Annotated in this window: 54 protein-coding genes (1 of these 54 cut by a window edge); 8 read left to right on the top strand and 46 right to left on the bottom strand. The window is 64.9% G+C overall.

What is annotated here, in order from left to right; translation table 11 throughout:
- Positions 1-113, top strand: the 3' end of a protein-coding gene (locus tag ACTNAU_RS06600; RefSeq protein WP_185914908.1) for a hypothetical protein. Its footprint begins 547 nt before the window's first position; only the last 113 of its 660 coding nucleotides appear in the window; its start codon lies off the left edge, out of view; it ends in the stop codon at positions 111-113.
- 44 nt (positions 114-157) lie between these two features.
- On the opposite strand, the gene ACTNAU_RS06595 is transcribed toward ACTNAU_RS06600, so the two are convergent.
- Complete coding sequence (locus tag ACTNAU_RS06595; RefSeq protein ID WP_441097928.1) at positions 158-352, bottom strand: DUF6440 family protein; 195 nt, start codon at positions 350-352, stop codon at positions 158-160.
- Between the two features lie 111 nt (positions 353-463).
- On the opposite strand from ACTNAU_RS06595, the gene ACTNAU_RS06590 reads away from it, so the two are divergent.
- From ACTNAU_RS06590 to ACTNAU_RS06580, 3 genes are all read left to right on the top strand, one after another.
- Entirely contained in the window at positions 464-907 is a 444-nt protein-coding gene (locus ACTNAU_RS06590) for a cupin domain-containing protein (RefSeq protein ID WP_441097927.1), read from the top strand.
- A gap of 244 nt (positions 908-1151) precedes the next feature.
- Positions 1152-2570, top strand: a complete 1419-nt coding sequence (locus ACTNAU_RS06585; RefSeq protein ID WP_441097926.1) for a spore germination protein — start codon at positions 1152-1154, stop codon at positions 2568-2570.
- 168 nt (positions 2571-2738) lie between these two features.
- A complete protein-coding gene (locus ACTNAU_RS06580) occupies positions 2739-3617 on the top strand; it encodes an effector binding domain-containing protein (protein WP_441097925.1) in 879 nt (292 codons plus the stop codon).
- Positions 3618-3668: 51 nt separating this feature from the next.
- Here the strand turns inward: ACTNAU_RS06580 and ACTNAU_RS06575 are convergent, their stop codons facing one another.
- From ACTNAU_RS06575 to ACTNAU_RS06560, 4 genes are all read right to left on the bottom strand, one after another.
- Positions 3669-4922 carry a CCA tRNA nucleotidyltransferase gene (locus tag ACTNAU_RS06575; protein ID WP_441097924.1) on the bottom strand — a complete coding sequence of 418 codons (1254 nt, stop codon included), beginning with the start codon at positions 4920-4922 and terminating at the stop codon, positions 3669-3671.
- A 25-nt stretch (positions 4923-4947) separates the two neighbouring features.
- The gene (locus ACTNAU_RS06570; RefSeq protein ID WP_441097923.1) at positions 4948-5703 is read right to left on the bottom strand and encodes an exodeoxyribonuclease III; all 756 of its coding nucleotides are present in this window, start codon (positions 5701-5703) and stop codon (positions 4948-4950) included.
- 307 nt (positions 5704-6010) lie between these two features.
- Complete coding sequence (locus tag ACTNAU_RS06565; protein ID WP_185914903.1) at positions 6011-6712, bottom strand: DUF4190 domain-containing protein; 702 nt, start codon at positions 6710-6712, stop codon at positions 6011-6013.
- A gap of 145 nt (positions 6713-6857) precedes the next feature.
- Complete coding sequence (locus ACTNAU_RS06560; protein WP_021658625.1) at positions 6858-7424, bottom strand: PduL/EutD family phosphate acyltransferase; 567 nt, start codon at positions 7422-7424, stop codon at positions 6858-6860.
- Positions 7425-7788: 364 nt separating this feature from the next.
- Between ACTNAU_RS06560 and ACTNAU_RS06555 the strand changes: the two genes are divergently transcribed.
- Together ACTNAU_RS06555 and ACTNAU_RS06550 are read left to right on the top strand one after the other, a co-directional pair.
- Positions 7789-8880 (top strand): hypothetical protein, encoded by a 1092-nt coding sequence (locus ACTNAU_RS06555; protein WP_441097922.1) that lies wholly within the window; start codon positions 7789-7791, stop codon positions 8878-8880.
- A gap of 102 nt (positions 8881-8982) precedes the next feature.
- Positions 8983-9225, top strand: a complete 243-nt coding sequence (locus tag ACTNAU_RS06550) for a hypothetical protein (RefSeq protein WP_185914900.1) — start codon at positions 8983-8985, stop codon at positions 9223-9225.
- Positions 9226-9289: 64 nt separating this feature from the next.
- Here the strand turns inward: ACTNAU_RS06550 and ACTNAU_RS06545 are convergent, their stop codons facing one another.
- The 6 genes from ACTNAU_RS06545 to ACTNAU_RS06520 form a co-directional block, all read right to left on the bottom strand.
- Positions 9290-10432 (bottom strand): M20/M25/M40 family metallo-hydrolase, encoded by a 1143-nt coding sequence (locus tag ACTNAU_RS06545; RefSeq protein ID WP_441097921.1) that lies wholly within the window; start codon positions 10430-10432, stop codon positions 9290-9292.
- 168 nt (positions 10433-10600) lie between these two features.
- Positions 10601-10792, bottom strand: coding sequence for a hypothetical protein (locus tag ACTNAU_RS06540; protein WP_021658439.1), 192 nt, complete (start codon positions 10790-10792; stop codon positions 10601-10603).
- A gap of 336 nt (positions 10793-11128) precedes the next feature.
- A complete protein-coding gene (locus ACTNAU_RS06535) occupies positions 11129-12340 on the bottom strand; it encodes a metal-dependent hydrolase family protein (protein ID WP_256136340.1) in 1212 nt (403 codons plus the stop codon).
- A 48-nt stretch (positions 12341-12388) separates the two neighbouring features.
- Positions 12389-13618, bottom strand: a complete 1230-nt coding sequence (locus tag ACTNAU_RS06530) for an amidohydrolase family protein (RefSeq protein WP_441097920.1) — start codon at positions 13616-13618, stop codon at positions 12389-12391.
- A 136-nt stretch (positions 13619-13754) separates the two neighbouring features.
- Complete coding sequence (locus ACTNAU_RS06525) at positions 13755-14975, bottom strand: metal-dependent hydrolase family protein (protein ID WP_185914897.1); 1221 nt, start codon at positions 14973-14975, stop codon at positions 13755-13757.
- 235 nt (positions 14976-15210) lie between these two features.
- The gene (locus ACTNAU_RS06520) at positions 15211-16419 is read right to left on the bottom strand and encodes a hypothetical protein (RefSeq protein WP_185914896.1); all 1209 of its coding nucleotides are present in this window, start codon (positions 16417-16419) and stop codon (positions 15211-15213) included.
- Positions 16420-16733: 314 nt separating this feature from the next.
- Between ACTNAU_RS06520 and ACTNAU_RS06515 the strand changes: the two genes are divergently transcribed.
- Positions 16734-17195 carry a GtrA family protein gene (locus ACTNAU_RS06515; RefSeq protein ID WP_441097919.1) on the top strand — a complete coding sequence of 154 codons (462 nt, stop codon included), beginning with the start codon at positions 16734-16736 and terminating at the stop codon, positions 17193-17195.
- 1094 nt (positions 17196-18289) lie between these two features.
- Here the strand turns inward: ACTNAU_RS06515 and epsC are convergent.
- From epsC to ACTNAU_RS06340, 35 genes are all read right to left on the bottom strand, one after another.
- On the bottom strand, positions 18290-18937 hold the full coding sequence (gene epsC, locus ACTNAU_RS06510; RefSeq protein ID WP_185914894.1) for a serine O-acetyltransferase EpsC: 648 nt from the start codon (positions 18935-18937) through the stop codon (positions 18290-18292).
- A gap of 291 nt (positions 18938-19228) precedes the next feature.
- Positions 19229-19675 (bottom strand): CD1247 N-terminal domain-containing protein, encoded by a 447-nt coding sequence (locus ACTNAU_RS06505; RefSeq protein WP_441097918.1) that lies wholly within the window; start codon positions 19673-19675, stop codon positions 19229-19231.
- Positions 19676-19735: 60 nt separating this feature from the next.
- Entirely contained in the window at positions 19736-20293 is a 558-nt protein-coding gene (efp, locus tag ACTNAU_RS06500; protein ID WP_021658448.1) for an elongation factor P, read from the bottom strand.
- 86 nt (positions 20294-20379) lie between these two features.
- On the bottom strand, positions 20380-21432 hold the full coding sequence (locus ACTNAU_RS06495; RefSeq protein WP_441097917.1) for an aminopeptidase P family protein: 1053 nt from the start codon (positions 21430-21432) through the stop codon (positions 20380-20382).
- Between the two features lie 2 nt (positions 21433-21434).
- The gene (gene aroQ / locus ACTNAU_RS06490) at positions 21435-21869 is read right to left on the bottom strand and encodes a type II 3-dehydroquinate dehydratase (RefSeq protein ID WP_021658450.1); all 435 of its coding nucleotides are present in this window, start codon (positions 21867-21869) and stop codon (positions 21435-21437) included.
- Positions 21870-21918: 49 nt separating this feature from the next.
- Entirely contained in the window at positions 21919-22776 is an 858-nt protein-coding gene (locus ACTNAU_RS06485; RefSeq protein ID WP_216401812.1) for a TIM barrel protein, read from the bottom strand.
- 1 nt (position 22777) lies between these two features.
- The gene (locus tag ACTNAU_RS06480; protein ID WP_441097916.1) at positions 22778-23260 is read right to left on the bottom strand and encodes a YqeG family HAD IIIA-type phosphatase; all 483 of its coding nucleotides are present in this window, start codon (positions 23258-23260) and stop codon (positions 22778-22780) included.
- 153 nt (positions 23261-23413) lie between these two features.
- Positions 23414-23596, bottom strand: a complete 183-nt coding sequence (gene rpsU, locus ACTNAU_RS06475) for a 30S ribosomal protein S21 (RefSeq protein WP_021658453.1) — start codon at positions 23594-23596, stop codon at positions 23414-23416.
- A 241-nt stretch (positions 23597-23837) separates the two neighbouring features.
- Positions 23838-26243, bottom strand: a complete 2406-nt coding sequence (gene leuS / locus ACTNAU_RS06470) for a leucine--tRNA ligase (protein WP_185914890.1) — start codon at positions 26241-26243, stop codon at positions 23838-23840.
- A 59-nt stretch (positions 26244-26302) separates the two neighbouring features.
- Positions 26303-26656: a ribosome silencing factor gene (gene rsfS / locus ACTNAU_RS06465; RefSeq protein WP_059004876.1), complete on the bottom strand. Its 354-nt coding sequence runs from the start codon at positions 26654-26656 to the stop codon at positions 26303-26305.
- Positions 26657-26684: 28 nt separating this feature from the next.
- Positions 26685-27818 (bottom strand): LCP family protein, encoded by a 1134-nt coding sequence (locus ACTNAU_RS06460; RefSeq protein ID WP_185914889.1) that lies wholly within the window; start codon positions 27816-27818, stop codon positions 26685-26687.
- A gap of 1 nt (position 27819) precedes the next feature.
- A complete protein-coding gene (yqeK, locus tag ACTNAU_RS06455) occupies positions 27820-28386 on the bottom strand; it encodes a bis(5'-nucleosyl)-tetraphosphatase (symmetrical) YqeK (protein ID WP_441097915.1) in 567 nt (188 codons plus the stop codon).
- A complete protein-coding gene (gene nadD, locus ACTNAU_RS06450) occupies positions 28383-28991 on the bottom strand; it encodes a nicotinate (nicotinamide) nucleotide adenylyltransferase (protein WP_185914887.1) in 609 nt (202 codons plus the stop codon). Before nadD ends, yqeK begins: the two co-directional genes overlap by 4 nt.
- Positions 28992-29013: 22 nt before the next feature.
- The gene (locus ACTNAU_RS06445) at positions 29014-29301 is read right to left on the bottom strand and encodes a YhbY family RNA-binding protein (RefSeq protein WP_441097914.1); all 288 of its coding nucleotides are present in this window, start codon (positions 29299-29301) and stop codon (positions 29014-29016) included.
- Between the two features lie 47 nt (positions 29302-29348).
- Positions 29349-29936, bottom strand: a complete 588-nt coding sequence (locus ACTNAU_RS06440; RefSeq protein WP_256136334.1) for an XTP/dITP diphosphatase — start codon at positions 29934-29936, stop codon at positions 29349-29351.
- Between the two features lie 35 nt (positions 29937-29971).
- Complete coding sequence (ftsY, locus tag ACTNAU_RS06435) at positions 29972-30883, bottom strand: signal recognition particle-docking protein FtsY (RefSeq protein WP_441097913.1); 912 nt, start codon at positions 30881-30883, stop codon at positions 29972-29974.
- A 27-nt stretch (positions 30884-30910) separates the two neighbouring features.
- Positions 30911-31231 carry an MGMT family protein gene (locus tag ACTNAU_RS06430; RefSeq protein ID WP_441097912.1) on the bottom strand — a complete coding sequence of 107 codons (321 nt, stop codon included), beginning with the start codon at positions 31229-31231 and terminating at the stop codon, positions 30911-30913.
- A gap of 48 nt (positions 31232-31279) precedes the next feature.
- On the bottom strand, positions 31280-34849 hold the full coding sequence (gene smc, locus ACTNAU_RS06425; RefSeq protein ID WP_441097911.1) for a chromosome segregation protein SMC: 3570 nt from the start codon (positions 34847-34849) through the stop codon (positions 31280-31282).
- Between the two features lie 4 nt (positions 34850-34853).
- Complete coding sequence (locus tag ACTNAU_RS06420; RefSeq protein WP_441097910.1) at positions 34854-35846, bottom strand: elongator complex protein 3; 993 nt, start codon at positions 35844-35846, stop codon at positions 34854-34856.
- Entirely contained in the window at positions 35843-36520 is a 678-nt protein-coding gene (rnc, locus tag ACTNAU_RS06415; RefSeq protein ID WP_021659814.1) for a ribonuclease III, read from the bottom strand. Before rnc ends, ACTNAU_RS06420 begins: the two co-directional genes overlap by 4 nt.
- A complete protein-coding gene (gene plsX / locus ACTNAU_RS06410) occupies positions 36520-37539 on the bottom strand; it encodes a phosphate acyltransferase PlsX (protein ID WP_256136330.1) in 1020 nt (339 codons plus the stop codon). The genes rnc and plsX overlap by 1 nt, the downstream gene beginning before the upstream one ends.
- A gap of 18 nt (positions 37540-37557) precedes the next feature.
- Complete coding sequence (gene trmFO, locus ACTNAU_RS06405) at positions 37558-38886, bottom strand: methylenetetrahydrofolate--tRNA-(uracil(54)-C(5))-methyltransferase (FADH(2)-oxidizing) TrmFO (protein WP_441097909.1); 1329 nt, start codon at positions 38884-38886, stop codon at positions 37558-37560.
- Complete coding sequence (topA, locus tag ACTNAU_RS06400; protein ID WP_021659817.1) at positions 38883-40973, bottom strand: type I DNA topoisomerase; 2091 nt, start codon at positions 40971-40973, stop codon at positions 38883-38885. The genes trmFO and topA overlap by 4 nt, the downstream gene beginning before the upstream one ends.
- Before the next feature lie 58 nt (positions 40974-41031).
- Positions 41032-42069, bottom strand: coding sequence for a DNA-processing protein DprA (locus tag ACTNAU_RS06395; protein ID WP_441097908.1), 1038 nt, complete (start codon positions 42067-42069; stop codon positions 41032-41034).
- Positions 42066-42854 (bottom strand): TrmH family RNA methyltransferase, encoded by a 789-nt coding sequence (locus ACTNAU_RS06390; RefSeq protein WP_441097907.1) that lies wholly within the window; start codon positions 42852-42854, stop codon positions 42066-42068. Before ACTNAU_RS06390 ends, ACTNAU_RS06395 begins: the two co-directional genes overlap by 4 nt.
- A 90-nt stretch (positions 42855-42944) precedes the next feature.
- On the bottom strand, positions 42945-43298 hold the full coding sequence (gene rplT, locus ACTNAU_RS06385; RefSeq protein WP_185914877.1) for a 50S ribosomal protein L20: 354 nt from the start codon (positions 43296-43298) through the stop codon (positions 42945-42947).
- Positions 43299-43342: 44 nt separating this feature from the next.
- The gene (gene rpmI / locus ACTNAU_RS06380) at positions 43343-43540 is read right to left on the bottom strand and encodes a 50S ribosomal protein L35 (protein WP_021661506.1); all 198 of its coding nucleotides are present in this window, start codon (positions 43538-43540) and stop codon (positions 43343-43345) included.
- 23 nt (positions 43541-43563) lie between these two features.
- The gene (gene infC, locus ACTNAU_RS06375; protein ID WP_185914876.1) at positions 43564-44067 is read right to left on the bottom strand and encodes a translation initiation factor IF-3; all 504 of its coding nucleotides are present in this window, start codon (positions 44065-44067) and stop codon (positions 43564-43566) included.
- A gap of 255 nt (positions 44068-44322) precedes the next feature.
- The gene (locus ACTNAU_RS06370; RefSeq protein WP_441097906.1) at positions 44323-47847 is read right to left on the bottom strand and encodes a UvrD-helicase domain-containing protein; all 3525 of its coding nucleotides are present in this window, start codon (positions 47845-47847) and stop codon (positions 44323-44325) included.
- Between the two features lie 3 nt (positions 47848-47850).
- Positions 47851-51144 carry a PD-(D/E)XK nuclease family protein gene (locus ACTNAU_RS06365; RefSeq protein ID WP_441097905.1) on the bottom strand — a complete coding sequence of 1098 codons (3294 nt, stop codon included), beginning with the start codon at positions 51142-51144 and terminating at the stop codon, positions 47851-47853.
- Positions 51145-51322: 178 nt separating this feature from the next.
- A complete protein-coding gene (gene spoIIR / locus ACTNAU_RS06360) occupies positions 51323-51967 on the bottom strand; it encodes a stage II sporulation protein R (RefSeq protein WP_441097904.1) in 645 nt (214 codons plus the stop codon).
- Positions 51968-52215: 248 nt separating this feature from the next.
- Positions 52216-53100, bottom strand: coding sequence for a 4-(cytidine 5'-diphospho)-2-C-methyl-D-erythritol kinase (gene ispE, locus ACTNAU_RS06355; protein ID WP_441097903.1), 885 nt, complete (start codon positions 53098-53100; stop codon positions 52216-52218).
- Between the two features lie 21 nt (positions 53101-53121).
- Positions 53122-54261 carry a DUF362 domain-containing protein gene (locus ACTNAU_RS06350; protein ID WP_441097902.1) on the bottom strand — a complete coding sequence of 380 codons (1140 nt, stop codon included), beginning with the start codon at positions 54259-54261 and terminating at the stop codon, positions 53122-53124.
- Positions 54262-54342: 81 nt separating this feature from the next.
- Positions 54343-55521, bottom strand: a complete 1179-nt coding sequence (locus ACTNAU_RS06345; protein ID WP_353653949.1) for an aminotransferase class I/II-fold pyridoxal phosphate-dependent enzyme — start codon at positions 55519-55521, stop codon at positions 54343-54345.
- Positions 55518-55997, bottom strand: coding sequence for an Lrp/AsnC family transcriptional regulator (locus tag ACTNAU_RS06340; protein ID WP_021661514.1), 480 nt, complete (start codon positions 55995-55997; stop codon positions 55518-55520). Before ACTNAU_RS06340 ends, ACTNAU_RS06345 begins: the two co-directional genes overlap by 4 nt.
- Positions 55998-56338: 341 nt before the next feature.
- Between ACTNAU_RS06340 and ACTNAU_RS06335 the strand changes: the two genes are divergently transcribed.
- Positions 56339-56524, top strand: a 186-nt coding sequence (locus ACTNAU_RS06335) for a hypothetical protein (RefSeq protein WP_441097901.1), incomplete at its 3' end; no start/stop codon positions are given.

Raw genomic sequence — 56524 nt, 5'->3', positions numbered from 1 at the left:
TGGGCCGCTTTCTCCTCCCCCACGTCCTCTTTCATCCCCCGCTGTGGGGGCTAGCGGCCGCACTGCTGCTGGGGTATCTGGCCCACCGGGCCCTCTGCCGCCTCTCCCGCTGAAAAAAGAGCCCGCACCTCTCGACCTTGGAGGGGGGCGGGCTCTTTTACTGTCCTTCCGGGAAGGGGATGGGGCTGATCACCGGTTTGCCGCAGCGGTCCAGCAGCGGGGTGAGCCCGCCGGAGTACCCCTCTTGGTGAAAGAGGTAGTTGACCCCCGTCGCCCGGTCCACCCAGATTTGGGTGACGTTCATGGTGCCCTGCTTGTAGACAACGATAAAGCGGTCGCTGGGTTTTGCCATCTCTCATCCACTCCTTTTCCGCCCGCAAGGGGGCTTTTTCAGTGTACGGCAAGTGGGGGCGGCTGTCAACAGGGGAAGATGCAACGCCCCTCTCTGCGCCCCGTCGCCGAGATGAGCCCCCGCAGACCCCTTGCAGCAAACGGGGTGATATGGTACGGTGGTGGAAAGAGCGGTGCGCTTTTGGCGGGTAAGGCGTACAACAAACGAAACGTTGTGGAGGTTAATATGTTTATCAATTTTAATGAGATGCCGGAAAGAACCGTACCGGGAATGAACGGCGGGACAGGAGAAATGACAGCGAAGATGTTTATGGATGAACAAGGCAAAATCATCCCTTGTCGTATCCATGCCGGAGGTTCCATCGGCTTTCACCGGCATGAAACAAGCGATGACATCAACTATATCATTTCCGGTATAGGACGTGCTGTCTGTGATGGGAAAGAAGAAATGCTTTCAGCAGGAACTTGTCATATATGTAAAAAAGGTTCCGAACACAGCATTATCAATACTGGAACTGAAGATTTGGTTATGCTCACAGTTGTCGTAGAGCGATAAACCTCCATTTGCTGGGCTGATCAAATGCGCCTTATTGGACACAAGGCGGCCCAATGGCCTTGCAAAAGTCGGTTGACTTTCCATTTGGACCCCAGACAAAGCCCTGAAAAGAGAGGTCGCCCCGCAGAGGGAGGCGACCTCTCTTTTTTTGCAGCGCGGCCCCCGCCGGCGCAGGGAGAAAAGAGGTCACAGAAAAAAATGGGTTAAACAGCCGCGTTTGGGGAACACTGATGGGGAAATCGAGGTGATCGTTTTGAAGCGTGAGGAAATTGCCCGCCTGCTCCCCCTGAAAGAGAGTTTTGACCTGCTGGAAAAGCCGGTGGTCATCGGCGACCGGCAGTGCTCGGTCTTTTTTTTAGACGGGTTCATGAAGGACGACCTCTTCCAGCGCATCCTGCAGTTTTTCTTCTCCATCACCCCGGAGCAGATGGACGCTCTGGAGGATTTGGAGGACTTCTGCCGCCGCTTTCTCCCCTACACCGAATACGCGGTGACCGAGCGCCCGGAGGAGGCCGCCCAGGCGGTGTTGTCGGGCCCCTCCGTCCTGGTGATCGAGGGATTTGCCGGGGCGGTGGTGATGGACACCCGCACCTACCCCAACCGGGGCATCGACGAGCCGGAGAAGGACAAGGTGCTGCGGGGTTCGCGGGACGGGTTCTCCGAGACGGTGGTCTTCAACACCGCCCTCATCCGCCGGCGCATCCGCGACCCGCGGCTGACCTTTGAGATGCTGTCGGTGGGCGAATCCTCCAAGACCGACGTGGCCCTGGGCTATATTGACGGGGTGGCCGACCCCAAGCTGGTGGGGGAGCTGCGGGAGAAAATCAAGGCCCTCACCCCCAAAAACATGGTCATCAACCAGCAAAACCTGGTGGAGCTGCTGCTGAAAAAGCCCTCCATCAACCCCTTCCCCAAGGTGCGCAACACCGAGCGGCCGGACGTGGCCGCCGCCCAGTTGGTGGAGGGGCGGGTGGTGCTGATCGTGGACAACTGCCCCACCGCCATCATCCTGCCCACCTGGCTGGCCGACTTCTCACAGGAGGCGGACGACTTCTACTTCCCGCCCCTGGTGGGGTGGTACATGAAGCTGATCCGGATCGCCACCTCCCTGCTGACCATGCTGGTGACCCCCCTCTGGCTGGTGCTGCTGCACTATCAGGACGCCCTGCCGCCCCTCCTCGCCTTTCTCAAGGTGCAAAACGACACCGGCATCCCCCTGATTTTGCAGCTGCTCCTCATCGAGTTCGCCATCGACGGGCTGCGGCTGGCCTCGGTCAACACCCCCACGGCGCTGGCCAGTTCCCTGAGCATTGTGGGGGGGCTGATTTTGGGGGACTTTGCGGTGCAGTCGGGGGTGGTGGTGCCCCAGGTCATCTTCTACATGGCCTTTGTGGCCATCGCCACCTTCTCCCAGCCCAGCATCGAGCTGGGGTACTCCATCAAGTTCTGCCGGATGCTGTTGCTGATCGGGGCCTGGGCAGGGGGGCTCTGGGGCTTTTTGCCGGTTCTGGTCTTCTGTCTCTGGCTGGCCTACGCCAACCCCACCATCACCGGGAACCGGTACTTCTACCCGGTGCTCCCCTTCTCACTGCGGGGGTTCATCGCCCTGTTCAAGCGAAAGTTCTCCCGCAACAGCGAAGACGTGCCCCACATGGGAAAATAAAGGGCGTATTCACGGGCCGGCGCACCATCGCGCCGGCCTTTTTTTGCCACACGGCGGCCAGGTGTGGTAGAGTGGGAGAGGGGATCGTCTGACACCCCGGCGCAGGGAAAGTCAAGAACCCGGCGCCGCCAAGGGGTATCATGGTCTCATGCGGAAGGGAGTGGGGAGATGAACTGGATCACCGGGATACAGCGGGCCATCGACTATGTGGAGGAGCACCTCACCGAACCGGTGGACTACGAGGAGGTGGCCAAACAGGCGCTGTCCTCCAGCTTTCACTTTCAGCGGGTGTTCGCCATCCTCTGCGGCTTCACCCTGGGGGAGTACATCCGCTGGCGGCGGCTCTCCCTGGCGGGGAGCGAGTTGATCGGCACTGGCCGGCGGGTGCTGGACATCGCCCTGAAATACGGCTACGACACCCCCGAGAGCTTTGCCCGGGCCTTCACCCGCTTTCACGGGGTGACCCCCTCTCAGGCCAAGGCCGGTGGCGCCGTTCTCAAGACCTTCTCCCCCCTCTCCGCAAAATTGATTTTAGACGGAGGAACGACCATGGACTATCGCATTGTAAAGCAGGGCCCCTTTCAGATGATCGCCAAAAAGAAGCGGGTGCCGCGGGGGGAGGAAACCACCGCGGCCGAGATTTCGGCATTCTGGCGGCAGTGCGGCGCAGACGGCACCATCCCCGCCCTCTGCCGCTACACCGACCAGAAAAGCCCCTTCGGCCAGCGGCTGCTGGGGGCCAGTTTCGGCGAGGACGCGGCCGACCGGGATTTTCCCTACGGCATCGGCGGGGTCTACAACGGCGCCTCCATCGCCGAGGCGGACTTTACGCTGGAGGACATCCCCGCCCACATCTATGTGGTCTTCCCCTGCACCGGGGCCATGCCCGACGCGTTTCAAGCCCTCTACCGCCGGATCTACAGCGAGTTCTTCCCCGCCAGCGAGTACCAGCCCTGCGGGGGGCCCGACTTCGAGGCCTACCCGTCCGACCAGGTGGACTCCCCCGACTACTGCTGCGAGATCTGGGTCGCCGTGGAGAAAAAGTAGGGACAGCAAAAAGAGAGGCGCCGCGTCGAGCGGCGCCTCTCTTTTTTGCGCTTATGGGAGGGGGGCCTCCTCTTCTAGTAGCGCCCGGGCCAGGGGTTCCAGCGACGCCCGGGTGTTGGCGGCGCGCCCGGCCCAGACCCCCTCCAACAAAGCCCGCTGCAACCGGCCCATCTGGGGGCCCGGGACGGCCCCCAGGGCCAGCAGGTCGCCGCCGGAAAGGGCCAGCTCCCGAACGGTGAGACAGACCCCCTGCTCCAGCAGGGACAGCAGTCCGCCGGTGAGCTGTTCGGCCTCCCCGCCAGAGAGGCGGCCCGTGGCCCGCCAGAGGGCGACCTGACGGAGGGCCCCCTCCCGCCCCCTGTCCGCCAAAAGCCGGCAGAGGGCGGGCGTTTCCCGGGGAATGGGGGCGTAGGCGGCAGCGACCAGGGCCGTCACCTCCCCGGCGGTGCGGCGGTCGGGGCGCAGACGGACAAGCAGGGCCTCGGCGCGGCCGACGGCCCCCTCTTCCGGCCCGGCCAGACAGAGGAGGGCCAGGCGGAGGAAAAAGTCGGCCGGGGCGGCCTCGACCGCTTCGGCGGCGGCCAGCCAGCCGCTTTCCCTCCCCGAAGCGGGGCGGAGGGCGGGGACGGCGGCCCAGAAGAGGGGGCCGAACCGGGCCAACAGCGCCCCCGCCTCGGGACAGGGGAGGAACCGCCGCCATTCGGCCAGCACCCGCTCCCCCGAAACGCCGGACAGCAGCCCGGCCGCCGCGTCCATGGCGGCGGCGGTAGCGGGGTGGATGGCAAAGCCGAGCTGGGCGGCAAAGCGGACCGCCCGCAGCAGCCGCAGGGCGTCCTCCTCAAAGCGGCGGGCGGGTCCGCCCACACAGCGGATGAGGCAGTTTTGCAGGTCCGCCCGCCCCCCAAAGGGGTCGCAGAGCCCCCGCCGGGGGGAGTAGGCCAGGGCGTTGACGGTGAAGTCCCGGCGGGCCAGGTCTTCCTCGACGCGGTCGGCAAAGGCGACCTTGTCGGGGTGGCGGTGGTCGCGGTAGGGCCCGTCGACGCGAAAAGTGGTCACCTCCACGGCCTCCCCCTCCCAAAAGAGGGTGACTGTGCCGTGGGCAATGCCGGTGGGAACGGGGTGGCAGTCGCCAAAGAGGGCGAGCACCTGTTCGGGCCGGGCGGCGGTGGTCACGTCCCAGTCGTGGGGCGGGCGGCCAAGAAGGCTGTCGCGGACACAGCCCCCCACCGCATAGGCGGGAAAGCCCGCCGCCTCCAGCCGCTCGAGGATGGCCGCGGCGGCGGGGGCCAGGGCGATCTTCTCCACGGTCAGCCCTCCCTTTTTGGCCTGCTCAGAGGTCGATTTCCAGCGAGACGGGGCAGTGGTCGCTGCCGAAGATGTCGCTGTGGATGGTGCAGTCTCTCACCGCCCCGGCAATGCGCGCAGAGACCAAGAAGTAGTCGATGCGCCACCCGGCGTTGTTCTTGCGGGCGTTGAAGCGGTAGCTCCACCAGCTGTAAGCGCCGGTCAGGTCGGGGTTGCGGGCGCGGAAGACATCGGTAAACCCGCTGTCGAGAAGGGCGCCGAACTTCTCCCGCTCCTGGTCGGAGAACCCGGCGTTCCCCCGGTTGCTCTTGGGGTTTTTCAGGTCGATCTCCTGGTGGGCGACGTTCATGTCGCCGCAGACGATGACCGGCTTCTTCTCGTCCAGGGCGTGCAGATAGGCGCGAAAATCGTCCTCAAACTGCATGCGGTAGTCGATGCGGGCCAGCTTCTCCTTGGAGTTGGGGGTGTAGACGTTGACCAGGTAGAACTGGGGATATTCCAGGGTGAGGACCCGGCCCTCGGTGCCGTGGGCGTCGATGCCGATGTCCCGGGTGAAGGACAGGGGTTCGGTGCGGGCGAAAACGGCGGTACCGGAATAGCCCTTTTTGAGGGCGCTGTTCCAGTACTGGGCATAGCCCGGGGTCTCTATCGGGACCTGTCCCTCCTGCATTTTGGTCTCTTGGATGCAGAACAGGTCGGCGTTGGCCGCCGCAAAAAAGTCAAAAAAGCCCTTGGTGATACAGGCGCGCAGGCCGTTGACGTTCCAGGTGACAAGTTTCAAAGGGGGTCCCCTCCTCGTTTTTTTGTAGTGGGTGGGCGGCTTTCCGCCCGCGGCTGCGGTTTTACGGGGGCGGCGGCAGTTTTTACCGGCGCGGGGCGGACAGGGAAAGACGGCCCGACCGGCCGTCCCGCCACTGCAGCCGCGCTGCGGGACCTGGCCATAGAGCAGGCGGCAAACGGCGCCTGCACATCTGCCCGGCCATCCCCGGTATCACCGCCACTTTGTGGCTATTATACCACGAAAAAGGGCGCTCCAACAGCGGGAGCGCCCTTTTTTGGCGGGAAATAGGCCGCGGCCAAACGGGAGACTAAGCGGCCAGCAACACGATGTTCAAAATCCAGCCCACAGCGCCGAGAGCGGCGCCGATGATGCTCAGCACCAGGCCGAAGATGGCCATCACCTTGGAGGTGGACTTGATGCCGGTGATGCCGGCGGTGATGCCCACGATCCCCAGGACAATGCCCAGCAGGGCCGAGAAGTACCAGGACACGGGGATGGAGAGGATGCCCACCACCAGGGCCAGCACCGCCTTGCTGGTGGGGTTGTGAACGGCCACCGGCACCGGGGCGGGCTGGGCGACAGCCGCCTGGGGCGCGCCCTGGGGAGCGCCCGCCGGGGGGACCGCAGCGCCCTGAACGGCAGCGGCGGGGGCGCCCTGGGGCACCGCGTCGGCGGGGGTGACCTGGTTGAGCAGGCCGATGAGGGTGTCCACCCGCTTTTTCAAGTTGGCCTTGGGCAGGGCGCCCATAAAGCCGTCCAGCCCCATCTCCCCCGCGTAGACGCCGGGGAGGATGGCGTATTTCAGCCAGGCCTCGATGTGGACCTTGCCGCCGCCGTAGACCAGCTTGACAAACTGGGGCGCGGTCATCATGCCGACGCCCTTCTTCCAGACGATCTCACCCTTGACATTGGCCACCTCGAACCCCTCTTTCAAAAAGAAGTCCTCCGAGATGAACTTGATCATGTCGTCGGGTTTGTTGCACGCAAATTCCGCAATAAATCTGCTCACAGTTACATATCCTCCTCAAAATTTATCTTCCACAGCGAAAAGACGCTGTCGGCAGCTCGTTATTTCTTTGACACACGGGGGCAAAAAAGGGCCATTCCGGGCAGGGTCGCCTGTGGGCGGAATGGCTCTTGATTGGGGGGAACGCCTACTTGACGAACTCGCCCTCACGGGGGTTGCCGGCGGCGTTGGCCTCGTCGGTGTCGATGTGCATGGCGGTGGCAAATTTGTCGCTGACGCGGATCACCACGTCGCCAAAGATGAGGGAGCGCTCAGGGGTGTCGACCTTGACCTGAACGATCTCCTTGTCGGAAACACCGTAGGCGGCAGCGTCCTCAGGGGTCATATGTACATGGCGCTTGGCGACGATGACGCCCTCACTCAGCTCGACCTCGCCCGCGGGGCCCACCAGTTTGCAGGGGGCGCTGCCGGCCACATCGCCGGACTCCCGCACCGGGGCGGCGACGCCCAGCTTGCGGGCCTCGGTAGCCGAGACCTCGATCTGGGTGGCCGAACGGGTGGGGCCCAAAATCGAGACGTGGGGCAGGGTGCCCTTGGGGCCCACCACGTCGACCCGCTCCTCGCAGGCGAACTGCCCGGGCTGGGACAGGTCCTTTTTGGGGGTCAGCTTGGCGCCCTTGCCAAACAGCGTTTCCAGGTCGGCCTCGGTCACGTGAACGTGGCGGGCAGACATCTCCACCAGGAATTTTTTCATCGTGCAATCCTCCCAATTGACTGCCGGGTCGCGCCCGGCGAAATAGCTGTGAGATCCGCCCGGCGGGCGGCGGCAAAAAGCGGCGGTCCCCCGCTCTCAAAAAGGGGGCGGCAGTCGCCTCTACACTCTATTTTATTGTATCACAATCCGCCGGCTTTGCAACGGAAAAAGAGGGATTTTTTCGGGAAAGGGTGGCGGCGGGGCGGTGTCAAAAAAGGCGGGGGAGGAATAGAATGCCCTACCATTTCCCTGCGGCAAAACGAGCGGCCGCCCCGGCGGCGCTTTTCCCCCTGCCCCCCTTCCGGCGAGAGGGGCGGGGCGCGCCGCCGACCTTTCCTCGCCGGAGAAAAGGGGTTTTGACATGATGGATCACAAGGGAAAGCGGCTGGACTTCTTTTTGGCCGCCAACAGCCCGGTGGGCTTTGCCAGCTATTTTGGCGCCCTGGACGGGGGCGACCCGGCCTTTACCACCTACATACTGGGCGGCTGCCCGGGCTGCGGCAAGTCCACCCTGTTGCGCCGGGTGGGGGAGGCCCTAATCGAGCGGGGGGAGACGGTGGAGTTCATCCACTGCGCCTCCGATTCGGGGTCCTACGACGCCGTGCTCTGCCTCGGGCTGCACCTGGGGGTGGTGGACGGCACCCCGCCCCACGGGATGGTGCCCCGCTACCCCGCCCTCGCGGAGCAGTTTGTCGACCTCTACCGCTTCACCGACCCGGAGGTGATCGCCCCCCACCGGGAGGAGATCACCGCCCGGCTGGACGAGAGCGCCCGGCTGCAGCGGCGCTCCGGCCGCTTCCTCTCGGCGGCGGCCTCGCTGCTGCGGGACAACAGCGCCGTGGTGATCCCCTGTCTCGACCTGCCCAAGCTGGAGCGGTACGCCCTCTCCACCGCCAAGCGGTTGCTGCCCCCGCTGGACAAGGCGGGGCGGAAATTCGACCGCTTCCTCTCCCACCTGACGCCGTCCGGGCCCCAGCCCCTCTGCGAGACAGCGGCGGGCTTTGGCCGGGTCATCTTGCTGGAGGACAGCTACCAGACAGCGGCCCCCCTCTTTTTGGAGCGGATGGCCAAGATCGCCCTGGCCGCCGGGTACGACGTCTACGCCTGCTACTCCCCCCTCTCCCCCTACGACAAGCTGGAGCACCTGGTCCTGCCCGAGGCGGACCTTTGTTTTGTCAGCGAACCGCGGCAAAACGCCTACGCCCAGGCGCTGCCCCCCCCCTTTCGCCACGTGTACAGCCGCCGCTTCACCGATCTGGACGCCCTCTACCCCTACCGCAACCGCCTCTCCTTCAACAAAAAGGCGGCCAAAGAGCTGGTGCGGGAGGCCGCTCGCCTCTGCGCCGAGGCCCAGGAGGCACACCGGCAGGCCGAGGCCCTCTACGCCCTGGGCACCGACCGCGCCGGGGTCGACGCCCTGACGGGGCTTTTGGTGGAGAAATTGACCGCCCGCTAGGGGGCGGCCCCAAATCCCAGCAGCGACAAAAAAGGGCGCATATCGCGCCGGAATGCGGTCTATAATGCAACTATACCGCTATCCGAAGGAAGGGGGCGCAATATGGCACGTCCAAAGAAGGCGCGAAACTTCGACGAAGAGCTGATGAAGGTCGAGGCCCAGATCACCCGGCACAAGAACACCATTGTGGAGCTGGAGGAGACCCGCAAGCAGATCGTCCGCGAAAAGCAGCAATCAGAGCTCAGCGCTGTCTATCAGACCATCTCCGACTCGGGGATGTCCATCGACCAGGTCATCTCCCTCATCCGGCAGCAGTCGGGCGAGGATGAGAGCCGGGCCAGTTGAGCGCAGACAGCCAAAAAAAGAGGGCCGGCCCCGACTGGGGCCGGCCCTCTCTCTGTTTTCAATATCAGTTGTGGAAATAGGAGAGCACCAGCGACCCGGCGATCTTCATGCCGGTGGGCAGGCTCTCCAAATCGATCCACTCGCCCCGGGTGTGGGCGCCTCCCCCGGTACAGACCCCGAAACAGGCGGCAGGGATCCCCTGGGAGAGGGGGATGTTGCAGTCGGTGGAGGAGGCCAGCATCTCGACGCGCTTGCCGGTGAACTGCTCGATGGCGTCGAGGCAGCGGCCCTCCAGCTCCTGCTGGGCAGCGGGGTCCACATCGCCGGTGCAGGGGCGCTCGCCCAGCAGCTCGACCTCCACCTCGATGCCCATGGCGCGGTAGCACTCGACGGTCTTTTCAAAAAAGTTCTGCATGAAGGCCAGGTCCTCCCGGCAGTCGGAGCGAAACTCGTAGAGCATCTCGGCGTTTTGGGCGATGGTGTTCACCGAGGTGCCGCCGGAGATGGTCCCCACATTGTAGGTGGTGCGCCCACCGGTGGGGGCTTTGACGGTGTAGAGGGTGTCGATCATCGAGGCCAGGCAGGCGATGGCGTTGCGGTTGCCAAAGTTGCCGTAGGAGTGGCCGCCCTCGGTCTTGATCTCGACCCGGTAGCGCTGCGAGCCCACCGCACCGTTGCAGAGCATCAGGTAGTAGCCGTCAAAGGAGACCACCTGGCGGATGCGCCCGGCGTAGTCCTTTGCCAGCTGGCGGGAGCCCTTGAGGTTGCCCAGCCCCTCCTCGCAGGAGTTGGCCACAAAGAGAACGCCGCAGTCGGCCTGCAGCCCCTGGCGGGTGACATAGGCCGCCAGCAGCATCAGCACGGCCAGGTTGGCGGTATCGTCCCCCACGCCGGGGCAGTACATCTTGCCGCCCTCACAGCGGGGGGCAAAGGGCTCCAAATCGGGGAAGACGGTGTCGGTGTGGGCCATGAAGATCATCACGTCCCCCTCCGGCTTGCAGCCGTAGGGGTAGACCACATTGAGGGCCTCGTCTATGTACACCCTCTGGGCGCCGTGCGCTTCAAACCAGCGCTTGCAGAAGTCGGCCCGGGCCCCTTCGTTGTGGGAGGGGGCGGGGATGGCGCAGAGGTCGGCGATCAGGTCGATCAAGACCTGGCGGTTTTCCTCTACATAGTCGAGGAAGGTCTGGGGCAATTTTTCCAGCATGACAAGTTCCCTCTTTCTTCAAGTAGCTTTGCAGGCCGCCCGCCGCACGGCAGGGGTGGCTGCGGTTGCCCCCATTATACCACGATTTGGCGGGGGTGGGCCGAAGGGAGAGAAAAAAGATTTGCCCTCTCCCCCGCTCGCCGTTCGGCGGGCGGGGATATGTACTCTTTAGAGGCGGGGGCTGCTGGTCTGAAAGTCGGCGATGATGCGAAAGACCGGCTGGTTGGCGGGAACCGTCCCCCCTGCCTTGCGGTAACCGGCCATGTAGGCGTCCCGCACCAAGTTGAAGAGAATCCCCTCAAACTCGTCGTACTTTAGGCTGTCAATAAACTGTCCAAAATCCTTTTCAAAAGCATCCATTTTTTTCTCCTTTCGAGGGGGCGTTGCGCATTCCCCTCTGGTTTGACAGAGCTCGTGCTGTCTGCGACGTTTCCCGTCCCGATGTGACTGGTTTAGCTTCATTATAGGGCTGGAAAACGGCGCAGATTGTCGATTTTGGAGGGATGGACGCATCTTTACAACTTTGAAATAAATGGCTTAGTCACGCGGGTGGTTTCGTTTCGACAAGGGCTCTACCCCCTGTATTCTTTCGACAGGGTTCCCCATTACAAAGAGGAGAAAAAGCGGACCTTAAAAGGCGCCTCCCTCACCCTTTTACAGGATGGGGGCGGCGCCTTTATGACATTCAGTAGATGTCTAGTTTTTGTAGACCTTGCCGTCTTTCATGATAAAGGTGACCGCTTTGAGGGCGGTGATGTCGGCCAGGGGGTCGCTGTCCACAGCCACCACGTCGGCGAGCAGCCCCTCTTTGAGGGCGCCCACCCGGTCCTCCCAGCGGATGAGCTGGGCGGCCCACTTGGTGGCCGAGAGGATGGCGTCGCCCGGGTCCATGCCCTGTTTCACCATCAGCTCAAACTCCAGCGCCTGGCTGCCGTGGGTGGCAAAGGGGGTGCCGGTGTCGGTGCCAAAGGCGATCTTGATGCCCATCTTGTAGGCGCGGGCAAAGGTGGCAAAATGGGTCTCCATCACCTTTCCGCACTTCTCCACCAGGGGGGCGGGAATGCCCATCTGGGTGCCGTTTTTCATGATGTGCCAGGGGGCCTGCAGGGTGGGGACCAGCCAGGTGCCGTTTTCCAGCATCAGGTCGTGGGCCTCCTGGTCGGCCATGGTGCCGTGCTCGATCGAGGTGATGCCGGCGCGCACCGCCATCTTGATCCCCTCGGCCCCATGGGTGTGGGCGGAGGTGATGCGGCCCTTGACCTTGGCCTCGTCGATGACGGCCTTCATCTCCTCAAAGGTCAACTCGGGGGCGCCCGGGTCGTCGCCAAAGGAGAGGACGCCGCCGGTGGCCATCAATTTGATTTGGTCGGCGCCGTATTTGAAGTCCTTGCGGGCGGCCTTGCGGCCCTCGTCGGGGCTGTCGATGATGAAGCCCATGCTGGTGTCGCCGGTGATGTAGGGGTTGAAGTTGCTGTCGGCGTGGCCGCCAGTGGTGCCGATGGGGATGCCGGAGCAGAACATTCTCGGGCCGTCGATCTTGCCGGCGTTGATGGCGTCGCGCACGGCGATGTCGGTGAAGAAGACCGACCCCTCGTCGCGGATGGTGGTGAAGCCGGCCATCAGGTCGGACTGGGCGTTGCAGATGGCGGTGATGGTGGAGTCGCCGATGGTCTGCTTGCTCATGTAGTCGGTGGCGGGCTCCCCGTTCATGTTCACGTGGACGTGGCAGTCAATGAGGCCGGGCAGGACGTATTTGTCCGACAGGTCGACCACCTCATAGCCCTCCTTCAGAGGGGCGCCAGTGGACAGGGCCTCGATCTTGTTGCCGTCGATGTAGAGGTCGACCCCCTCGACGAATTGCTTGGTGTCGGTGTCGAACAGGTGGCCGCAGCGCAGGACTTGTTTCATCTTACCATTCTCCTTTTATCTGTATGTATGGATTTGCGATCTCAGTTGTCATTCGGCGGGAGCCTGCCCTTTGCAGACCTGGCCGCCCTTCATGACGAAGGAGCAGTCGCTCACCGCTTCGATGTGTTCCAACAAGTTTTGGTCAAAGGCGGCAAAATCGGCAAATTTGCCGGCCTCCACGGTGCCCACCCGGTCGGACCAGCGCATCAGCTCGGCGTTGACCTTGGTGGCCGCCAGCAGGGCCTGGGCGGGGGTAAAGCCGTAGCGGACCATCAGCACCAGCTCATAGGTCTGCTCGCCGTGGTGGTTGAAGAAGGTACCGGCGTCGGTGCCGAAGCCGATTTTGACCCCCTTCTCCCGGCACTTGGCCAGGTTTCTCTGGTGGTTTTCCAGGCAGCGGGCCGATTTCTCCACCGCCGAGGCGGGGATGCCGGCGTCGGTGCCGTACTCGACAATGCGGTCGCCGGCGATGATGGTGGGGACCAAGTAGGTGCCGTGGGCAGCCATCAGGTCGATGCACTCGTCGTCCATCAGCATCCCGTGCTCGATGGTGGCCACCCCGGCGCGGATGGCGTTTTTGATCCCCTGGGCGCCGTGGGCGTGGGCCGAGGAGAGCTTGCCCCGGCTGTTGGCGATGTCGAGCATGGCCTTCATCTCCTCAAAGGAGAGTTCGGGCGCGCCCGGCTCCCCCGGGGAACCCACCCCGCCGGTGGCCATGATCTTGAGCTGGTCGGCGCCGTACTTGAACATCAGCCGGGCGGCCTTGCGGGCCTCGTCGGGGCCGTCGATGACATAGCCGTACTCGTGCATCCCGGTGATATAGGGGTTGAACCAGGAGTCGGCGTGGCCGCCGGTGGAGCCGATGCAGAGCCCGGAGCAGAGCATCCGCGGCCCCACCACCTTGCCGGCGTTGATGCCGTCGCGCAGGGCGATGTCGGCAAAGCCGTAGGAGCCCATGTCCCGCAGGGAGGTAAAGCCCGCCATCAGGTCGCTGCGGGCGTTGCAGAGGGAGCGGATGGTGCAGGTCCCCACCGTCTCGGAGATCATCTGCTCCATAAAGTTGAGTTCGCCGTCGATGTTGGTGTGGACGTGGGCGTCGATGAGGCCGGGGGTGACAAATTTGTCCGACAGGTCGATGACCTGGTAGTCCTCCCCCCCAAACTGGGCGCGGGGCATCACCGCCTCGATGGTCTCGCCGTCGATCAAAACGGCCTGGTCGCGGAGCACCTCTTCCCCGGTGGCGGGAAAGAGCTGGCCGCAAAAGAGCACTTTTTTCATGGAATTCCTCCCTCTCTGTTCGCCAAAATCGCGCAGGCAAGCCATTTGTTGCAAATTGCAGTTTAAAGCACGAAAGCGAATAAAGCAACGATAAGTGGCTGCTCACACAGCCACTTATCAGATTATACCAGTATTTTTAGCCCTTGTAAACCACGCCGTCCTTCATGACAAAGGAGCAGTGGTTCATGATTTCGATGTTATCGAAGGGGCTCTCGTCAAAGGCCACCACGTCGGCCAGCTTGCCGGCCTCGATGGTGCCTACCTTGTCGCTCCACTTCATCAGCTCGGCGTTGGTGCGGGTGGCGGCAATCAGGCACTCGGCCACCGGGAACTTGCCGTACTCGGTCATCAGCCCAAACTCGCGGGTCTGCTCGCCGTGCCGGTTGTAGTAGGTGCCGGCATCGGTGCCAAAGCAGATCTTCACGCCCTTGGCGCGGCATTTCTCCAGGTTTTTGCCGTGGTTCTCCAGGCAGCGCTGGGCCTTGCCCACCGCCTCGGCCGGCAGGCCGTTCTCAACGCCCATGGCGACGATCCGCTCGGCGGCGATGATGGTGGGGACCAGGTAGGTGCCGTGCTCGACCATCATGTCCATGCACTCCTCGTCCATCAGCATCCCGTGCTCGATGGAGGTGATGCCGGCGCGGATGGCGATTTTGATGCCCTCGGCCCCGTGGGCGTGGGCGGTGGAGATCTTGCCGCGGGAGTTGGGCACGTCGAGGATGGCCTTCATCTCCTCGTAGGTGAACTCGGGGGCGCCGGGCTCGTCGCCGATGGACATGACGCCGCCGGTGGCCATGACCTTGATCTGGTCAGCGCCGTATTTCAGGGTGTAGCGGGCGGCTTTGCGGCCGGCGTCAGGACTGTCGATGACCTGGCCCATGCTGTGCTGCCCGGTGATGTAGGGGTTGTAGTGGGAGTCGCAGTGGCCGCCGGTGGTGCCGATGGGGATGCCGGAGACGAACATTCTGGGACCGGTGATCTTGCCGGCGTTGATGGCGTCGCGCACGGCGATGTCGGCAAAGCCGTAAGAGCCCTCGTCCCGCACGGTGGTGAAGCCCGCCATCAGGTCGGACTGGGCGTTTTTCATGCTGTCGATGGTCATGTCGCCGATGGTCTTTTTGCCCATGTCGTCCATGCAGGTGACTTCGCCGTTCATGAGGGTGTGCAGATGGGCGTCGATCAGGCCGGGCATGACAAACTTGTCGGACAGGTCGATGACCTCGCAGCCGTCGCAATTGCACCCGGAGATGGGGCCGACCGACTCGATTTTATTGCCGTCGATGACAATGGCGATGTTCTCCAGGACCTTGTCGTCCACCGCGCTGAAAAACTTGCCGCATTTGATCACTTTTTTCACAATCATCCACTCCTTTTTTATTTGAGGGGCTGCCTGCCAGAAAAACCGGTGGACAGCACGTCTGTACGGTGTTGTATTGCCGGGGCACTTTAATGGTTTAAAGCGCTCCCTTTCTGCAAGTGAACCGCCTGCAAAAGCAGGCGGTCAACTCGCAAAACCTTCTTTTCAAACTCACAAGACGCAATTTTTCCCAACAGAAACCGCTTCTGTGAATGCGCGCTCTCCCGCTCTTCCCTTAGGAGAAGATGAAGGGGGAGATGATGCCGGCGAAGACCACCGAGGCGATGGTGACGGTGGTGAAGCCGCCGACGAGCATCTTGGGCAGGATCACGGCGGAGACAGCAGCCTTCTGCTCGTCGCTGGCGTCCAGGCCGGCGACGACCTCGTCGGTGATGACCTGGGTGCCGGGGTAGCCGATGAGGGCGGTCATGCCGATGGCAATGGAGACCAGGGGGCTGTAGCCCAGCAGTTTGCCCATGACGATGGCGAAGATGCCGATGCCGACAGCGCCGATGACCAGGGTGCCGATCAGGGGCAGGATCATGTCGAGGAAGGCAGCCGGGGTGACCGAGGTGAAGGAGCCGGGCAGGACCGCCAGCAGGGCGATGCTGAAGAAGCCGTAGGCGCCGGCCTTGGTCAGGGCGTTTTTGTTCAGGAAGCCGATCTCACAGAAGACGATGCCAAAGAGGAGGTAGGCCACGTTGGGGTTGAGGATGTAGTTGACCGGGTTGGAATTGGGGATGACGGTCAGCATGGCCACAACATAGGCGATGAAGGCCACGATGCCCAGCTTGGCGATGATGGCGGTGGGGGTGTTGAGGCATTTGGGTCCCTCAGGCAGGAAGCGAAGGTTGATCTTCTTTTTCTTGCCGGTGGAAGCGCTCTCGGCGACAACGCCGTTTTTGACCATCTTATTGGCCTCTTTCTTCAGGCAGAAGGAGGCGATGGGCATGCCGACGAACATCTGGAAGGCCACGACCAGCATGGCGAACCCGCCCAGAGCGGGCTTGCCGGCGGCGACGGCGGCGTCATTGGTGATGATGCCGGCAATCAGGCCGCCCGCGATGGGGGAGGCGGCGCTGAGGGCGTACTCCTTGCCGAAGAGCCAGGTGGAGATGGTGAAGCTGACCAGGGCCAGGCCGACCAGGCCAATCAGAGCGATGACAACAGTCTTCCACTCTCTCAGCAGGGACTCCAGGTCGAGGATGGTGCCCAGGTTGACCAGCAGCACGGCGATGCCGAAGGCACTCATCATGCCGGGCAGGGTACTATCCGCAACCGAAGTGGCCGGGATAATGCCAGTCCAGAACCCTACGAGGTAGACAAAGCACCCCACGATAATAGCGGATATCAATCCTTTTGTTTTCTCTGCCACGATGTCGCCGAGGGCGAAGACGACCACGAAGACGACAAACGAGAACAGCGGTGTCCAAATTGTTGTCATCAGATTTCCTCCTAAATCGAATTTGACGAAAGCCGTTGGGGGCCCCGTCGATTTGATACACATTATAGCACGGCCCCAGAGGCTTGTCACCGGGTCGGTCACAGTTTTGTAACATTTTTTATTTTAGCGGTGAAAAGTGGTGAAACGAATAGTGAATTTGGCCAAATTGTAAACAAAAAACCATACAAGATATGCAACGAATGGGAAATTCCGCTCCCACTCGCCTTCCCCTTTCCCCCATTTGGGTGTAAAATAGGACAGAAAGGGCGCATATGCACCAGTATTTTCCGCCCATTTGAGAGGGGGGAGAGCGGTTGCTTCACTGGATACGGGCCCTGATTGGCGACATCGTCAAAAACTGGCGGCAGTTTGCCCACTATGTGTTCTGGGGGGCCATTACCGCCTTTTTAAACCTCTGCCTCTTTTTCGCCCTCGCCAACTGGTGCGGCTGGAACTACGCCGTCGCCAACGTGGCTGCCTGGGTGGTCTATGTGGTGGCGGCCTACTTCTCCAACCGCTGGTTTGTCTTTCGCCAGCGCGGGGGCGGGGCGGGGGCTGTCTGGCGGGGGCTGCGGGATTTTGCCAGCTGCCGGTTGGGCACCTGTATGCTGGAAACCGCCATCATGGCGCTGCTGGTCTCAGGTCTGGGGCTGTCCCAAAACCCGGTGAAAATCGGGGCCTCTGCCCTTTCGGCCACCATCAACTACATTGTCAGCCGGTTCTGGATTTTCGGCAAGGTAAAAAAAGAGGCAAAAAAATACACCGGGCGGGGGTAGCCGATTCCGCGCTGGGAAAGACCGCCCTTTTTGCCGCACCGAAAGCCAAGAGGGACCTGTTTGCAAAATCGTTCCCAATGAAAAGAGAGGGGGGAGCATCGCGCTCCCCCCTCTCTTTTCATTGGGAACGGGTTTGACATAGGCCAAGCCAGCTCCCCTCCCCCGCCGGGCAGACACATTGCCCGCCCTTTTTGAGTGGCAGGGGAGCGGAGACAATCTTGCCACTTCTGCAACTGCTGCTCCCCCTGTTCATTTTCTTCTGCACCGAGGCAAAGGGGCACCGGCGAGTTGGAAAATGGGGCAAAACAGCGGCGATGACCAGGCCACTGGCATGCCAAAAAATCGCCAGTGGCAGCGCCTAAGCGCCCTCATTTGACCGGCAACTTTGTCTTCCCTCCCCCGCCGGGCAGACGCATTGCCTTCCCCCTCTTGTGGGCGGCAGGGAAGCAAGGACAACTTTACCTGCTGCGCCGGCTGGGCACCTGTGCACTCCCTCTGTGCCGAGGCGGAGGGACACCGGTGGGCCGGAAAACCAGCCAAATCGCGCTGACAGGCAGGCCAATACCCCGCGGGAGCTGGACTTGCGGACAGCGGCGTCTAAGTGCCCTCATTTGACCGGCCACTTCTTCTCTCCTCCCCTGCTTCCCTTTGTCCCTCCTTTTTACGGGTGACAAAAGAGCGGGGAACAACTATTCTTCTGCAACACAGCTCTCGGCATTGCTCCCCCCTGCACCGAGGCAGAGGGACACCATCTGGCCCAAAACTGGCTGGACGGCGCTGGTGGTCGGGCCGGAGACACACCGCAAAATCGCGATGGCAGCGCCCGCGCACTCCGTCGACCGGCAAGCCCATCCCCTCTCCCGCTCCGGTCCTGCGCCGCAGGTAAGAGGGCTCTTTTGCAGAATGCTCCTCTCGCCCGCGGGCAAAGCGCCTGCGCGCAGGAAAAGGCTGTGCTTTTCCCGCCCTGCAGAGAAAAGCGGCATACCGGCGAACGGTATGTCCCCGGCCCTATGGCAGCCGACCGGCGGCAGTGAACAGACCGCCGGTGGCCCCGGCAAAATCGCCGGCGGCAGCATTTGAAATGGGGCAGCCGGTCAGCGGGCACTCCTCCCCCGGCCACACTCCCCCTCCAGCCGGTCGAGGCGGCGGGCCAGGTGGGCCAACTGGTTGTGCAGCAAGTCGGGGTAGTCCCGCTGGTTGAGGGCCTCGCTGGCGGGCGGGCCGACCCGGCGGCCGTTTTGGCGGACCACCGCGGCGGGAATGCCGATGGCGGTGGCCCCGGCCGGCACCGGGCGCAGCACCACACTGCCCGCACCAATGCGGCTGCCGTCCCCGATCTCGATGGGGCCCAGCACCTTGACACCGGCCCCCAGCAACACGTCGTTGCCCACAGTGGGGTGGCGCTTGCCCTCCCCCTTGCCGGTGCCTCCCAGGGTGACCCCGTGGTAGATGGTGCAGTTGTCCCCCACCACGGCGGTCTCGCCGATGACCACCCCGGCCCCGTGGTCGATGAAGAGGCCGCGGCCGATCTGGGCCCCGGGATGGATCTCAATGCCGGTAAAACTCCGCCCCAGCTGGCTGAACAGCCGGGCGAGAAAGAAGTGTTGCCGCCGGTAGAGGCGGTGGGCGAGCCGGTACCACAACAGGGCGTGGTAGCCGGGATAGAGCAAGATGACCTCGGCCAGACTTCTGGCAGCGGGGTCTTTTTTTAAGATGGAGCGGGCGTCTTCAAGCCATTTCAATGGAACTTTCCTCCTGTGGCAGCGGGCCGCGCCGAACAGGCGGCGGCCGGTTGACGGCGGCTGTCACGGGCGGAGACATCGCCCCCAGGGGCGGCGAAGGGGGAACCCCTTGCGCCGCTTTTTCGCGCGGGCAGTCAGTGCGCTCATCACAGGGTCTCCCCTCCTCTCTGCGGCCTTTCGCGGCCGCTGGTACAGTGTATGTCGGGCGGGCGGCGCCGGCCCGGCAAAAGAAAAAAAGAGAGCCGCCCGGCACACACCGGGCAGCTCTCGATCGCAGTCGCTTGAAGGGGGCTACTCCTTCTCCTCGTGGTCGCAGCCGCAATCGCAGCAGCCGCACTCCTCTTCGTCGTCAAAGGCGAAGTCGGTGTCCAGTTCCAGCTCCTCGCCACAGTTGGGGCAGGGCATGGAACCCACGTCGGTCAGGGTGTCCTCGTCGACATAGATGGTCTCGCCGCAGGTGGGGCAGGTCACTTCGTACATGGGCTCATCGCAGCAACAGTCATCATCGTCGTCTTCGTCGCCGTAGAGGTCGTCCTCCACATCGGAGAGATCCTCGTCCAGCTCCTCCACGAAGTCCATCACTTCGTCCAGGTCTTCCTCGATGTCGTCGACAGTCAGAGCCAGGTCCTCGATGATGTCGACCATCGCCAGGATGATCTTGGACTCCTTTTTGCCCTTGTCGATGTCCAGCCCCTCGATGAGGCCCTTCAGGTAGGATACTTTTTCGCCGATGGTCATAGCTTGTCTCTCCTATTCAAATCAATTGGGGAAAGAGCGGGCGGGCAGAGTGGTTCTGTCCTACGCTCTCTCCATGTACTCGCCGGTGCGGGTGTCGATGCGGATGCGGTCGCCCTCGCTGAGGAAGAGGGGGACGCGGATCTCGGCGCCAGTCTCCAGCGTGGCCTCTTTCAGGGTGTTGGTGGCGGTGTTGCCCTTGAAGCCGGGGTCGGTCTTGGTGATCTCCAGCTCGACAAAGAAGGGGGGCTCAACGCCAAAGACGTTGCCCTTGTAGGACAGCACCTTGACCACGGTGTTCTCTTTGACAAACTTGAAGTTGTCGCTGAGGATAGACTTGTTGATGGGCAGCTGCTCGTAGGTCTCCTCATCCATGAAGTAGTAGAGGTCGCCGTCGTTGTACAGGTACTGCATGTCCCGCCGGTCGATAAAGGCGGTGGGGTATTTGTCGTTGGGGTTGAAGGTCTTCTCCAAAACCCCGCCGGTGATGACGTTTTTAATTTTAGTGCGGACGAAGGCGGCCCCCTTGCCGGGTTTTACGTGCTGAAATTCCACTACCTGCACGACGGTGCCGTCCATCTCAAAAGTAACTCCGTTGCGAAAATCTCCCGCAGAAATCATGATCCATCCTCCAAATCATTAGTTCTTATCCATTCTATCCTATCACCGTCTATTTTTCAAGTTCTTTTTCCGCCTGGCGCCGGGGGTTAGAGGAGGAGCAGCTCCTTGGGGGAGTGGGTGATGTCCTCGGTCCCCTGGGGGGTGATGACCACCATGTCCTCGATGCGCACCCCGAACTCGCCGGGCAGGTAGATGCCCGGCTCCACGGTGATGACCATCCCCTCTTCGAGGGCGGTCTTGCAGCCGGGCGAAAAGCGGGGCTCCTCGTGGATGTCCAGCCCCACCCCGTGGCCCAGGCCGTGGCCGAATTGGGCCCCGTAGCCGAAGGAGGCGATGTAGTCCCGGCTGGCCCGGTCGACCTCCTCGCAGACGACACCCGCCTGGGCGGCGGCAATGCCGATCTCGTTGGCCTTGAGAACGATGTCGTAGATCTGGCGCTGTTTTTCGCTGACTTTCCCCAGGGCCACGGTGCGGGTCATGTCGCTGCAGTAGCCGTCCACCGTGCAGCCAAAGTCCATGGTGAGGAAATCGCCCGCCTGCAGCGCGTAGTCCCCCGGCACCCCGTGGGGCTTGGAGGAGTTTTGCCCCCCCACCACGATGAAGTCGAAGGAGACCCCTTCGGCCCCCTGACGGCGGATGAAAAACTCCATCTCCAGGGCGATCTCCCGCTCGGTCTTCCCCGGGGCGATGTGGCCGAGAATGTGCTGGAAGGCCTCGTCGGTGAGGGCCTGGGCGGCCTTTATCTTGGCGATCTCAGCGGCGCTCTTGCGCATCCGCAGGCCGCCCAGCACCTCTTCAAAGCCGCTGCCGTCCACCAGCTGGGCGGGGAGTTTCTCCATCCACCCGCGGGCCTTCGACAGGGAGCAGAGGGAGTCCACCACCCCGTAGGACCGGACTCCATGTCGGGCAAACAACTCGCCGATCTGGGCGCAGAGTTTGTCCTGCAAGAGCACCTGACAATCCCGCGCGGCGGCCCGGGCCATCTCGATGTAGCGAAAGTCGATGATCAGGTAGGTCTCCTCCCGGGTGACGACGACGGTGCCCGCCGAGGAGCGGACCCCGGTGAGGTACTGGCGGTTCTTCTCATCGTCCACCAGGGCGGCGTCAATGCCCTGGGGCAGCAGTTCACAGACGCGCATGGCTACACCCTCCCCGCCAGGGCCTCGATGGCCAGCAGATAGCCCTGGGTGCCCAGGCCGCAGATTTGGCCCACGCAGACCGGGGCGGTCACCGAGCGGTGGCGAAACTCCTCCCGCTGGTGGACGTTGGAGATGTGCACCTCCACCGCCGGCAGCTTGACGGCGGCCAGCGCGTCGCGGATGGCGTAGCTGTAATGGGTGTAGGCGCCAGGGTTGATGACGATCCCCTGAAAGTCGGTCAGGCCCCGGTGGATGAAGTCGATGAGCTCGCCCTCGCCGTTTGCCTGAAAACAGATGCAGGAAAGCCCCAGCTCGGCGCATTTCTGGCGGCAGGACTCCTCCACGGTCTGCAAATTTTCCAGCCCGTAGTGGCCCGGTTCCCGCACCCCCAAAAGGTTCATGTTGGGCCCGTTGATGATGGCAATGGTCTTTTTCACGTGGATCCACCCCTCTTTATTTTTTCCGCCCTGCCGGGCGGGACAGAGCTCACTTTTGCAGGGAGCGGTAGTAGTCTTTCATGGTGCGGGCGTCCTCGGCCTGGGTGCCGGCGGACTCACAAATGAAGGTGGGGCTGCTGCCGTACTGGCAGATGAGCTCCATCAGCGGCTCATAGGCGGGGCCGTAAACGGTGTCGGCAAAGGTCAGGTGGGCCTTTTCGCCCCCCTTTTCGGTGTACTGGATCTTGGAGAAGTGGGCGTGAAATCCCTTCATCCGCCCCTCTCCCAGCCGCTCCCCCACCGCCAGCAGGATGGCCTCGTAATCGCTCTTCTGGGCGACGCCGCCCAGGGTGCGGGCGTTGAGGTGGCCAAAGTCGATACAGGGGATCAGCCGCTCGTCGAGACAGCAGAGGGAGAGCACCTCGTCCAGGGTGCCCAACTGGTTGATCTTCCCCATGGTCTCGGGGCAGAGGTGGACGTGGCCCAGCCCCTCCTCGTCCATGGCCGCCAGGGCCCGCTGCAGGGTGTCGCCGGCCAGGGCCAGGGCCTCCTCCCTGCTGATTTTCGAGCAGGAGCCGGAGTGGACCACCACCCGGTCAGCCCCCATGCCGGCGGCGGCGCGGACACTCTGGAGGATGTACTCCACCGACTTCTGGCGCTTCTCCTCCTCCACCGAGGAGAGGGAGATGTAGTAGGGGGCGTGCAGGGAGAGGGAGATGCCGTGCTCCACTGCCTTTTTGCCAAAGGCGGCCGCCGCCTCGGGGCTGATGCGCACCCCGTGGCCGCACTGGTACTCGTAGCAGTCAAGGCCCATCTTCTCCACATAGCCGGGGGCCTGGATGGTGGCCTTGTACCCCTGGTCTTTAAAGCTCTGGGAATTGCCCGCCGGGCCGAATTTTGCCGCCATTTCAGTCCTCCTCCCGCTTGATGAACAGCCGTTCCAGCTTGCGCTTGAACTGGATCTGCGCCAGCTCCTGCTCGTCGATGGGGTTGACCAAAATGGTCTTGACCCCGGCGATGTTCCCCCCCAGCATGTCGGTGAAGAGCTGGTCGCCCACCATGGCGCAGGCCTCCCGGGGCAGCCCCAACAGCGCCACCGCCCGGCGGTAGCTCTTCGGCAGGGGCTTTTTGGCGCTGTGGACATAGGGCAGGCCCAGCAGCTGGGCAAAGGGGCGCACCCGCTCCTCCCCATTGTTGGAGATGATGCAGAGTTTGATCCCCCCCGCCCGCATGGCCTCGACCCATTCGCGCGCCCCCGGCGCCGGGGTGGGGTCGTCGTGTTTGGCAAGGGTGTTGTCGATGTCGACGATCAGCCCGCCGATGCCGGCGGCCTTCAGAAATTGCAGGGTCACCCCCTGCACGCTCTTTTGCATGTAGTCCGGTCTCAGCACCTGCTCGCTCCCCCTTTCGGGCGGCCGCGGCCGCCTTTTTAGTATCTCAAAAAATTGTTTCAAAATTGCAAAGAAATTGAAGCCAGCAAATGAAAAAGCGGGCTGCAAAGCCCGCTTTTATCTTTTGTTCGCCGTACCGATGGACCTGCAAGCTTATCTCTTTTTGAATTTGCGCTTGCGAGCCGCTTCGGATTTCTTTTTGCGTTTTACAGAGGGCTTCTCGTAGTGCTCACGTTTGCGAACCTCCTGCAAGACACCCGATTTGGCGCACTGGCGTTTGAACCGCCGCAGCGCGTTGTCCAAGCTCTCATTGTCTTTGACGCGAATTTCCGACATTTACTTCCCCTCCCTCCGCCATGCGGCAGGAGTTTACGGCGCTGCGCCCCCGCAGGGACCGCCCCGTAAGATGCCGCCGCCCAGGGCTCTCGCCCGTGGACCTGGCCGCTACAAGTTGTACCGGCAGGCGCAACTTGTATAACAGAGACTATTATACAATGCCCTGCCAAGGGCTGTCAATAGCTTGCAGGGGGCAAGTTGGAAAAATTCAAAAAGCAAGCGGTTTCCAGCAAAAAACTCCCTATTTGATAACGATGTTCACCAGCCGGCCGGGGACGTAGATCTCGCGGATGGGCATCTTCCCCACCAGCGCCTCGGCGATGGCGGCGTTGTCCTTGGCGATCTGGATGGCGGTCTCCTTGTCGCAGTTGACCGGCACCACGATCTTGGCCCGCACCTTGCCGTTGACCTGCACCGCCAGCTCCACCGTCTCGTCGACGCACTTGCTCTCGTCGAAGAGCGGCCACTTCTCCTTGGCCAGCATGGGGCCAAAGCCGTGCTTCTCGTACATCTCCTCGGTGAGGTGGGGGGCAAAGGGGTTGAGGATGACCAGGAAGTCGTGCAGCTCGTCCTTGGTGATCCCCTTCTTGGCGTAGATCTCGTTGATGAGGGCCATCATGGCGGCGATGGCGGTGTTGAACTTGAGGTTCTCGATGTCCTCGGTCACCTTTTTGATGGTCTTGTGGAAGCTGACCTCCAGCTCTTTGGAGTAGCCCTCGCCCGGGATGAGCAGCTTGGAGAGCCCCCAGACCCGGTCCAAAAACCGGCTGCAGCCCTTGATGGAGTCGGCGCTCCAGGGGGCGGCCTTCTCAAAGTCGCCGATGAACATCTCGTACAGCCGCATGGTGTCGGCCCCGTACTGGTCGACGATGTCGTCGGGGTTGACCACGTTGCCGCGGGACTTGGACATCTTCTCCCCGTTCTCGCCCAAAATCATGCCGTGGCTGGTGCGCTTGGCATAGGGCTCCTTGGTGGGGACCACCCCGATGTCGTAGAGGAACTTGTGCCAGAAGCGGGAGTAGAGCAGGTGCAGGGTGGTGTGCTCCATCCCCCCGTTGTACCAGTCCACCGGCAGCCAGTACTCCAGCGCCTCTTTGCTGGCGATCTCCTGATCGTTGTGGGGGTCGCAGTAGCGCAGGAAGTACCAGGAGGAACCCGCCCACTGGGGCATGGTGTCGGTCTCCCGCTTGGCGGGCCCGCCGCAGTGGGGGCAGGTGGTGTTGACCCAGTCGTCGAGCTTGGCCAGGGGGGACTGCCCGTCCTCGGTCTGGTGGAAGTCGGCCACCTCGGGCAGTTTCAGGGGCAATTCGGACTCGGGCAGCGGCACCCAGCCGCACTTCTCGCAGTAGACCATGGGGATGGGCTCGCCCCAGTAGCGCTGGCGGCTGAAGACCCAGTCGCGCAGCTTGAAGTTGACCTTGGGGTGGCCCTTGCCCTCTTTTTCCAGCCAGGCGATGATGGCCTTCTTGGCCTCCTCCACCTTCATGCCGTCCAGGAAGCCGGAGTTGACCATCACCCCAGTGGCGCAGTCGGTGAACGCCTCTTTCTCCACGTCGCCGCCGGCCACCACCTCGACGATGGGCAGGTCAAAGGCCTTGGCAAAGTCGTAGTCGCGGGTGTCGTGGGCGGGCACCGCCATGATGGCGCCGGTGCCGTAACTCATGAGCACGTAGTCGGAGATGAAGATGGGGATCTCCTTGCCGCTGACCGGGTTGATGGCCCGCACCCCCTGGATCTCGACGCCGGTCTTCTCCTTTTGCATCTCGGTGCGCTCAAAGTCGGACTTGCGGGCCGCCTTCTCGCGGTACTCCAGCAGCGCGGGCATGTTGGTGATCTGCCCGGCCCACTGGTCGATGTAGGGGTGCTCGGGGGAGAGGACCATATAGGTGGCCCCAAACAGGGTGTCGGGGCGGGTGGTGTAGACGGTCAGCTTCTCACCGGCGGTGGTGGTGAAGTCCACCTCGGCGCCGGTGGAGCGGCCGATCCAGTTGATTTGGGAGCTCTTGACCCGGTCGATGTAGTTGACCTCTTCCAAATCGTCGATCAGCCGCTGGGCGTACTCGGTGATCTTCAGCATCCACTGGCTCTTGACCTGGCGGATGACCTCGCCCCCGCAGCGCTCGCAGACGCCGCCGACCACCTCTTCGTTGGCCAGCACCACCTTGCAGGAGGTGCAGAAGTTGACGGCCATCTCCTTTTTGTAGGCCAGCCCCCGCTTGTACAGCTGCAGGAAGATCCACTGGGTCCACTTGTAGTAGCTGGGGTCGGTGGTGTTGACCTCCCGGTTCCAGTCAAAGGAGAGGCCCAGGGACTTGAGCTGCTCTTTGAAGTGGGCGATATTTTTGGCCGTGACGATCTCGGGGTGGATGCCGGTTTTGAGGGCGTAGTTCTCGGTGGGCAGGCCAAAGGCGTCCCACCCCATGGGGTAGAGGACGTTGTACCCCTCCAGCCGGCGCTTGCGCGCCACGATGTCCAGCGCGGTGTAGCTGCGGGGGTGCCCCACGTGCAGGCCCTGCCCCGAGGGGTAGGGGAACTCCACCAGGGGGTAAAACTTGGGTTTGGAAAAGTCGGTGGTGGCGGCAAAGACATTCTCCTCGTCCCACCGGTCCTGCCATTTCTTTTCGATCTGTTTGAAATCGTAGCTCAACGCTGTATCCTCCCTCAAAACGCCCCAAAGGCCGCGGTCTCCCGCGGCTTTTGGCTGCCTTATTTTTTCAGTTCGTCAATGGCCACCGGCTTGCCGTCAGCCCAGAGCCGCTCGAGCCCGTAGAACTCGCGGGACTCTTTATGAAAGACGTGGACGATCACGTCGCCGTAGTCCAAGACGATCCACCCGGCGGACTGGTAGCCCTCGATCCGGTCCGGCTCCACCCCGTTTTGCCCCAGGAAGAAATCCACCTGGTCGGCCAGGGCCTTCACCTGGGTGGTGCTGGTGCCCTCGCAGAGGACGAAATAGTCCCCCAGGGTGGACACTTTGGAGATGTCGAGGACCTTGATGTCCCCGGCTTTTTTGTCTTCTAGTGCCTGCACAGCCAGTGCGGCGATCTCTCTTGCAGTCATTCTCTGCTCCCTTTTTATCAGTTGGTCTTTACTTGCCGCTGGAGGAGCTGGAGGAGGCGGCCGAACTGCTGCTCTCCTTGCCGGAAATGGTGTCTTTGCCCGGCTTGGCCCCTCCCAACAGGTCGTCGATGGTGTTGCCGTTTTTGTCGTACCAGGAAGAGGAGTTGGCCACCTCGGGGCAGGTCAGCTCTTCGGCCGGCACCGCCTCGGTGTGGGGGCGAAACTTCTCGTTGAGGAGGTTTGCCAGCTCCTCCTTGTGCACCGAGTAGATGGACAGCCCCGCCTTGGAGTAGGCGGGCTCGCCGGGCACCATGTACATCTCGACTTGCGAGAGGTCCAGTTTGGATGCCTTCTGGGCGTAGTTCAGGATGTCGGCGCCGGTCAGGTCGGTCTCGACCTTGTCGTAGCACAGCCCCACCAGCTTGATCATCTCGTTGGTGGAGAGCTTGGTGATCTTCTCCATCCCCGCGGCGATGAAGAGCCGCTGGGCCTTGACCCGGCCCAAATCGCCCTCGGCGTAGAGTTCGCGGGAGCGGACAAAGCACTGGGCCTGCTCGCCGCTCAGGGTCTGCTGGCCGGCCTTGATTTCAAGCCCCTCCTCGACAATGGTCACGTCGTAGGGGACGTTCATCTCGATGCCGCCGATGGCGTCCACCGCGTCGATGAAGGTCTGCATGGTGATGGTGATGTAGTGGTCGATGGGCAGCTGGTACTGGGTGGTGATGTAGTTGACCAGGTTGAGGATGTGCTTGTCCTTGTTCTCCCCGCGGGAGAAGACGGCGTTGATCTTGCCCGAGGGGATGTTGTCGCCCACGTAGGTGTCCCGCGGGATCTGCAGGATGTGGGCGGTCCCGTCCTCCATATTGAAGTTGACCACCATGATGACGTCGGTGAGTTCGTGATCGGCGTATTCGGGGCGGGAGGTGTCATTGTCGGTGCCGACGATGAGGATGTTCACCGACTTCTCCTGCACCGCCTGCGAGTTGCCGTATTCGGACATGTCCGCGCCGCCGAAGAGGTTGGAGTGCAGCAGCACGTACACCGCTGTTCCCCCCGCTATCACCAGGGCCAAAACCACCGTGGTGACGATGAGCGCGATCTTCTTTTTTCTGCTGCCGGTCTTCTTGCCTTTGTGGGGGGTCTCCCGCATCCTCTTTGCCATGTTACTCTCCCTTGATGTAGTGGTTATACGCCGTGACCGACCCCTCGAAGATGGGGCGGCCCCTCTGGGCCAGGTAGAGCAAATTGTTCTGTAGGGCCCAGGCCATAGCGCGGTTTAAATCGGTAAAACAGAGCTGTCGCAGCTGCTCCACCCCGGCGAAGGTCCGCTCGGGGCCGGTCATGTCCGCCAGAAAGACGATCTCCTCCTCCGCCGACATGTTGGGCCGGCCGGTGGTGTGGTAGAAGATGGCGTCGAGCACCCGGGCATCGGCGACGCCGAAGTGCTCCCTGGCAAAAGCTGCCGCCGCCGGCCCGTGCAGCAGCGCGCGGCTGCTGCGGGCCAAGGCATTGTTTATTATAGCAAACTCTCTGCACCAATGCAACAAAGTGTCCAGGCTTTCCTCCTTCATGCAGTCGTGCAGCCAGGCCGCCTGCAGACAGACATCCTCGTCGGCCCCGTGGTGCCGCGCCAGGGCGCCGGCCTGCTCCACCACGTTTTTGGTGTGGCGGTAGCGCTCGTCGGAGAGGTGGGCCTTGACGTACTCGCGGTAGGGTTTATAGGGGTTCACTTTCCATCCTCCCCTCGGTAGAGGCGGCGCTCCTCGATGTAGCGCAGCACCGCCGGGTCCAAATAGTCCGACACGTCCTCCCCGGCCGCAAGCCGGGCCCGCAGCCAGGTGGAGGAGACCTCCAGCGGGGGGGCGTCCACCAGCAGGAAGGTCCCCCCCTCGGCCCGCAGGGAGTCGGCCGCCCCCTGCAGGGCGGCGCGGTCGTCCTCCCGCCGCGGGGCCACGCAGAAGGTCGCCATCCCCAGCAGCTCCCGGTAGCGGTGCCACTGGCGAAAACTCAAGAGCATGTCGCTGCCCATGAGGAAGAAGAGCCGGTCTTCGGGCCAGCGGCGGTGGAATTCCGCCAGGGTGTCGAAGGTGTAACTCCGCCCGCCCCGGCGCAATTCCACGTCGCTGATCTCCACCGGGACCCCCCAGTCGCAGAGGGCGGCCATCTCCAGCCGCTGGGCGGGGCTGGCCCCCGCCGCCGGGGCCTTGTGGGGGGGCTGAAAGGTGGGCACCACAACGCAGCGCGCAAGGCCCAGCGCCCGGCAGATGGCCCCCACCAGCAGGGTGTGCCCCCGATGGGGCGGGTTGAAGGTGCCGCCAAAAATCGCCGTATCCATCTCGCTCGCGTCCTCCCTCGCCCTACAGGGTATAGGCGGAGTCCTTTTTCTTCTGCTTGAAGAGGATGAACTTGGTGCCGATGACCTGCACCACCTCGCTCTTGGTGTACTCGGCTAGCTCGGCCGCCGCCTCGCGGGGGGTGTAGGGGCTGTTTTCCAGCACCCGGCCCTTGATCAGCTCCCGGGAGGCCAGGGCGTCTGCCACCTGCTTGGTGACCGCCGGCTCGACCCCATTCTTGCCGATTTGGACGATGGTGTCCAGGCCGTTGGCGCGGCCCTTCAAATACGCTCTCTGTTTGCTTGTCAACATGGTCGCTGTTCCTCTCTATCTCTCACGGGCCGGGCCGGCGGCGCGGCTCACAGGTATTTTTTCAGCTCTTCCACAAAGAGCCGCAGGGCCTTGCCCCGGTGGCTCATGGCGTCCTTCTCCTCGGGGGGGATGCTGGCAAAGCTCCGCCCCTCCCCCACCTGGAAGATGGGGTCGTAGCCAAAGCCGTTGTAGCCGATGCGCTGGTGGGCAATCTGCCCCACGCACTCGCCCCGGGTGTGAAAGCTGCGCCCGTCGGGGAAGACGATGGTGATGACGCTGACAAAGCGGGCGGTGCGCCCCTCGTCGGGGACGTCTTGGAGGGCCGCCAGCAGTTTGTCCACATTCTCGTCGTCGGTGGCGTTCTCCCCGGCGTAGCGGGCCGAGTAGACCCCCGGCGCGCCGTCCAAGCAGTCCACCGACAGGCCGCTGTCGTCGGCCACCGCCGGCAGGCCGGTCAAGTCGCAGATGGTCTGGGCCTTGATGCGGGAGTTCTCTTCAAAGGTGGTGCCGGTCTCCTCGATCTCCTGGCGGATGCCGGCCTCCTTTAAAGAGACGCACTCCACCCCGTAGGGCTCCAGGATGCGGTGGAACTCCCGCACCTTTTTGTCGTTGTTGGTGGCGATGAGCAATTTCACAGCCTCTGTCCTCCTATTTGTTGTCGTCTGGGGCGCTACTCCTCGCAGAAGAGGGCGTCCACAAAGGTCTGGGCGTCAAAGGGCTGCAGGTCGTCGATCTGCTCCCCCACCCCGATATACCGCACCGGCAGGCCCAACTGGTCCTTGATGGCCACCACCACCCCGCCCTTGGCGGTGCCGTCGAGCTTGGTGAGAACGATGCCGGTCAGATCGGTGACCTCCATAAACTGCTTGGCCTGGTTGACCCCGTTCTGGCCGGTGGTGGCGTCGAGCACCAAGAAGGTCTCCTTCTTGCTGTCGGCGGCCTCCCGGTCAATGACCCGGTTGATCTTGGCCAGTTCGTCCATGAGGTTTTTCTTGTTGTGCAGCCGGCCGGCGGTGTCGCAGATGAGGACGTCCACCCCCCGGGCCTTAGCGGCGGCCACCCCGTCGTAGATGACGGCGGCGGGGTCGCTCCCCTCCTGGTGGGCGATGACGTCGCAGCCGCTGCGCTGCCCCCAGACCTGTAGCTGGTCGATGGCCGCGGCGCGGAAGGTGTCGGCCGCGCTCAAAAGCACCGTGTGCCCCTGGTTTTTGAGCAGGGCGGCCAGCTTGCCGATGGTGGTGGTCTTGCCCACCCCGTTGACCCCGATGACCAGCAGCACCGTGGGCTTGGTGGTGATCTCCAAAGCGGTGTCGCCCTGGAGGATGTCCAGCAGGACCCCCTTCAGGTAGCGGCGGATCTCCTTGGGGTCGGTGACCCGGTCGCGCTTGACGGCCTCCCGCAGTTTCTCCACGATCTTGAGGGAGGTGTCCACCCCCACGTCGGCCATGATGAGGGTCTCTTCGATCTCCTCGAAGAGGTCCTCGTCGATTTTGGTAAAGCTGGCGGCAATGCCACCCAGGGCCCCGGCAAAGGAATCCCGGGTCTTTTGCAGCCCCTTTTTAAATTTGTCAAACAGCCCCATGCTGCGCCTCCTCTCAAGCGGTTGCACTCATTCGGTCTTCAGGGTACCATCCCAGCGGTATCTCTGCAGGTCCACCCGCCGGTCAGGGGTGATTTCGACCCCCTCCGCCTCCAGCAGGAGGCGCTGTTCGTCCAGGGGGCCAAAGGTCCCCTCCGGCGCCAGGCGGCCCTCTCTCCCCACCACCCGGTGGCAGGGAACGCCGGCGCCCGCGGGGCAGCGGCGCATGGCGCCGCCCACCACCCGCGAGGCCCGGGGGCTGCCGGCGAGAAGGGCCAGCTGGCCGTAGGTGGCCACCCGGCCGCGGGGGATCTGTCGGGCCAGGGCGTAGACGGTCTGGTAAAAGTTCATCTGCCCACCCCTTTTATGGTATGTATTTCCCGGGGAAAAAGCCGCCGGTCAGTTCACAAATTCGGACCCCACCTCGGAGACGTCCAGCTTCAGCAGCTTGGAGACCCCCTCCTCCTGCATGGTGACGCCGTAGAGGACATCCGCCTCCTCCATGGTGCCGCGGCGGTGGGTGATGCAGATGAACTGGGTCTCCCCCGACATGGTGCGCAGGTAGGCGGCGTACTTGTTGACGTTCACGTCGTCCAAGGCGGCCTCGATCTCGTCGAGGATGCAGAAGGGCGACGGGTGGACAGTGAGGATGGCGAAGTAGATGGCGATGGCCACAAAGGCCTGTTCGCCGCCGGAGAGGGATTGGAGGTTGTTGATGATCTTCCCCGGCGGGGCCACCTGGATGTCGATGCCCGACTCGAGGACGTTTTCCGGGTCGGTGAGACTGAGGGCCGCCTTTCCCCCGCCGAAGAGGTCGACGAAGATGCGGCTGAAGTGGCGGTTGATCTGGGAGAAGTTCTCCTCAAAGCGGGCGATCATCTCCTTGGTGAGGGCGGCGATCAGCTTGTGCAGGCTGTTCTTGCTCTCCTCCACGTCCGCGATCTGGGCGCTCATGAAGGAAAAGCGCTCCTTCTCAGCCCGGTACTCCTCGATGGCGTCCAGGTTGACCGAGCCCAGGGCCCGCATCTTCCCCTTGAGGGAGGCCAGGCGGCGCTTGGCCTCCCCCTCGTCCTCCAGGGGGCGGGCCTCCTGCTCGGCCTGGCTGCGGGTCAGCTCGTACTGGTCGTAGAGGTCGGCCACGATCTTGTCGTAGTCCTGCTGCATGGTCTGCTTGCGCTCCTCCAGCCGGGCCAGCTCCCTGGCCACCCCGTCCTTGTCGGACTGGATGGACTTTTGCTCCTGGCGGTTTTGCACCGCCTCCTGTTCCAGGGACTGGCGGCGCTGGGAGATCTGGTGGATGGCGGCGCGGCGCTCGGCGATCCGCCCCATGAGGTCGCTGTTTTGCTCGGCCAGCTCGGCGATGTCCCGGTCGATCTTCTCGCTGCGGGCCTTGGCCGCCTCGATCTGGGCGAGGATCTCCTCTCTCTGCTGGCTGCTGCCCAGCTTGGTCTGCTGCAGGGAGATGATCTCCTCCCCCCAAATCAGGGTGTCCTTCTGCAGACCGGCGATCTCCATCTTCTGCTCGGCGATCTCGTCGAGGATGGCCTGCCGGGCGTCGGTAAAGGCCTTGGCGGAGGTGGAGAGGGCGGCCAGCTCGCCGTCGAGTTTCTGGTAGAGAGCGGTGGTCTGCTCCTGCTCGGTGAGCAGGGCGTCCATCTCCCCCTCCAACTTCTCCAGGTAGGTGCGCTGGGCAAGGGCGTCCCGCTCCAGCCCCTCCAACTGGCTGCCCGCCTGCTCGAGGTACTGGCCGATGCGGGCCAGCTCGCCCTCGCAGCGGATCTTGTCCTGCCCGGCGGTGATGAGCTCGCTCTGGGCGCCCTCCATCACCGCCTGCAGCCGGGCCAGCTCCTCCCGCAGTTCCCGCTCCTCCCCGGTCAGTTCGGCCAGGCGAGCCTGCTGTTTGGCCGCCCCCTCCCGCAGGGCGGTCAATTCGCTCTCGCGGGAGAAGACGCCGGTGGTCTTGGAGAGGGAGCCGCCGGTGAGACTGCCCCCGGCGTTGACCACCTGGCCGTCGAGGGTGACCACCTTGAAGCGGTAGCCAAAGGCCTTGGCCAGGGCCACAGCGGTGTCCAGATCCTCCACCACGGCGGTACGGCCCAACAGGTTTTCGGCGATGGGGCGCAGCCGCTCGTCGCAGTCCACCAGCTCGCTGGCGACCCCCACGTAGCCGTCCCAGTCGTCCAGCCCCCGCTCGCTCAGCGAGCGGCCGCGGATGACCGTCAGGGGGAGGAAGGTGGCCCTGCCCCCCCGCTGCTGTTTCAAAAATTGGATGGCCGCCTTGGCCGCCCCCTCGTCCTGGCAGACGATGTTCTGGGCGGCGGCCCCCAGGGCCACCTCAATGGCGGTGGCATAGGCGCGCTCGACCTTGAGCAGGGTGGCCACCGGGCCCAAAATGCCCCGCAGCTTCCCCTCCTTGGCCGAGAGGGTCACCTTTTTGACGCTGTAGGCAAAGCCCTCCATGTTGTCCTTCAGGTCCTGCAGGACCTTCATCTTGTTCTGGGCGTCGGTGCAGGCGGCCCGCAGGCGGTCCAGCTCCTCTTTCGCCCGGCGGTGCTGCTGCTGGCGGCTCTCCCACTTGAGGGCGTAGCCGTCCTTGGTGTTCTGGGCGGAGGTCAGCTGTTCCACCACCTGGTCGAGCTGCTGGGCGACCTCTTTCCTTTCGGCCTCGGCCTTCTGCATCTCGCCGGTCAAGAGCTCCCTCTTCTCCCCCAGGTCCTGCAAAACAGCCTGGGAGCGGGCCCGGTTGTCGGCCCCGGCGTGCAGCCGCACCTTGATCTCGCTGAGCTCCACCGAGTAGCCCGAGAGGGCGGACGTCAGCTCCTCCACCCGCTCCTGGGTGGAGGAATTTTGCACCACCAGCCCGGAGAGGGTCTCCTCCCGCTCGGCGATCTCCCGCTCCCGCTGGGCGGCCAGGGCGCGGCTCTTCTCGATCAGGGCCTGCTTGTCGGCAATCTTCTGGTCGATGTCCTCCCCCCGGCGGGCCAGATCCTCCATCTCCCGCCGGTGGCGCTCCACCTCTTCACCGGCGTGCTTCTGCTCGTTTTGCAGCACCAGCACGCTGGCCTCGTTCTGGTTGATCTGGGCGCCCAGCTCGGCGATGTCGGCGTTGACCTCCTCGATCTCCGAGGCGCAGCGGTTCATCTGCTGGTAGAGCTCCTCGTTTTTCTGGTCCATACCGTCGATCTTCTGCTGCATGGTCTCAAAGTCCCGCTGGGCCAGGAGGAGCTTGTCCTCTTGCTGGCGCAGCAGCTGCCGCGACTTGGCCAGGGTGTAGACCCAGAGGGAGACCTCCAGCTGCCGCCGCTCCCCGGCCAGCTGCAGAAACTGGCTGGCCTTTTCGCTCTGCACCCGCAGGGGCTCCAGGCGGCTCTCCACCTCCTGCAGGATGTCCCGCAGCCGCAGCAGGTTTTCCTCGGCCCGCTCCAACTTGCGCTCGGCCTCATTTTTCTTGTAGCGGTATTTGGCGATGCCGGCGGCCTCTTCAAAGATCTCCCGCCGCTGTTCGCTCTTGGCGCTGACGATTTCGGAAATTTTGCCCTGGGAGATGATGGAGTAGCCGTCCTTGCCCAGGCCGGTGTCCATGAACAGCTCGTGCACGTCCTTGAGGCGGACGGCCTGGCCGTTGATGCGGTACTCGCTCTCGCCCGAGCGGTAGAGCTTGCGCAGCACCGTGACCTCCTCGGCCTGAATGCCCGCCAGCTTCCCGTCGGCGTTGTCGATGACCAGGGCCACCTGGGCAAAGCCCATGGGGGAGCGGGCCTGGGTGCCGCCAAAGATGACGTCCTGCATCTTGGCCCCCCGCAGGGACTTGCTGGACTGCTCGCCCAGCACCCAGCGCATGGCGTCGGACAGGTTGCTCTTGCCGCTGCCGTTGGGCCCCACCACGGCGGTGAAGCCGTGGTCAAATTCCAACCGGGTCTTGTCCGGGAAGGACTTGAACCCGTAGATTTCCAGTGCCTTTAAAAACAAACTCTCACATCCTCCGGATGGTGTAGGGCGCCACCGCCCCGTCTTCGTATACCTTGATGCGCTGCCCCCGCTCGGCCAGGGCCCGGCGGTTTTCCCCCCGGTGCCCCACCGCCTTGGAGGCGTGGCCCGGGGCCACCCCCAGCCGGTACTCCCCGGCGGGGAGGCCGGCCAGCGCTTCGCCCATCAGGGCGGCGTACCGCCTGCTCTCGCAGAGTTCCCGAAAGGCCGGGTGAAAGGGGCCCGCCACCCACCCCTTGGCCAGGCTCTCGTCCGGGTGCAGCCCCACCCGGATGACCCGGATGCGCGCGCTGTCAAAAAGCCGCAGAAGCGCGGCGGTCTGTTCCACCGCCTCTTCCAGCGAGAGGGGCGCGTATGCGCCTTTTTCATAGAGCGCGCAGAGTTCGGTGTCCCGCATCACCAGGGTGGGGTAGATGCGCACCGTGTCGGGGGCCAGGGCGACAAACGCCTCGGCGGTGCGCCGGTCGGTCTCCCGATCGGCGCCGGGGAGGCCGGTCATCATCTGCAGCCCCAGTTCCAGCCCGGCGGCGCGGACGGCCCGGCAGGCGGCGCGGACATCCTCCGCCGTGTGGCCCCGCCGGTTTTTCGCCAGCACCCCGTCGTCCATGCACTGGGCCCCCAGCTCCACCGCGGTGACCCCGCGGGCGGCCAGGTGGCGGGCCATCGGCCCGTCCAGGCAGTCGGGCCGGGTGGAGAGGCGGATGCCCGCCACCTGGCCCCGGCGGACAAAGGGCTCGGCCACGTCCAGCAGCGCCTCCCGGTAGGCCGGGTCGACGGCGGTGAAACTGCCCCCGAAAAAGGCGATCTCGCAGTGCGCCCCGTCAAAGCCGGGGGTGCGCACCGCCCCTTCGAGCAGCTGGGCCACCTCCTCCGGGGAGGGGGCGTGGGCGGCCCCGGAGATGCGGTTTTGGTTGCAGAAACTGCACCGCTGGGGGCAGCCCAGGTGGGGGATGAAGATGCCGATGTTGCCGTGTTTCACTCTTCCCCCATCAGCCGCAGGGCCTCTTTGGCGGCGTCCTGCTCGGCCGCCTTCTTGCTGCGGCCCCGGCCGGTGGAGAAGACGTTGTTGTCCAAAATCACCTGCACGGTGAAAATCTTGGCGTGGTCGGGCCCCTCCTCCCCCGCCAGGCGGTATTCCAGCTGGTCCTCGGGGTTTTGCTGGACGATCTCCTGCAGGCGGGTCTTGTAGTCCACAAAGGGGGTGTAGGTGCGGTTGGAGAGGAGGGAGGACATGTTGCGCAGGATGAAGGCGGAGGCCGCCTCCATCCCCCCGTCCAGGTAGATGGCGGCGATCACCGCCTCAAAGGCGTCGGCCAGGATGGAGGGCCGGTCCCGGCCGCCAGAGAGGTCCTCCCCCCGGCCCAGGCGCAGGTAGTCCCCCAGGTGGATGGCCCGCGCCAGGTCGCAGAGGGACTTCTCGCAGACCAGGGTGGCTCGCACCCGGGTCAGCTCCCCCTCGGGCATGTCGGTGAGGTTTTTGAAGATGTAGTCGCTCACCACGATGGAGAGGACCGCGTCCCCCAAAAACTCCAGCCGCTCGTTGTACTGCACGCCGGGCCCCCGCTCGTTGGCAAAGGAGGAGTGGGTGAGGGCCGTCTCGATGAGCTGCTTGTCGAGAAAGCTGTAGTGCAGGGTCCGCTCCAGTTTTTCCATTACCGTTCGCCCCCTTCGGCGGCCTTCTGCCGCATCTCGCCCAGGGCGGTCTCGATGGTGGAGATCACCCCGTTTTCCACCATGGTCTTGGCCTGGCGGATGGCGTTCTGAAACGCCTCAGCCCCCGAACTGCCGTGGGCCTTGATCACCGGCGCTTTTAGCCCCAACAGGGGGGCCCCGCCGTACTTCGAGTAGTCCATCTTGTCCTTAAAGCCCTTCATCCCCCCGGCCATGGTCAGGGCGCCCAGCTTGGTGAGGGGGCTTTTGAACATCACCTTTTTCACCTCGCCGGCCATCATCTTGGCCAGCCCCTCGGTGAGTTTGAGGATGATGTTGCCGGTAAAGCCGTCGCAGACCACCACGTCGGCCACCCCGAAGGGGATGTCCCGCGCCTCGGCGTTGCCGATGAAGTGCAGGGGCGCGTCCTGCATCAGCCGGTAGGTCTCCTGCTGCAAGGGGGTGCCCTTGTGGGGCTCGGTGCCGATGTTGGCGATCCCCACCTTGGGGGCGGCGATCCCCATGATCTTCTCCATGTAGGCCGACCCCATCACCCCGAACTGCACCAGCATCTCGGGGCGGCACTCGGCGTTGGCCCCCACGTCGGCCAACAGGTAGGCGCCGGTGGCCGAGGGGATGACGGTGGTGAGGGCCGCCCGCTTGATCCCTTTGAGCCGCCCGGCGATCATGGTCGCCCCCACCACCAGGGCGCCGGTGTTCCCGGCGGAGACAAAGGCGTCCCCCTCGCCGGATTTGAGCATCCGCAGCCCCTCGGCCATGGAGCAGTCGCCCTTCTCCTTCAAGACGGCGGTGGGCTCGTCCTCCATGGAGATCTGGGTGGGGGCGTGGCGGATGTCCAGCCCCGCCAGGTCGACCGACAGGGCGGCCGCCCGCTCGGTGAGCAGGGGCTTGTCCCCCACCAGGGTGATCTCCACCCCGTATTCGTCCCGGGCCAGCCGGGCCCCCTTGAGGGTCTCGTCGGGGGCGTTGTCGCCGCCCATGGCGTCAAAGATGATTCGCATGGTCCATTCCTCCCGTCTCTAGCTCTGTGCGGCCTCGGCCTCGGCCTCGCCCGCCGCCCGCAGATAGCCGCGCAAGCTGCAAAGGGCGCGGGCCGCCAGGGCGCCGTAGCGCTCCTGCTTGCCGCGGACGCGATTTTCCAGCGGGGGCAGCACCCCCATGTTGGCCCCCATGGGCTGAAAGTCTGCGTTCCCCCCGTCGCTGACATAGTGGGTCAGCGCCCCCAGCATGGTGTCGCGGGGCAGTTCCAGCAGGGGCCGGCCCCGGGCGGCGCGAAGGGCGTTTTTCCCCGCCAGGATGCCGCCGGCCGCGCTCTCGATATAGCCCTCGGTGCCGGTGATCTGCCCGGCAAAAAAGACCTTGGGGTGGCGCCGCAGGCAGAGGGTGGGGCACAGCAGTTTGGGGGAGTTGAGGAAGGTGTTGCGGTGCATCACCCCGTAGCGCATGAACTCGGCCTTTTCCAGCCCGGGGATCAGCGAGAACACCCGCTTTTGCTCGGGGAACTTGAGGTTGGTCTGAAAGCCCACCAGGTTGTAGAGGCTGCCCTGCACGTCCTCTTTTCGCAGCTGCACCACCGCCCAGGGGCGGTGGCCGGTGGCCGGGTCCCGCAGCCCCACCGGCCGCAGCGGCCCAAAGCGCAGGGTGTCGTGGCCGCGGGCGGCCATCACCTCCACCGGCATACAGCCCTCGTAGACCCCCACCTGTTCAAAGTCGTGCAGGGGGGCCCGCTCGGCGGACACCAGGGCGTCGATGAAGGCGTCGTACTCCTCCTTGTTCATGGGGCAGTTGAGGTAGTCGGCATCCCCCCTGCCGTAGCGGGCGGCGGCAAAGACCCGGTCCCGGTCAAGGGACTGGGCGGTGACGATGGGGGCCGCCGCGTCGTAAAAGCTGAGATAGTCCTCCCCAATCAAATCGGCGATGGCCGCCGAGAGGGCGTCGGAGGTGAGGGGGCCCGAGGCGACCACGGTCCACTCGTCCGGGTCGATGGCAGTGACCTCCCCCTCCACGACCTCGATGTTGGGGTGGCGGCGCACCGCCTGGGTGATAGTGTCGGAAAACCGCACCCGGTCCACCGCCAGGGCGCCCCCGGCGGGGACCCGGGTCTCGTCGGCGGCCCGGCAGACCACCGAGCCCAGCAGCCGCATCTCGGCCTTGAGCAGCCCGGCGGCGCTCTCCACCCGCTCGGCCTTCAGGGAGTTGGAGCAGATGAGCTCGGCAAAGCCGGGGTACTGGTGGGCGGGGGTGTATTTTTGCGGCTTCATCTCGCAGAGGAGCACCCGCTCCCCCCCGTCTGCGATCTGCAGGGCCGCCTCACAGCCGGCCAGACCGGCGCCGATGACCCGGATCATTCTGCCCGGTCCTCCCGCTCGTAGCCACAGCCCTCTTTGGCGCAGTAGATCTTGGCGTCCCGCCCGGTCTTTTTAAAGAGGGTGGCGCCGCACTTGGGGCAGGTCTCGGGGATGGGCAGGTCCCAGGTCATAAAGGAGCAGCTGGGGTTGTGCTCGCAGCCGTAGAACTTCCGCCCCCGCTTGGACTTCTTCTCCAACATCTTGCCGCCGCAGAGGGGGCAGAGCCCGCCGGTCTCCACGGTGATGGCCTTGGTGTTTTTGCACTCGGGGAAGCCGGGGCAGGCCAAAAACTTGCCGTAGCGGCCGGTCTTGATGACCATCTTGCGCCCGCAGAGCTCGCAGACGATGTCGGTCTCCTCGTCGGGCACCTTGAGGCGGGTGCCCTCCATGGCCTTCTCCGCCTTGTCCAGCGTCTCCTCAAACTCGCCGTAAAAGGCGTGCAGGACCTTGACCCAGTCGGCCTTCCCCTCCTCGATCTCGTCGAGGCTGCTCTCCATCCCCGCGGTGAACTTCACGTCGACGATGTTTTGAAAGTGCTCTTCCAGCAGCTGGGTGGTCACCTCCCCCAGGCTGGTGGGGACCAGCATCTTCTGCTGGCGCTCCACATAGCCCCGGCCCAAAATGGTGGTGATGGTGGGGGCGTAGGTGCTGGGGCGGCCGATGCCGTTCTCCTCCATCGCCTTGATGAGGGTGGCCTCGGTGTAGCGGGGGGGCGGCTCGGTGAAGTGCTGGCCCAAATCGATCTTGTCGGTGAGGATCTTCGAGTCCTTGCGGATGGGGGGGAGGGACTTCTCGTCGTCCTCGGCGGTGTCCTTCCCCTCGATGTAGACCTTGGTGAAGCCGTCGAAGCGGACGGTGAAGCCGGAGGCGCGGAAGTTGTACCCCTCCACCAGCAGGTTGACCGTCACCGTGTCCAGCAGGGAGGAGGCCATCTGGCTGGCGATGAACCGCTTCCAGATGAGGCTGTAGAGCCGGTACTGGTCGGGGCTCAGGGAGTCCTTGATCTGCATGGGGGTCAGGGAGGGCATGGTGGGGCGGATGGCCTCGTGGGCGTCCTGGGTGTTGGCCCCCTTGCGGGCCGAGTAGGCCCGGGGCTTTTCGGGGAGGTAGTCCTTCCCGTACTGCTTTTCAATGAAGGCGGTGGCCTCGTCCTGGGCGTCTTTGGAGATGCGCAGGGAGTCGGTCCTCATATAGGTGATGAGGCCGACGGCCCCCATCCCCTCGATCTCAATGCCCTCGTAGAGCTGCTGGGCGGCCTGCATGGTGCGCCGGGACTGAAAGCCCAGTTTGCGCGAGGCCTCCTGCTGCATGGTGGAGGTGGTGAAGGGGGGCGAGGGATTGCGCTTGCGGCTGCCCTTCTTGATGGAGTCGATGACGAATTCCCTGCCGACAATGTCCTGGTAGATGGCCTGGGCGGCCGCCTCGTCGGGGATCTCGATCTTCTTGCCGCCCTTGCCCACCAATTTGGAGGAAAAGGCGGCCTGGGAGCCCTCGACCCGGTGGCGGGCCTCCACGCTCCAGTACTCGGTGGGGACAAAGGCGCGGATCTCCTTTTCCCGGTCGACGATCAGCCGCACCGCCACCGACTGGACGCGGCCGGCGGAGAGGCCCTTGCGGACCTTGCGCCAGAGAAAGGGGCTCAGCTTGTAGCCGACGATGCGGTCGAGGATGCGCCGGGCCTGCTGGGCGTTGAAGAGGTCCATGTCGATGGTGCGGGGGGCCTTCATCCCGTTTTGGATGCCGGTCTTGGTGATCTCGTTGAAGGAGACCCGGTTGGGCTCGCTCACATCCAGGCCCAAAATCTGCGCCAGGTGCCAGGAGATGGCCTCCCCCTCCCGGTCGGGGTCGCTGGCCAGGTAGACCTTGTCGCTCTTTTTGGCGGCGGCCTTCAGCTCGTTGATCAGCTTGCCCTTGCCCTTGATGTTGATGTATTGGGGGGCAAAGTCGTGCTCGAAGTCCACCCCCATTTTGGTTTTGGGCAGGTCGCGCACATGGCCCATGGAGGCCACGACGCTGTAGCCCCGGCCCAGATATTTTTTAATGGTCTTTGCCTTGGCAGGCGATTCCACTATAACCAGTTTCGACAATCCATTCACTCCTCGTTTTTCGAGTGGGTTTTGCACGGCCCTCGCCGCGAATACTTCATTATAGCACCCTCCGGTAGCGCCCGTCCACCCCCCGGGCGATCTGCCCGGCCAATTCCAGCTTTGAAAGCGCCGCCAGCACCGCCGGGGGCGGGGCCTGCACCCCGGCCAAGATCCCCTCGAGGGGGGCGGGGCCCGAGTGCAGCAGGGCGAGGATCGCCCCGGCCGGGCCGGCCGGCACCTCTCTCGGCGGGGGCGGCGGGGCGGCCGGCTCTTCTTGAGGATGGTCCAGCAACTGGTGGGGATATACGCAGACCTGCCCCCCTTCCTGCAGCAGCCGCCAAAAACCGGCGGCAAAGGGGGTGCGAACATCCCCCGGCAGGGCGTAGACCGGTTTTTGCAGGGCCCGGGCAGCAGCGGCCGCCAGGTGGGCGCCGCTCTTCTGGGCGCACTGGGGGACAAAGAGCCGGTCCCCCAGCGCCGCTAGGAGCCGGGCCCTCTGGTGGTAGGCCTGGCGGGTGACCGGGCAGTCGTCGGGGTGTTCGCTCACCACCGCGCCCCCGGCGCGGGCGATCCGTTCGCAGAGGTCCCGGCAGCCGGCGGGGGTCAGGTAGCCAAACCCCGCCGGGAGGACGGCCACCGCCCTTCCCCCGGCGGAGAGGGCCCCCTCCAGCGCGGCCTGGTCCACCCCGTAGGCCACCCCGGCCACCACCGCCGCGCCCCCCTGGGCCAGGGCCCTGCCAAAGGCGCGGGCGCAGTCGGCGCCGTAGGCGTCGGGGGTGCGGGACCCGGCCACCGTCACCGCCGGGCCCGCAAGGGCCGCCGGGTCCCCCTCGCAGAGGAGAAAGCCCGGCGGGTCGGGCAGCGCCGACAGCCGGGCGGGGTAGTCCTCCCCGCCCCAGCAGAGGGCCCGGCGGGAAAAGGGCGGCTCGTCCGCCGGGTCGCGGGAGAAGAGGCGCGCCCGCTCCCGCGCGGTGAAAAAGCCGTCTTCCCGCCCCCGCTGCCAGACGGCTTCGGGGGAGCCAAAGTGCGCCAGCGCCGCCTTTAGCCGGGGGTTGGCCGGGCCCAGCCCCCGGTAGAGCCAGAGGGCCGGATTCAACGGGCCATCTCCCACAGGAAGAGGGAGGCGGCCACCCCGGCGTTGAGGGATTCGCAGCCGGGCGCCATGGGGATCTCCACCAGTTTGTCGCACCGCTGGGCCACCTGGGGGGAGATGCCCGCCCCCTCGTTGCCCACCACCAGGGCGCAGGGGGACTTCCAGTCGATCTGCCCCACCGGCACGCTCTCCCGGTGGAGGGCGGAGCCGTAGACGGGGAGCCCGGCGGCCTGCAGTTCCCCCACCGCCTCGGCCAGGTCGGGGACCACCGTCAGCGGCACCTTGAAGATGGCGCCCATGGCCCCCCGCACCACCTTGTCGCCCAGAAAGTCGGCCCCGCCCTCCCCGGCGATGATGCCGGTGACCGAGAAGGCGCAGCCGCTGCGGACGATGGTGCCCAGGTTGCCCGGGTCGGCCACCCCGTCCAAGAGGAGGTAGTGGCCGCCGGGGTCGATGGGGCCCAGCCGGCGGCGGACCAGCCCCGCCCGGCAGGCGGCGAGCACCCCCTGCGGGCTCTCGACCCCGCTGATTTTGGCCATCACCCCGTCGCTGACGCAGAAGGCCGACCGGGCCGACCCCTCGAGGGCGGCGACCACGTCGGGCCAGCGGGTGCGGGCCTCTTCGGTGAAAAAGGCGCTCTCCACCGCGCCGGAGGCGGCGGCCTCGGCGCAGAGGCGGGCCCCCTCGCAGAGAAAGAGGCCCGCCTCCCGCCGGGCCTTGGCCGACGAGCGCAGGCGGCAGATCGCCTTGACGCGGGGATTGTCCCGGCTGGTGATGTGTTCTGACACAGCAGTTTCCTCCTTTTGCCGCCCGCGGCGGTACGAAAACCGCCCGGTCAAATGGCTTGACCGGGCGGCAGATGCGCATATTACGCCCCTTTACAGAGCGGCCTTGGCCTTTTCGCACAGGGCGGTGAAGGCGGCGGCGTCATGGATGGCGATTTCCGACAGCATTTTGCGGTTGAGGGAGATGCCGGCCTTTTTCAGGCCGTTGATAAAGGTGGAGTAGTTCATGCCGTTCGCCTTGCAGCCGGCGGAGATGCGGGTGATCCACAGTCTGCGGAAGTCGCGCTTTTTCTGCTTGCGGCCGATGTAGGCGTACTGGCCGGACTTCATCACGGCCTGTTTGGCGGTTTTAAACAGCTTGCTCTTGGCGCCGTAGTAGCCCTTGGCCAGCTTCAGAACCTTTTTTCTTCTCTTGTGCGTCATGGTCGCTCTCTTAATACGAGCCATATCCTTATACCTCCTAGGTTTCCTTCAAAAATTCCGGCCTCTATTTAGGCGTAGGGCAGCAGTTTCTTGATGGCCTCTACGTTGGTCTTGTCGGCGTAAGCCGCTTTGCGCAGGCCGCGTTTTCTCTTGGTGTCCTTCTTGGTCAGGATGTGGGACTTGTAGGCGTGACCCCGCTTCACCTTTCCGTTTTTGGTCAGCTTAAAGCGTTTTTTGGCACCGGTGTGCGTCTTCAGCTTCGGCATCTTATATGCTCCTCCTTAAAATGTTACTTCACGGGCTTGGGGGACAGAAAGGCGACCATGCTGCGCCCTTCCATCTTGGACGGTTTGTCGACCACGGCCTCGTCGCCGATGAGCTCAATAAAGCGGTTCATCAGTTCGACGCCCAGGTTTTTGTGGGCCATCTCGCGCCCCCGGAAACGGATGGACACTTTGACCTTGTTGCCCTGGCCCAAAAACTTGTTCGCCTGGCCGATCTTGGTCTCCAGATCGTGGGTATCGATGTTCAAAGACATGCGAACTTCTTTGATTTCGACGATTTTCTGCTTCTTTTTGGCCTCTTTGTCCCGCTTGGACTGTTCAAAGCGGTACTTGCCGTAGTCCATGATCTTGCAGACCGGCGGCTGTGCCGTCGGGGAGATCATGACCAAGTCCAGATCGCGGCTGTACGCCATCTCCAACACCTGACGGGTGGGGAGAACGCCCAGCTGGCTGCCGTCGGAATCGATCGCCCGAACCTCTTTTTCTCGAATACTCTCATTGATGAGCATGTCTTTCTTAATTGCCCATACACCTCCATAAGCCCTGAAATTACAAAAGTGCGACAACACCGTTGCCGCACTTGACCAATCGCCCAAACGCGCGTCGCCCCTGTGGGGAGACGCCCCTTTTCTGATTGACCGCACCGCCACAGAAGGCCGGTGGGTGAGAACGGCAGATGTTGTTCTACTTTGTTGTCTAAACTAGTATAGCAGCCCCACCTCGCCCTGTCAACTGTTTTTTTGCGGCGGGCGGCGGATTTTCCCCTACTCCAGTTCCAGCGCCTTTTGCAGGTAGAAGGAGTAGAGGATCTTGTGGCGCACCGGCTTTTCCAGCAGGTCGCCGATGCCCTTGGTGTAGACTTGCAGCTGCACGGCGTAGCGCTCGCCCAGGGCCGCCAGGTCCTTCACCCGGTCGGTCTTGTAGTCGATGATGGTCAGCTCGCCCCCCTCTTCGAGGACGCAGTCGGCCACCCCCTGCACCAGCACCGTCTCCCCAAAGCCGGCGGCCTCGCCGTCCAGCTCCCCCGCGTCCATCCGGGTGAAAAACCGCAGCTCCCGGTAGAGGCGGTCGGCCCGGGCGATGCGCAGGCCCACCGGCCCCGCAAAAAAGCTGCGCAGGACGGCGGGGTCGATGCAGTCGGCCTCAGGGCCGGTGAGGTACTGCTCCCCTCTCAGGCGGGCGATCTCCCCCTCGGGGTCGACCGCGGCGGCCCGGTAGTCGCAGTACTGCATGAACTTGTGGTGGGCGTTGCCCCGCTCGGTGGGGGTGAGCCCCCCCTGGTAGGTAAAGACCGGGCGGGTGTTGAGCCAGCTCTTGCGCCCCTTGGCCAGCTGGGAGACCGAGGCCTTGGCCGGCAGGGCGGTCAGGGCCCGGTAGGGGTACTGGTAGGCGAGCTTCTCCCGCAGCCGGGCCACCTGGGCGGGGTCGGCCGGCACCTCTTCCCGCGCGGTCTCCCGCGGGGCGGGCAGGGCGGGGCGGACCACCGCCGTCACCAGGGGGAAGGGCGCTTCCCCCGCCGGGAGGAGGACCCCCGCCCCCCGAAAGAGGCCATCTGCCCCCGGGTGCTGGGCCAGGGCCGCCAGCACAAAGTCAGCGAAGCAGCCGCTGCGGCGGACGGCGTAGGGGCTGGTGCCCCGGGCCCAGCAGGCGCGGGCATAGCTCTGGGGGTCCTTCTGGGCGGCGGTGAGGATCAGCTTCTGCTTGGCCCTCGTCAGGGCCACGTAGAGCACCCGCATCTCCTCGCTCAACAACTGCTGCACCGCCTCCCACTTGGCGGCCTCGTGCATCAGGGTGGAGTGCTGCAGAAAGTGTTCCCGCCGCCGGTAGCAGGTAAAGCCCATGGCCGGGGAGACCTGGGCCCGGGCCCGGGCGTCTTTCAGGTTGTAGCCGCCCCCCAGCCGGGAGACAAAGCAGACGGGGAACTCCAGCCCCTTGGAGCGGTGGATGCTCATCACCTGCACCCCGTTGCCCCCGCCGCCGGACTGAGCGCCGGGCAGGTCGTCCCCCCCCTCAGCCACCCGCTCCAGATAGCGCAGGAACTCCCGCGCCGAGCCGGACTGGGAAAACTCCTGGGCATAGGTGAGAAAGAGGCGGAGGTTTTCCCGCCGGGGGGCGGGGTTTGCCAGCCCGCTGACCAGGTTCTCCACGTCGGTGGCCAGGTAGATGCGCCCCAGCAGCTCCCGCGCGGGGAGGACGGCCGCCAGCTCGCGGAAGTAGCGCAGGTCCTTTAAAAACCCGTCCAGCTTGGGGGTGCGCGCCGCCCCCAGCAGCCGGGCGTAAAGGCTCTTCCCCGCCCCCTTGGGCGCGCCGGCGCGGATTTCGGCCAGCTCGTCGGGGGTGAAGCCGTAGAGGGGGGAGAGCATGGCCCCGGCCAGGGCCACGTCGTCTTTGGGGTTGTCGATGCACTTGAGCAAGTCGGTGAGCATCCCGATCTCCTTGCGGCCGAGAAAGCCCTGGCTGCCGCTGCCGCCGGCCGGGACCCCCGCCAGCTCCAACCGCTCGAGATAGAGGGGGGCCAGGGTGTTGGCCGAGCGCAGCAGCACGGCAAAGTCGCCGTAGCGGGCGGGGCGGGTGACCGGGCCGTCCTTGACCAGGAACCCGCCCTCCACCATGGAGCGGATCTTCTGGGCGACAAAGTCGGCCTCCCGCTCGTCCAGGGTGCGGCGGTCGGGCGGGGGCGGCTCCTCCCCCTCCCCCGGCTGTTCGGGGCTGCCGTCCACCAGGTAGATTTCGGGCGCATCGTCCACCGCCGCGCCGTCGTACCCGCCGGAGTAGACCAGCTCCTCTCCCTCGCCGTAGGGGATCTCCCCCACCTCCCGGCTCATGACCCGGGAGAAGAGGAAGTTGACAAAGTCGGTGACCCCCTTGGCGCTGCGGAAGTTTTGGCCCAGGGTGATGAGGGCCGGGTAGACGCTGCCGTCATAGGGGTGAAACTGCTCCTTCTTGGCGATGAAGATCTCCGGTTTGGCCTGGCGGAAGCGGTAGATGCTCTGCTTGACGTCCCCCACCAAAAAGAGGTTCTCCCCATTTTTGGACAGGGACTGGAAGAGGGCGTCCTGCACCCCGTTGGTGTCCTGGTACTCGTCCACCATGATAAAGGAGATGGTGCTCGACAGTTCCCCCGCCAGCTCGCTGGGGAGGATCTGCACCCCGTCGGTGGTGGTGCACAGCCGCAGGGCGTACTGCTCCAAGTCGGAGAACTCAAACTGGTTTTCGGCCCGCTTGCGCTCCTCCAACTTGCGGCCAAAGCGGCTCACCGCCCCGTAGAGGGCGGCCACCAGGGGGCGCAGGGCGGCCACGTCCTCCCGGTGCTGGGCGGGGGTGCGGCAGAGGCGCTTGTCCCGCCACTCGGCCCAGTCGGCCCGCACCTCGTCGCGCAGCTCTTTGACGCGCACCTTGAGCGGGTCGTCGGCATAGCCCCGCACCGTGGGGAAACGGGCAAAGCCGCCCGCCCGCAGCCGCTCCTCCAGGTCGCCCAGGTCCCCGGCCAGGGCCGCGTCCAGGGCGCCTTGCACCAGGGCCCGGTCGCTCTCGAGCACTGGGGCCAGGGCCGCGGACAGCTTTCCGTCCCCGGCGGCGAGGTCGCCCATCTTCTCCAGTTGGGCGAGGGAGAAGGAGAGCATCTCCGCCGCGCCCGCGAGGAGGGCCCTGCCCCAGACGCTCTCCCCCGCCGGCTGGTCCCCGTCGTAGAGGGCCAGGGCGCTGTCGATCCAGTTTTGGGGGTAGGGCAGGGACTGGAGAAAGTCGTGCAGCTTTAAGAGGATGTCCTCCAGCCGCCGGTCGCTGCGCTCGGCGTTGACCAGTTCGGCCATCTGCAAAAAGGCGGGCTCCGCCTCCTCGTAGAGCTCCTGCAGGGTCTCGCCCAGGGCCCGCTGCTTGAGCAGCCCCGCCTGGGCCCCCTCCACAATGGAGAAGTCCCGGCGGATGCCCAGGGCCGAGAAGTGCTCCCGCACCAGCTTGATGCAAAAGGAGTCGATGGTGCAGATGTCGGCGCGGGAGACCAGGGCCTGCTGGCGGCGCAGAAAGGCGCTGCCCGGCCGGGCGGCGATCTCGGCGGCCAGGCCGGTGTAGATGCGCTGCTTCATCTCGGCGGCGGCGGCGTTGGTGAAGGTGACGATGAGCAACTCCTCCGGGCTGACGGGGGCCGTCTCGTCGGCCAGGAGGGAGACCACCCGGTTGGTGAGGACCGAGGTCTTGCCCGAGCCGGCGGCGGCGCTGACGAGCAGGGTGCCGCCCCGGTCGTCCACCGCAGCCTGCTGCCACCTGGTAAAGCGGGGCTTTTCAGCCATCTGTCACTCCCCCTTTGTCCTCTGGTAAAATTCGGCGTCCCCCTTCAGTTTGGGGCACTCCCGCCGCTCGTCCTTCTCCTCGATGAGGCAGACCCGGCGGTAGTCGCAGTAGGTGCAGGGGAGGAATTGGTCCTTTTGCAGGGGCACGGCGCCGATCTCCCCCTGGCGCAGCGCGTCCACCAGCCCGGCCATGGTGCGGCGGATGTGCCCCTCGATCTGGCCCATCTGCTCCAGCGTCGCCAGGCGGCTGTACTTGCTGAAGGTGCCGTCCTTGTTCTGCTTGACGGGGATGAAGTCCCCCGCCACCCCCGGCTCCATGGCGCGGACGACCTCCAGGTCCCGCAGCACCAGTCCGCTCTGGGTCAGCCCCTTTGAAAAGAGGGCGGCGGAGCCCTCATCCGGCTCCCCCTCCACGTCGGAATAGGTGACGGCGGCGGGCATGTAGAGGACCCCGGCGGGCAGGCTGCCGGCAAAGGGCCCCTCCCCCTGGCAGAGGGAGAAGAGGTAGATGAGCATCTGCATGTTCAACCCGCTGTACACATCGCTCAGGGAGAAGGCCTTTCCCCCCGACTTGTAGTCCACCACCCGCAGGTAGGGCTGGCCGTCGATCTCGCAGGTGTCCACCCGGTCCACATACCCCTGCACCGCCACCTCGGTGCCGTCAGCGGCCTGCACCCGCAGGGGCGGAGCGTCCTTCCCCTCCCCCACCGGCAGCTCGAAGGCGGCGGGGAAAAACCGGCTCTGGGCCAGCTCCCTCTGCAGGTGGGTCAGCAGCAGCTTGGTGTTTTCCCGCACCTTTTGCAGCAGGTACTGCTGGCGCTTGGTGAGGTTTTCCTCCCCCAACTGCTCCTTCCCGTAGCGGGCGGCGGCGGTGTCAACAAAGCCGTCCAGCTCCTCTCTGGGGACGGCGGGGAACGCCCGCCCGTAGGTCTTGAGGGCCTGTTCCAGCAGGTAGTGGATAAAGCTGCCCGTCTCCAGGGGGGAGACCTCCCCCTTGGGGGGCGGGGCGAGCCCCAGCCCCCGCTTGAGGTAGAAGGAGAAGGGGCAGTTTTCAAACTGTTCCAGCCCGGTGGGGGAGAGGTTCAGCTTGGACCCGAAGAGGAGGTAGCTGGCCTCCCTCCCGAGGGTGAAGCGGTACCCCTCGCCGCTGCGGCGCACCCGCTCCAACCGGCGGCGCTCCGGCTCGCCCAGGGCCTGGGTCAGGGCGGCCGCCAGGGCCGGGTCCTCCCCGGCGCAGAGGGCGGCAAAGGCGGTCTCCCGGTTGGAGACGGCCTCCTCCCCCGGAAGCTCTCCGGCCTCCACCTTGAGGCCGGGGATCTTCAGGGCGGTCTCCACCAGCTCACTGGGCTCAAACTGCTCCCCCTTCAGCGAGGCGGTGTGGTAGCCGATGTAGAGCCGCTCGCTGGGGGCGCAGACCGCATTGTAGCAGTAGCCCAGCTCCCGGCTCACCGCCTCGCCGGTGTCCACGGCGTAGGCAAGGCCCCACTCGGCCAGGGCGTTTTTCTCCTTTTGGGTCAGCAGCCCCGGCGGGTCCTCCTGCAAAGGGAAGGCCCCAAAGGTCGCCCCCAGCACAAAGCAGACCCGACAGCCCTCCAGCCGGGTCTTGTCCGCCGAGCCCACGATGACCTGGTCGAGGCTGCGGGGGATGGCGCCAAAATCCCCCGCCTTGAGGGAGAGGCGAAAGATCTCGGCAAACCGGTCGATGTCCAGCGGCTGGTCCCCCAGGGTGAGATAGAGCTCGTCCAGCACCGCCACCAGGGCGTCCCACTGGGCCACAAAGTCGTCGGCCAAAGCACTCTCCCCCAGCTCGTCCAGCCGGGCCACCTGCCGCTCCCCCAGCCGGGCCGCGCCGTATCGCTCCAACAGCGAAAAGAGCCCCTTGACGATTTTCCCGCCGGTGCTGCGGCGGCAGCTCTTTTCAAAGGCAAACAGGGGGTCGCAGACGGCCTGGCGCAGCGCCTCGACCCGGCGCAGGGTCTCGGCCCCTTCGGGGGTGAGGGGGCCGCCGAAGCCGTCGGGATTTTTTTCAAAGGGCCGCTTGAGGGCCGCGCCCGAGAGGTTCCAGGTGTAGAGGTAGTTTTCCAGGTCGCAGAGGGTCTCCTCGTCGGCATCGGCCAGCCCCTGCCGGGCGATGAGGAGGAGGCCGTCCGCGTCCAGCCCCCGGGTGAGGGCCCGCAAAATGGCCAGCACCAGGCTGACGGTGGGCTTGGCGTAGACCGGCTGGTTCTCGTCGATAAAATAGGGGATCTCCCGCCGGTCGAACGCCTGGCGGATGGCCACGGCGCAGTCGTCGGCCCGGCGGCAGAGGACGGCGATCTCCCGGTAGCGGTAGCCCTGGCGGCAGAGCCGGTCGATCTCGGCCGCGGCCCAGTCGCACTCGGCAAACCGGTCGGGGGCGGCAAAGACCCGCACCTTCCCCTCCTCCAGCGGCGCGGGGCGGCGCCCGGCAAAGGCCGCCTCTATCTGGCAGAGGTCGGCGGAGGCAAAGCGGGGGGTGTCCAGCCGCTCGGGCTCGGCCACCGCCACCCCCATCTCCCGGCAGTTGCGGGCCAGGCGGCGGGCGGTCTTGCGGGCCTCGTAAAAGGGGGAGAGCTCCCGCCCGTCCCCCTGCCAGGGATCGTCGCAGCAGAGGGCCACCGTCACCTCCTCCGCCTCCCGCAGGATGCAGTCGAGCAGGTCGTGCTGGGGCTTGGTGAAGCCGGTGAAGGCGTCGACAAAGACCGACTTGCCCAAAAAGAAATCCCCCCGCCGGTCGATGGCGCGGTAGATCTTCCCCGGCTCATCGGTGAAGCTGCGGTCCAAAAGGGCGTCAAAGGCGGCGAAGACGGCGGAGAAATCGCCCAGCTTGTCCTGCAGGGCGGGGCTCCCCAGGGCCTGGGCGGCCTCGTCGATGGCCTGGGGCGAGAGGCCCATGTTCTGAAACTCCTCCCGGGCGGCGATGAGGGCCGAGAGAAAGCCCTCGGTCACCGGCTGGCCGCCGTAGAGGCGCAGCTGGTCTTTGGTCTCGTAAAAGGCCGAGGCCATGAGGGAGGCCGCCCCCACCCCGGTCAGATCGGGGACGGAGAGGCCGCCGTTTTGGGCGAAGATGGTCTCGCACAGCCGGGTGATGGAGAGGACCTGCACCCGGCTGAAATCGCCGTGGGGCAGGGCGGAAAAGAGGCGGCTCTCGGTCTGGTAGGAGGCCTGTTCCGGCACCAGGAACAGCACCTCCCGCCCCTGGGCGGCCCGCTGGGCGACCCGGCTCTCCAGCAGGGTGCTCTTGCCGGTCTTGGCCCGGCCCAGCACCAGTTGCAGCATCTCTCTCCCCCCCTTTCGGCCCGGCCCTCCCGCCGCCCAAAAGGGGCGGTGGGAGGGAGTGTCGTTTGCCTTTCAGGATAACACGTTTTGGCCCGCCGGGCAACCCGCGCAGGGCGCAAAAAGGCGGGCGGCCGCGGCGGAAGATCTTTCCGCTTTGGCCGCCCCCCCGGGACCCGCTCTAGTGGGTGTAGTGCTCGGCGCTCTTCTCGCCGGAGAAGAAGCGCTGCACCCCCTCAAACCACTCCACCACCTTGAACTTGACCTCCACCCCCTGGGCGGGGTCGATCTCCCCCGCCGCCTCGCCGTAGACCGAGTCGGGGGTCTGCTCGCTGGCGGTGGGGACGCAGAGGGGCGGGAACATGACGCACCACCAGTTGTGGCCCTGCCCCTCGCCGATGACCAGCTGCAGGGCGTCATACTCCCCTGCGGGGAGGATCGCCCGGTCGCCGTAGCGCTTGATGTCAAAGTAGAGGTTTGTCACCCCGGCGCGCACCGGCTCCTGACAGCCGTTTTCCCGCAGGGCCGTCTCGGCGGCCTCCTCGATGGCGGGCAGCTTCTCCCGGATGGCGTCCAGGGCCTCTTCCTTGTCCTCGAGATCGCCAAAGAGCTCGTCGGAGCGGGCCAGCACCGCGTCGCGCACCTGCAGCTTGAGCGCCTGGTCCTCCGGCGAGTCGGAGTTGGCCACGATGTGCAGCCGCACGGTGTTCTCGCGGATGGCCTCCACCGACTCCCCCTCTGCGGACACCGCCGCGTAGAAGATGCAGAGGACCGAGGCCAGAGCCAGGGCCCACTCCCACTTGTGGACTTTTGCAAAACGCTTCACTGAAAACGCCCCTTCCGATTTGTCTGGGGAGAGTATGGAGCGCTCTTTTTCAAATTATACCTGGAAAATCAAATTTTTTTGCCGCCGGCAGAGGGGGAAAGGGAAAAGCGCAAGGGAAGGGAGATAGGGCCGTTCCCCCGCTCCACCCCGTCATCGGCTCTCCCCCTCACCGATGCAAAGGGGTCCTTCTGCCAGCGCACTGTTAAAGGCGCCCGGCCCCAGCGGAGCCCTCGGCCGGCTGTCGGTCCCTAGACCGGCTGTCCCCGGCGGTCGGTCACCCCAAAGGGGGCGGGGCGGCAGAGGGCGGTCTGGGGGTAGACTTCCCGCAGCGCCGCCTCGGCCCGGCGGGCGGGGCCCTCCCGGTCAAAGAGGCCGAAGACCGCCGAGCCGCTGCCGCTCATGCAGGCCCCCAGCGCCCCCCCTTCCTCCATCCGACGGGCGATTTCCCAGACCGCCGGCGGCACCACCCCCGGCAGCTGCATGGCGTTTTTCAGGGCCTGTCCCAGGGCGAGCAGGTCCCCCGCCGCCAGGGCGGCCAACAGCCGCTGGGTGTCGGGGCGGGGGGGATCTTCCGCTCCGTCAAAGGCGGCAAAGGCCGCCCCGGTGGAGACCCCCTCCTCCGGCTTGGAGAGGAGGAGAAAGCAGTCCCCCAGCGGGGGAAGGGGGGTCAGCTTTTCGCCGAAGCCCCCCACCCGGGCGGTGCCCCCCAGCACCAGAAAGGGGATGTCGGCCCCCACCCCGGCCCCCACCTCGCAGAGCTGGGGGGTGGTGAGCCCCGCGCCGTAGAGGGCGTTCAGCCCCCGCAGCACCGCCGCGCCGTCGCTGCTGCCGCCCCCCAGCCCCGCCTGGGCGGGGATCCGCTTTTGGATGTGGATGGCGCAGCCGCCCGTCAGGCCGGTCCGCTCAAAAAAGGCGCGGGCGGCCCGGTGGGCGATGTTTCGCTCGTCGCAGGGCAGGGTCGGGTCGTCCCCGGTGAGGGAGATGCCCGACGGCGTCCGGCACAGGGTGATCTCGTCGCAGAGGGTGACCGTCTGCATCACCATGTCCATCTCGTGATAGCCGTCCGGCCGCCGGCCGAGGATGTCCAGAGACAGGTTGATTTTGGCGTTGGCCCGCAGGTGCAAACCGTCCATGGGCGCGCCCTCCTCTCGCTTTTAGTGTTTGGTGAGGATGTTTTTGGAGACGCGGATGGCCCCCACCGGGCACATCTCGTGACAGCAGTAGCAGCGGATGCAGCGCTCCCTCCGGATGCGGGCCTTCCCCCCTTCCAGGACAATGGTCTGGGGCGGGCAGCTCTCGGCGCACTTCCCGCAGCCCACGCAGGCGGCGGTGTCGATGAGCGGCCGGGGGGTGAAGAGGGTGCGCATCACCCACCTGGCCGGGCGGCGCAGGGGGGCGGGCACCCCGGCCATAAAGTCCACGGTGGAGGAGCGGGGCCGCTGAAAATGGCGGTTTTGCAGGGCGTCCTCGTCCCCTGCCAGCGCCACCTCCCCGCCAAAGAGCCCCCGCTCCCGGGCCAGCCGCACCGTGGCCACCTGTTCGGGGGAAAAGCCCATCAGCCGGCAGAGGCACTCGTCCACGGCGTAGGGGCTGCGGCCGCAGAGGGTCAGCCCCACCTGCTTTTTCACCCCGCTGGAGGGGCCGTCCCCCTCCATGCACTCCACCGCGTCCACCAGCACCAGATCGGGCCGCACCGCGCCGCAGAGGTCCAGGAGCATCTGGGAGAAGTCCTCGGTCTCGGGGAAGCGGTAGTGCATCCGCGGCTTTTGCAGGCCGAGAATGCTGCCGAAGAGGTTTTTCACCCCGCCGGAGAGGGTGGTCATGCAGTGGGTCTTGCACTTGGCGACATCCACGATGAAGTCGGCCCGGCAGATGGGGGCGATGACGGCGAACTTCTTGGCCTTCACCCCGGCGGGGTTCTCCCGCTCCCCCTCCCCCAAATCGAAGTTGAGGCGGGCGCCGGTGTCCCGGGCCACCTCCTCCATCCCGCAGGCGCGGTAGATGCCCCGCAGGGCGCTCTCGGTGTAGGGGCCGCCGGGGCTGTCGGCAATGACGATCTCCCGCACCCCCAGCTCCTGCAGGCAGACCACCGCCGCGTAGACCAAGTCGGGGTGGGTGGTGGTGGCCCCCTCGGGGGCCCGCTTCATCAGCAAATTGGGCTTGATGAGGGCGCGGGTGGCCGGGCCCACCTGCTCCTTTACCCCCAGGGCCGCAAAGTGGCGGCGGACGGCGGCCACCGCCTCCTCCCGCCCGTAGCGCGGGGTCTTTATCACCGAAACCAGTTCAGCGGACATCTTCCGATCCCCCATTTCTCAAAACGGGCCGCGGCCCCTTCGGTCGCGGCCCGTGCCGTTTGGTTTTTTGGCGGGGCGTCCTCACCCCTGCCGCTCTTCCAGAAATTCGCCGATGCGCTTGATCGCCTTTTTCAGGTGGGAGAGGGAGTAGGAGTAGCTCACCCGGATAAAGCCCTCCCCGCTCTCGCCAAAGGCGTCCCCCGGCACCACCGCGATTTTCTTGGAGTAGAGCAGCTCCTCGCAGAACTGGGCGGAAGACATCCCGGTGGAGCGGATACAGGGGAAGACGTAGAAGGCCCCCTTGGGGGTGAAGCAGGGCAGCCCCAGCCTGTTGAAGGCGTCGACGATGTAGCGCCGGCGACTGTCGTACTCCTCTTTCATCTCCTCGATGCTGTCGTCGCAGTTGTTGATGGCCTCCAGCGCGGCGTACTGGCTGACGGTGGGGGCGCACATGATGGCGAACTGGTGGGCCTTTTTCATCTGGGCGAGGATGGGGGCCGGGCAGCAGGCGTAGCCCAGCCGCCAGCCGGTCATGGCAAAGGCCTTGGAAAAGCCGTTGACGGTGATGGTGCGCTCCCACATCCCCTCGATGGCGGCAAAGGGGGTGTGTTTCAGCCCGCCATAGGTCAGCTCGGCGTAGATCTCGTCGGAGAGGACCATCACGTCGGTCCCCCGCAGCACCTGGGCGATCTCCTCCAGGTGGCGCCGCTCCATCACCGCGCCGGTGGGGTTGTTGGGGAAGGGCAGCACCAGCAGCTTGGTGCGCTCGGTGAGGGCGTCCTTCAGCTCCTGGGCGGTGAGGCGAAACTCGTTTTCCTCCCTGGTGGGGATGGGCACCGGCACCCCGCCGGCCAGCTGGACGATGGGGGTGTAGCAGACAAAGCTGGGCTCGGGGATGATCACCTCGTCCCCTGGGTCCACCAGGGTGCGGATGGCGATGTCGATGGCTTCGCTGCCGCCCACCGTGACCAGGATCTCGTCGCTGGGGTCGTAGGTGAGGCCGTCGAACCGGCGCTGCAGGTAGCGGGCGATCCCCTCCCGCAGGGGGGCCAGTCCGGCGTTGGCGGTGTACCAGGTCTTGCCCTCTTCCAGGCTCTTGATGCCGGCCTGGCGCACCGAGTAGGGGGTGTCGAAGTCGGGCTCCCCCACCCCGAGGGAGATGACCCCCTCCATCTCGGCGGCGATGTCGAAGAACTTGCGGATGCCGGAGGGCTTCACCTGCAAAATTTTGTTGGAGAGGATTTTGTTGTAGTCGATCACAGGTTGGTGAGTCCCCTTTCATCGCGTTTTTCACCGCAGAAGAGGATGTCGTCCTCCTTGTATTTCTTGAGGACAAAGTGGGTGGCGGTGCCGGTCACCCCGTCGATGGTGGAGAGTTTTTTGGCCACCATCATGGCGATGTCCTGAAAGGTCTTGCCGGAAATGTGGACCGACAGGTCGTAGCCGCCGCTCATCAGGTAGAGGGAATCCACTTCCTTCATCTGGGCGATCTTGTCGGCCACGTAGTCAAAGCCGCAGTCCTTGCGGGGGGTCACCTTCAGGTCCACCAGGGCCTCCACATGGTTCTCCTCGGTCTCCTCAAAATCGATGACCGCCCGGTAGCCCTTGATGACCCCGTCCTCTTCCAGCTGGCGAAGCCGCTCTTCCACCTCCGCCTCGCTCTGGTCCAAAAGCAGCGCCAGCTGCGCCACCTCCATCATGCCGTTGCGCCGTAAGATCTTCAGTAATTTGTCCATCCGTCACTCACTCCTTCACGTCTTTTTTTCCGCCCCCCGGTAAAAGGGGCCGATTGAGTAAATAGTATACTCTCTTTTGCCCCCGCGCACAAGGGGGGCGCATCGGGCAAAAACCCGTTGCCGGGCGCATTTTTCTGCCCCTGCACGGTGTTTTTGGGCGGGGAAATATGCTATAATGGCCGCATGGCGATATTCGCCGGGGCGGGCCCGGCAGCCGGCTGCCCCTCCCCCCTGTTTTGGCGGGGCGACGCGCCGGCGCACGGCCCCCCCTTTCCCCCGCCGCGGCGGATGCACTGTCCGCGCCGGGGGCCCCATCTCTTTTTGGCAAGGAGGTCTCTTTTTTGGAAAGCATTGTACGGGTGGCGGCGCTCACCTCCCGCATCTCCCTGGGGGACATGCACAAAAGCGCCGAGGCCCTGATCGAGGCGGCCCAGCAGTTGGGGGATCGCGCCCCCGACCTGGTGCTGCTGCCCAAATACACCCTCACCGGCGGCTCGCTTGGCGAACTGGCCCAAAACGGCCAGTTC

The sequence above is a fragment of the Bittarella sp. HCP28S3_D9 genome (genome assembly GCF_052065655.1).
GTDB classification, from domain to species: domain Bacteria; phylum Bacillota; class Clostridia; order Oscillospirales; family Ruminococcaceae; genus Bittarella; species Bittarella massiliensis.
The sequence above is the reverse complement of the archived record's forward strand: the minus strand, read 5'-3'. Positions and strand labels throughout refer to the sequence as shown.

Excerpts from the sequence above, each read along its gene's own strand:
- ACTNAU_RS06595 (WP_441097928.1), bottom strand. The coding sequence starts at position 352 with ATGGCAAAACCCAGCGACCGCTTTATCGTTGTCTACAAGCAGGGCACC.
- ACTNAU_RS06590 (WP_441097927.1), top strand. The coding sequence starts at position 464 with ATGAGCCCCCGCAGACCCCTTGCAGCAAACGGGGTGATATGGTACGGT.
- ACTNAU_RS06580 (WP_441097925.1), top strand. The coding sequence starts at position 2,739 with ATGAACTGGATCACCGGGATACAGCGGGCCATCGACTATGTGGAGGAG.
- ACTNAU_RS06560 (WP_021658625.1), bottom strand. The coding sequence starts at position 7,424 with ATGAAAAAATTCCTGGTGGAGATGTCTGCCCGCCACGTTCACGTGACC.
- ACTNAU_RS06555 (WP_441097922.1), top strand. The coding sequence starts at position 7,789 with ATGGATCACAAGGGAAAGCGGCTGGACTTCTTTTTGGCCGCCAACAGC.
- ACTNAU_RS06550 (WP_185914900.1), top strand. The coding sequence starts at position 8,983 with ATGGCACGTCCAAAGAAGGCGCGAAACTTCGACGAAGAGCTGATGAAG.
- ACTNAU_RS06545 (WP_441097921.1), bottom strand. The coding sequence starts at position 10,432 with ATGCTGGAAAAATTGCCCCAGACCTTCCTCGACTATGTAGAGGAAAAC.
- ACTNAU_RS06540 (WP_021658439.1), bottom strand. The coding sequence starts at position 10,792 with ATGGATGCTTTTGAAAAGGATTTTGGACAGTTTATTGACAGCCTAAAG.
- ACTNAU_RS06535 (WP_256136340.1), bottom strand. The coding sequence starts at position 12,340 with ATGAAACAAGTCCTGCGCTGCGGCCACCTGTTCGACACCGACACCAAG.
- ACTNAU_RS06530 (WP_441097920.1), bottom strand. The coding sequence starts at position 13,618 with ATGAAAAAAGTGCTCTTTTGCGGCCAGCTCTTTCCCGCCACCGGGGAA.
- ACTNAU_RS06520 (WP_185914896.1), bottom strand. The coding sequence starts at position 16,419 with ATGACAACAATTTGGACACCGCTGTTCTCGTTTGTCGTCTTCGTGGTC.
- ACTNAU_RS06505 (WP_441097918.1), bottom strand. The coding sequence starts at position 19,675 with ATGACCATCGGCGAAAAAGTATCCTACCTGAAGGGCCTCATCGAGGGG.
- efp (WP_021658448.1), bottom strand. The coding sequence starts at position 20,293 with ATGATTTCTGCGGGAGATTTTCGCAACGGAGTTACTTTTGAGATGGAC.
- ACTNAU_RS06495 (WP_441097917.1), bottom strand. The coding sequence starts at position 21,432 with ATGCGCGTCTGTGAACTGCTGCCCCAGGGCATTGACGCCGCCCTGGTG.
- ACTNAU_RS06485 (WP_216401812.1), bottom strand. The coding sequence starts at position 22,776 with ATGGCGGCAAAATTCGGCCCGGCGGGCAATTCCCAGAGCTTTAAAGAC.
- rpsU (WP_021658453.1), bottom strand. The coding sequence starts at position 23,596 with ATGTCGGAAATTCGCGTCAAAGACAATGAGAGCTTGGACAACGCGCTG.
- rsfS (WP_059004876.1), bottom strand. The coding sequence starts at position 26,656 with ATGACTGCAAGAGAGATCGCCGCACTGGCTGTGCAGGCACTAGAAGAC.
- ACTNAU_RS06460 (WP_185914889.1), bottom strand. The coding sequence starts at position 27,818 with ATGGCAAAGAGGATGCGGGAGACCCCCCACAAAGGCAAGAAGACCGGC.
- nadD (WP_185914887.1), bottom strand. The coding sequence starts at position 28,991 with ATGGATACGGCGATTTTTGGCGGCACCTTCAACCCGCCCCATCGGGGG.
- ACTNAU_RS06445 (WP_441097914.1), bottom strand. The coding sequence starts at position 29,301 with ATGTTGACAAGCAAACAGAGAGCGTATTTGAAGGGCCGCGCCAACGGC.
- ftsY (WP_441097913.1), bottom strand. The coding sequence starts at position 30,883 with ATGGGGCTGTTTGACAAATTTAAAAAGGGGCTGCAAAAGACCCGGGAT.
- ACTNAU_RS06430 (WP_441097912.1), bottom strand. The coding sequence starts at position 31,231 with ATGAACTTTTACCAGACCGTCTACGCCCTGGCCCGACAGATCCCCCGC.
- rnc (WP_021659814.1), bottom strand. The coding sequence starts at position 36,520 with ATGGAAAAACTGGAGCGGACCCTGCACTACAGCTTTCTCGACAAGCAG.
- plsX (WP_256136330.1), bottom strand. The coding sequence starts at position 37,539 with ATGCGAATCATCTTTGACGCCATGGGCGGCGACAACGCCCCCGACGAG.
- trmFO (WP_441097909.1), bottom strand. The coding sequence starts at position 38,886 with ATGATCCGGGTCATCGGCGCCGGTCTGGCCGGCTGTGAGGCGGCCCTG.
- rplT (WP_185914877.1), bottom strand. The coding sequence starts at position 43,298 with ATGGCTCGTATTAAGAGAGCGACCATGACGCACAAGAGAAGAAAAAAG.
- rpmI (WP_021661506.1), bottom strand. The coding sequence starts at position 43,540 with ATGCCGAAGCTGAAGACGCACACCGGTGCCAAAAAACGCTTTAAGCTG.
- infC (WP_185914876.1), bottom strand. The coding sequence starts at position 44,067 with ATGCTCATCAATGAGAGTATTCGAGAAAAAGAGGTTCGGGCGATCGAT.
- ACTNAU_RS06370 (WP_441097906.1), bottom strand. The coding sequence starts at position 47,847 with ATGGCTGAAAAGCCCCGCTTTACCAGGTGGCAGCAGGCTGCGGTGGAC.
- ACTNAU_RS06365 (WP_441097905.1), bottom strand. The coding sequence starts at position 51,144 with ATGCTGCAACTGGTGCTGGGCCGGGCCAAGACCGGCAAGAGCACCCTG.
- ispE (WP_441097903.1), bottom strand. The coding sequence starts at position 53,100 with ATGGACGGTTTGCACCTGCGGGCCAACGCCAAAATCAACCTGTCTCTG.
- ACTNAU_RS06350 (WP_441097902.1), bottom strand. The coding sequence starts at position 54,261 with ATGTCCGCTGAACTGGTTTCGGTGATAAAGACCCCGCGCTACGGGCGG.
- ACTNAU_RS06340 (WP_021661514.1), bottom strand. The coding sequence starts at position 55,997 with ATGGACAAATTACTGAAGATCTTACGGCGCAACGGCATGATGGAGGTG.